A 55,755-nucleotide genomic window follows, 5' to 3' on the forward strand; every position below is an offset into this window, starting at 1 on the left:
GTCTGCGTGACGGCGGCCCACTCGTCGAGTTCGGCGATGCGCGCGGTGAGCGCAGACCGCATGGCATCGGCGCCCGCGACACCCAACGCCAGACGGAGCGGCGGGTTCTCACGTGCCACGGCGGCGCGGATCCCGGCCGCAACGCGGTCCACGCCGGAGAACGCCGACCCCGGCAGCGCCCCGATTGCCTGCTGCACCGCGCGGACCGTCTGGTCGTAGTCGGAATGCGTCGCGCTGGCCGCGTCGAGATTGCCCAGGAATGGGGTCGCGGTGAGCCCGGGCTGGATGAGAGTCACCTTGATGCCCAGCGGAGCCACCTCGGCGACCAGCGCATCGGTGAGTCCCTCGACGGCGTATTTCGTCGCCGCGAGCAGGCCGACTCCGGGGTCCGCGGTCTGACCGTAGTAGGACGAGCCCTGCAGGATGTGGCCGGACCGCTGGCTCCGCAGCACGGGCAAGGTCGCGCGCAGCACGTTCAGCACGCCGAAGACGTTGGTGTCGAAGATCGCCCGCGCCTGGGCGTCGTCCGCCTCCTCGACCGCGCCGAAGAGTCCGTACCCGGCGTTGTTCGCCACGACGTCGATACGTCCGAACCGCGCCACCGTCTGCTCGACCGCCTTTCGCACGGCGGCCTCGTCGCGCACGTCCGCGTCGATCGTGAGCAACAGGTCGGGCTCGCCCAGCTGGTCGAGGCCCGCGGTGTGCCGCGCCACCGCTGCCACCGCTTCACCGGCTTCCAGTGCCTGGCGCACGAGCTCGCGCCCGATGCCGGACGAAGCGCCGGTGACGAACCAGACGGTTGGGGTGTTCGCTGAAGTCTCTGAAGTGGTCATGTTGCGACCGTAACACGGTAGCTCACAACGTTGCGAGGGAAATAGCTCAGATGTTGCGGCCCTTTGCCATACGGACGCATCCGCTGTGTATCGTGTCGGGGGTGGACGCAGTGCATGAGTCGCCGACGCCGAGCCGCCCCGATCTGGTGTTGCGGTTCGTGAACACGAGGGCCGACGGCGCGGGGAACACCGAGGTGTTCGGCACGGCCATGGGATTGGCCGACTGGGCCGTCGAGCAGGACCTGCTCACCACCGACACCGTCGTGACCGACTCGGATGCGGCAGCCGCGCGAGAGCTCCGCGATGCGCTGGTCACGGTCTTCCTGGCACACGCGGGTGACCCCGCGGTCGACGACGCCCGGATCGCCGACGCGGAGAGGTATCTCCGGCAGGCCGGCACCCGCTACCCCCTGACGACGGTCATCACCACGGAGTCGGCGCAGCTCGCCGCCGGATCCACCGGTGTCCCCGGTGCTCTTGGCGCCATCCTCGCCGCGGTGACCGAGGTGGCGCGCGGCGGTGACTGGACGCGGATCAAGGCGTGCTGCAACCCGCCGTGCCATTTCGGCTTCGTCGACCGCACCCGCAACCGGGCGGCCCGCTTCTGCAGCCCCGGGTGCGGTTCACAGGTGTCCATGCGCGCCTATCGTCAGCGCCAGAAGCTGTCCGGTTCCTGAACGGACCGACGTCCGCGCGCAATTCCGGGCTGAGCACCGCCGGCGGGCTGGACCGTGCACATCGCTAGAACCGAGCCCGACCCCGGCCCATCGCGAGGATCGCAACGGTCACAGAGCCCGCTCGGTTCGGTCCTAGACCCAATTTTGAAACGAGTTCTAGTATGGCTTGCGTCGAGGTCTATGCCTCGGGTCAGGCGCCGCTCGAGTCGGCGCCCGGCGATGACGTTTTGAACTGCCATTGCGAACACCACGCACGCGGCGGAGCCGTGCACAGGAAGGAACACCTCACAGTGACCACAGAGGCATTCATTTATGAAGCCATCCGAACCCCACGTGGCCGAGGAAAGAAGACCGGTTCGCTTCACTCGGTCAAGCCGATCTCGCTGGTCACCGGCCTGATCGACGAGCTGCGCGTGCGCTTCCCCGACCTTGACGAGAACCGGATCTCGGACCTGGTCCTCGGTGTCGTCACCCCGGTCGGCGACCAGGGCATGGACATCGCGCGCATCGCGGTCAACGATGCCGGCCTGCCCGACACCGTCGGCGGCGTGCAGCTCAACCGTTTCTGTGCCTCCGGCCTCGAGGCCGTCAACATCGCCGCGCAGAAGGTCCGCTCCGGCTGGGACGAGCTGGTCATCGCAGGCGGTGTCGAGTCGATGTCCCGCGTCCCGATGGGCTCCGACGGCGGCCCGTGGGCGCTGGACCCGGCCACCAACTACGACAACTACTTCGTGCCGCAGGGCGTGGGTGCCGACCTGATCGCCACCATCGAGGGCTTCACCCGCGACATCGTCGACGCCTACGCGGTGCGCTCGCAGGACCTGGCCGCCAAGGCGTGGGCGGGCGGCTACTTCGCCAAGTCCGTCGTACCGGTCAAGGACCTCAACGGCATCACCATCCTCGACAACGACGAGCACATGCGCCCCGGCACCACCGCGGAGTCGCTCGGCACCCTCGCCCCCGCGTTCGCGACGGTCGGCGAGATGGGCGGCTTCGACGCCGTCTCGCTGCAGAAGTACCACTTCGTCGAGAAGATCAACCACGTCCACCACGGCGGCAACAGCTCCGGCATCGTCGACGGCGCCGCGCTGGTGCTCGTCGGCTCCGAGCAGGCCGGTAAGGACATGGGCCTGACCCCGCGCGCCCGCGTCGTGGCCACCGCCACCTCCGGCGCCGACTCGACCATCATGCTGACCGGCCCGACGCCTGCCGCCAAGAAGGCGCTGGCCGCCGCGGGTCTGACGATCGAGGACATGGACCTCGTCGAGATCAACGAGGCGTTCGCGTCCGTGGTGCTCAAGTTCCAGAAGGACATGAACGTCCCCGACGAGAAGCTCAACGTCAACGGCGGCGCCATCGCGATGGGTCACCCGCTCGGCGCCACCGGCGCCATGATCACCGGAACCATGGTCGACGAGCTCGAGCGGCGCAACGCCCGCTACGCGCTCATCACGCTGTGCATCGGCGGCGGCATGGGCGTGGCCACCATCATCGAGCGCGTCTGACGCGGCCCGGACTACCAGGAGAACTGAAGCAGTGAGCGAGCAGAACATCATCAACTGGGAGCAGGACGCCGACGGAATCGTCGTGCTCACCATCGACGACCCCAACCAGGGCGCGAACACCATGAACGCGGCCTACATCGCCTCGATGAAGGCCACCGTCGACCGGCTGTACGCGGAGAAGGACGCCATCACCGGCGTCGTGCTGACCTCCGGCAAGAAGACCTTCTTCGCCGGCGGCGACCTGAAGAACATGATCAAGGTCGGCCCCGAGAACGCCGAGGAGATCTTCAACCACAGCATCACGCTGAAGGCTGACCTGCGTCGCCTCGAGACCCTCGGCAAGCCGGTCGTCACCTGCATCAACGGTGCCGCGCTCGGTGGCGGACTCGAGATCGCGCTGGCCACCCACCACCGCATCGCCGCGGACGTCAAGGGCGTCAAGATCGGCCTGCCCGAGGTCACCCTCGGCCTGCTCCCCGGCGGCGGCGGCGTCGTCCGCACCGTCCGCATGTTCGGCCTGATGACCGCGCTGACCCAGATGCTGCTGCAGGGCCAGCAGCGTGGACCGGTGCAGGCCAAGGAGGTCGGCCTGGTCGACGAGGTCGTCTCCTCCGTCGAGGAGCTCGTCCCCGCCGCCAAGGCGTGGATCAAGGCCAACCCCGAGTCCGGCGTGCAGCCGTGGGATGTCAAGGGCTACAAGATCCCCGGCGGCACCCCCGCCACCCCGGCGTTCGCGGCGAACCTGCCCGCGTTCCCGGCGAACCTGCGCAAGACCCTCAAGGGTGCGCCCATGCCGGCCCCGCGCGCGATCATGGCCGCGGCCGTCGAGGGCTCGCAGGTCGACATCGACAACGCGCTGACCATCGAGTCGCGCTACTTCACCTCGCTGGTCACCGGCCAGGTCGCGAAGAACATGATCCAGGCGTTCTTCTTCGACCTGCAGTCGATCAACGGCGGCGGCTCGCGTCCCGAGGGCGTCGCGAAGACCGAGATCAAGAAGATCGGTGTGCTCGGCGCCGGCATGATGGGCGCGGGCATCGCCTACGTCTCGGCGAAGGCCGGCTTCGAGGTCGTGCTCAAGGACGTCACCATCGAGGCGGCGACCAAGGGCAAGGCGTACTCCGAGAAGATCGAGGCCAAGGCCCTCTCGCGCGGCAGGACCACGCAGGAGAAGTCGGACGCCGTGCTGGCGCGCATCACCCCGTCCGCAGACGCGGCGGACTTCGCGGGCGTCGACTTCGTCGTCGAGGCCGTGTTCGAGTCGCAGGACCTCAAGCACAAGGTGTTCCAGGAGATCGAGGACATCGTCGAGCCGAACGCGCTGCTCGGGTCCAACACCTCGACGCTGCCGATCACCGGTCTCGCGACCGGCGTCAAGCGCCAGGAAGACTTCATCGGCATCCACTTCTTCTCGCCCGTCGACAAGATGCCGCTGGTGGAGATCATCCGCGGTGAGAAGACCTCCGACGAGGCGCTGGCCCGGGTGTTCGACTTCGTCCAGGCCATCCGCAAGACCCCGATCGTGGTCAACGACTCGCGTGGCTTCTTCACCTCGCGCGTCATCGGCACCTTCATCAACGAGGCCATCGGCATGGTTGCCGAGGGCATCGAGCCGGCCACCATCGAGCAGGCGGGCATGCAGGCCGGTTACCCGGCGGCGCCGCTGCAGCTCTCGGACGAGCTGAACCTGACGCTGATGCAGAAGATCCGCGCGGAGTCCAAGGCCGCGGCGCTGGCCGAGGGCAAGGAACTGCCCGCCGATCCGGCAGGCGACGTCATCAACTTCCTCGTCGAGGGCAACGACCGCAAGGGCCGCCTCGGCGGTGCGGGCTTCTACGACTACGTCGACGGCAAGCGCACCGGCCTCTGGTCGGGCCTGCGCGAGCAGTTCAACTCGGGCTCGAACCAGGCCCCGATCCAGGACCTCATCGAGCGGATGCTGTTCATCGAGGCCATCGAGACGCAGAAGTGCTTCGACGAGGGCGTCCTGATGACCAGCGCCGACGCCAACATCGGCTCGATCATGGGCATCGGCTTCCCGGCCTGGACCGGTGGCGTGCACCAGTACGTCCTCGGCTACGAGGGCGGCAAGGCCGGCTTCGTCAAGCGCGCGGAGGAGCTCGCCGCCAAGTACGGCGAGCGCTTCACCCCGCCCGCCTCGCTGAAGGCCTAGGCTCCAATCGCCCGAAGGCCCCTTTCGTTCGGAGTGTCGAACGAAAGGGGCCTTCGGCATTTTCGGCCCGAGGTCGAGGTCACTTCGGGGCGGGCCCGTCGAGGAACGGGGAGATGATCGGCAACAACAGGTCGCCGTGGCTCAGGATGTTGTAGTGCAGCGAACCGGGGACGACTGCCAGCCGGGAGCTCGGGGCGCCGCCCATTGCGCCATCGGCCTTTCCGCCGCCGAGCAGGCCGAACAGCTCGACCGCGTGGGTGAGGCGAACACTGTCGCCGTCGGCGATCACCACGAGTGTGGGCGCCGTGATCGAGGCGATGGAAGCCGTCCAGTCGTAGTCCTCGCCGAGCAGTTGCCTCGTCTTGGTCACCAGCGCGGGCCACTCGTTCGGTTTCGGTGCGGTCCGGGCGTAGATCTCGTGCATGGGGGTCCCGACCATGGCGTCTGGGTCCATCGCCGCCATTCCGGCCCGAACCTCGGGGTACCACCCATCACTTCTGTAGGGGGCCGAGGTGACCACCAGCTTGTTCACCAGCTCCGGGTTTCGGCTTCCCAGCTGCAGGGCGACGCCGCCGCCAAGCGAATACCCGAGGACGTCGACCTTCTCGAGTCCGAGGTGCGAGACGAGGCCGGCGATGTCGTCGGCCATCAGCTCGTAGCGCAGCGGGCGATCGATGTCGGCCGTGTGCCCGTGGGCCTGGAGCTCGACGGCGATCACCTGCCTGGTCTTCGCGAGCTCCGGCAGTAGTGTGCCGAACGCGGAGTCGATGGTGTCCAGGCCCCCGTGGATCAGGACGAGGGGTCGGCCGGTGCCGTGGATCTCGTAGTACAACTCGAGGCCGTTGATCGCGGCGTAGCGGCCTTCGCCGTCGTCGCTTGCCCTGTCTGCGCCGGGTGCTTGAGGGCCGGTGCTTGTGGTTTGCGCGGTGTCGATGCCCTCCGCGTTGCCAGTGGTGCATCCCGTCATGAGCGCGGCGGAAACAGCAACGGCGGCCAAAACGTGCAGCGACCTGGTGATCGTTTTCATGGCGTCCACTCCTGATTGGTTCGATGCAGGGCCGTTCCCGGTCGTCGGTGATGACGCCGATCGAGGTGCTGTGTGGGATCGCCGAATTCCCGCACGATCGCCTAGCAGCGATCGGGCGGGCTGCCGTGCCTGTCTTGGTCTAGCGGGTTTGGATAGTGAATTCGATGAGACGGCAGGTGTTTTGCGCTACGCAGGCGTGTTCATCTGCCCGATGCGGATGGCGTTCCCGAACGGGTCACGGATTCCGAAATCGACGCCATACGGTCGCTCGGTCGGCTCGTCGGTGAGCTCGACACCCCGGGCCTTCAGTGTCTCGTAGGTCTTGTGGGCATCATCGGTGCTGATGCACAGCCACCCGCCCATCGCGCCCTTTGTCACCATGTCGCGGACCTGCGCCGCCATGGCCTCGTTCATCGCGGGAGGGCCCGGCTTCTCCAGCAGGATCTGGCGGCCCCGATCGCCCGGCACGTTGACTGTCAGCCAGCGCATGAAGCCGAGGTCCTGATCCGTGTGCAATTCGAGGCCCAGCTTGTTGACGTAGAAGTCGAGTGCCTCGTCTTGGTCGAGGACGAATATCTGCGATTGCGTGATTGCCTTGTACATGCCAATCACTGTAAGCAGTACGCGGATTCGCGTGCTTATCCAAAACTGCTCGGTCGCGTCCACGACCGCACGAAGCACGTGGGGACGGGCATCTCGTGGTTACGCTTGCGGTAGTCGGTGGCGGGTTCCTTGACAATGTCTCGGAACGTTCTACTGAACGTTCCGAGACTCGAGAAGCCGACCTCGAAACAGATGTCGGTGACGCTCCGATCGGTCTCACGCAACAGGAACATCGCCCGCTCGACCCGTCGCCGTTGAAGATAGCGATGCGGGGTTTCCCCGAAGGTGGCACGGAAGGTCCGGATGAAGTGCGCCTCGGAAACGTGGGCGATTCGGGCGAGTGTCGGGATGTCGAGCGGATCCGCGTACATGCGGTCCATCGCGTCGCGGGCGCGAAGCATCCGCCGGTTGGTTTCCTCCTGTGCGCGGCTCACAGTGTCATCTCATCACCTGGGCTACCTGTGTGTGGCGAAGGTGCGGGTCGACAGCGTCGACCGGCCCGGTGACCTGGTGTTTCCCGCGACGAGGGAAACCGTATGTTCGGCGGTGGATGCGGACACTACGTTCAGCCGGTGTGGCCTGGAGCACACCGAGACGGCAACCGGTCACACACAGCGCGCGGCATCCGAGGGTGTCGCGGGATTCGGATCGGATACGAACGGGGCACGAACATGCTGACTTTGAGCTTTCCGGAGGGCGCCGCCCTGGTGTTCGGTGGTAGCGGCGGTATCGGGCGCGGCGTCGCCCGGGAGTTCGCCCGCGCCGGCAGTGCCGTCGCGGTCTGCTACAACTCCAAGCGCGAGGTGGCCGAGGAAACGGTGACCGAGCTGCGGGCGCTCGGGGTGAAGGCGAGCGCGCACCAGGTCGACGTCCGCGCCGACGAGGACGTCTCTCGCGTGCTCGGGGAGGTGATCGGCGAACACTCGCGGATCCACACGGTGGTGTGGGGAGCCGGCCCGGTCGTCGACCAGATCACCGTCGCCGAGACGACACCCGCGCAGTACCGACGATCGATCGAGATCGAGGCCCTGGGACTGTTCACCGCCGCGCACGCCGTGCTGCCGCATTTCCGTGCACATGGCGGGGGTTCGTTCGTCCACCTCGGGTCCGCGGGTGACCACTGGTTCCCGGCGCTCGACGGCTTGTCGGTGATCCCGAAGGCAGCGAACGAATCGCTGATCCGCGGCATCGCGAAGGAGGAAGGCGCGCACAACATCCGGGCCAACTCGGTGCTGGTCGGTGTCATCGAGGCCGGCATGTTCCTGGAGCTCAAGGCGCAGGGAGTCTTCGACGAGGAGTGGGAACGCGAGGTCCACAAGCTGGTGCCGCTCAAGCGCTGGGGCAAGCCCGCCGACATCGGGGCGGCATGCGTGTTCCTGGCATCCAACGAGGCCAATTACATCACCGGGCAACAGATCTCGGTGTCCGGCGGATTCGGCGTCTAGCCGACTCGGATGAGAGAGAACGTCGTGGCGGTGAACGACCGTGAGCAGACGCAATCGATGGCGATGTTCGACAGGATCGAGCTGGTTCTGCAGGCACTCGACGACTGCGGGCACCTCACGCTCAGTGAGACGTCTCGACTGACGGGGATCCCGACGTCGTCAGCTCACCGACTGCTCGAGAAGATGGTGCAGAGGCGGTGGCTCACCCGGGTCGGGACGCGGTACGAGATCGGCGTCCGATTGTTCGAGCTGGGATCGAGGGCGGTGCGCAACCACTGGTTCCACCGGACCGCCCTGCCGACGATGCAGGAGCTGCACCGATCCACGGGGGCCGTGGTCCACCTGGCCTTCCTCGACGGGGCCGACGGCGTCTACTGGGAAAAGATCTCCGGCTCGTTCGGCGCCAAGATCCCGTCGCGGATCGGTGGCCGGTACCCGGCGCACCGGTCGGCGGTGGGCAAGGCGCTGCTGAGCTCCCTCCCGCGGGAGGCCCTCGACCAGCCGGTGTTCGGTCGGCTGAACCGGCGGGACGTGCAGAGGTCCGGCGGCAGGCGCGAGCTGGAGGACGAGCTCGATCGGGTCGCCGTCGAGGGGGTCGCTTACGACCGGGGTGAGGCGTTGCCCGGCCTCGGGTGTGTCGCCGCGCCGATCGCGCACGGGCACCCGACACCAGCGGCCCTCTCGATCTGCGGACCGCTCAGCCGGATCACCACGGACCGCAGGATGAGTGCGGCGGTGCAGACCGCCGCCGCCGAGATCGCCCGCGGCGTACGGCAGGCCGCCCCCTCCGGCGATCCCGTCGGCTAGGCAGGGCTCCGTCTCGGGGCGGTCCCCTCAGAGGCGCTGCTGGAGGAAGGCAAGAGTCGGGGCGAGCGCGGCGTCCGAATACGCCACCGCGTGCCTCGATCCGGGAATCACGAGGGTTTCCGCCGGGGTGCCGACGGAACGCAGGCAATCGGCGAACGCGGTCATCTGCTCGACGGGCATGAACTCGTCGGCCGAATTGAACAGGAGCACCGGTGGATTCCCCGCCGAGACGTGCCGGATCGGCGACGCGTCGGCAGCCAGCTCGGCGCACGGGCTGACGGTGGACACACAGCCGAGATGGACCGCGGCCGCGGCGATCGAGAATGCGGTGTCCTTCGGGGTGCTCTGGACGGTCAGGTCGTAGGGACCGGACCACCCGACCACCGCCTTCAGCGGGGCGTGCCCCGCGGTCACGGCCTGCATGAGCAGGTGTGCGCCCGCCGATGTCCCGAGTCCGCCGATCCGATCGGCGGCGACCCCGAAATCGTCTGCGTGAGTGTGGATGTACTCGATCGCGGCCATCACGTCCCGGTACTGGCGTGGGTTTCGAGGCGCTGCCAGTTCGTAGTCGATGTTGAACACGACGAAGCCCTCGGCAGTGGCCTTGCGGGCTTCCTCGTCGAGCAGCGCACGTGAACCCTTTGCCCAGGCGCCGCCGTGCACCATGACGATCGCCGGCGCCGGGGATGCCCTGCCGGCTGGGGTGTAGACCGTCATCGCCCCGGGGCCATGGCCTGTCGGGTACTCGAGGTCCGCCGTGGTCACCGATCCAGGAGCCGATTCGGCCGTGGCCGCGGGTTCGGGTATACCGGCATTCACAACGGCGGCGGTGAACAGGCTGATCGCGGTCGTCAGGACCGCACAGGCCGCGGAGGCACGTCCGTACTTGAAACCCATAGTCATGCAGTTCCTTTCAGTCTTCACAGTCAATTATCGGATCCGTTCACGGCGGTGCATTCGTTCCCTGTGAACTCGGTGATGTCCACGGTGTCGGCGATCAGCCGGTATCCGTCGGGGGTCGGGTGGAGGTTGTCCGCGCTGGCGTACCTGCGGTCGAGGATGCTGGGGTTGTTCGGGTCACGCACGGCAGCGTCGAAGTCGATCACGCTGTCGGACAGTCGCTGGGACCGGATCCACGAGTTGACCCGGACCCGAACGGGATCGGCAGGCGGGAAGCTGGTCAGTCCGTCGGCGAGCCCGTTCGACGCGGGCATCATGGTGCCGAGATGAACCCGCAGGCCCGCGTCGTGCAGTCGATCGATGACCCGCGTGTATCCCGCGACGAGTTGTTCGTACGGTGCGCCGATGGGCATGCCGAGGTCGTTCATCCCGATCCAGACGATCACATCGGTGACACCCGACTGGGCAAGCACGTCGGCCTCGATCCGGGACTCGGCCGCCCGCCCGAGCGCGGGAACCGGCCCGTCGGAGAGCAATCGGTTTCCGCCGATTCCGGCATTCGTGACAACCACATCGCTGCCGGCCTCGTCGAGCCGACGCTGAAGGAAGTCCGGGTAGCGCACGTTCTGATCGACGACCCCGGCAACCTGCTGCGTGCCGAAGAAGTCGGCACCCACATGCCCGTCGGTGGCCGAATCCCCAAAGGCCACGACCGTCGCGACGCCGGCCGGGGCCAGCATGTCCACCTGGGACACGAACGGCACGCGTGTGGTGGTCTGGCTGAAGGCGTCGCCCGCGAGGTCCGCGGTGTGGTCCCCGAGCCCGGGCGGCGTGTAGTAGCTCGTCGCGTTCCCGCTGGCGTGCCCGGTGACCTGACCTGACCGGCCGTCGGTGTGGATGCTGATCGACAGCGGTTCGAATCCCTCCACAGTGATCGGTACGGGGTCGGTCGCGACGTCCGCCCCCGGAGCGACCGTCGTCGAGGTGCTGCCACCGTCGAAGGTGACAGGACGGACGGAATCCGGATCGAGTGCGGCGCCCTGGGTCTGGCGTCCGACGGTCACCCGCGTGAAGGTGACGGGTTCGGTTCCGAACCGGTTGCTGAGCCGGATCCGCACGCTGTCTCCGCCGCGGTGTGGCGTCACCACGACGCGGTAGGTCTGCTCGCCGCCCGGCGTCTCGGGACCGGTGCCCTCGACCGCATCGGTCGGGCTCGCGGACCAGGTGCTGACCCAGTGTCGATCACCGCATCCGGCGCCGGGCGCGCCCGCCCATGCGGTGGCGGTGACACTCGTCGCCGCCAAGGCGGACACGCAGATCGCCGCGAGCAGTCCGTACCTGAAATCCCGTGACATGCGGATCCTTCCGACTTGCTCGCACTGCGCTGCGCAAGCTGACTGAGTGGTTGGTAGGTTAGCGTATCGACGCCTCGACTGGGAAGGCATCATCGAGGCGGGCTCACGGGAGGCTCGAGCCCGTTGTTCCGCGCGACGCGCCCGAGCCACGCGAGGCTCGGCTTCGGCGAACGGGCGAAGGTCGTGCGGTCGACGCCGATCAGGCCGAACGTCGGCGCCCAGCGCCCCCATTCGAAATTGTCGAGCGCGCTCCAGTGCAGGTAGCCGCGGACGTCGATGCCGTCGGCGACCGCCGCCTCCAGATGGGTGAGCGCCTCGGTGGTGTACGCGATTCGCCGCGCGTCGTCGGAGGTGGCAATCCCGTTCTCCGTCACCAGTAGTGGCACCTGCTCGGTGATGTCCCAGGCCCGGCGTAGCGCGGCGCCGAGAGCATCGGGGCGATACGCCCAGCCCGTCAGCGTGTTGCCGGGGTCCGCCGGATGGGGGATCGGTCCGTCGGCTCCCACTCGTTGACTGGTGTAGGCCTGGACCCCGAAGAAGTCGTCCCCCCGGGCGCCTTCCAGGTACCTGTCCTCCCAGGTGTGATTCGCCCGCGCGAGTGCGCCCTCGTTCCCCGGTGTTCCTTCGAACGCCTGCTGCGCTACCGTCCAGCCGATCCTGGCGGTGGTGGCGGTGCGGAGGATCTCCACCGCCTCACGGTGCGCACGCACCAGGACGTCGCCGACCTCGCAGTCGGGTTCCAGCCTGCCGTTCGCGTTATCGTCAGCCGCGCCGATCGCCAGGTCGAAGTACCGAATACCGAGCGCGACCATGTTGGGCTCGTTGATGGTGCAGACCCAGTTGACACCGTTCAGGATCTGCGAGACTCGATCGACATAGCGCGAAAAGCGTTCGACGGCTACCGGATCGCGCCACCCTCCCGCGCGGATGAACCAGCGCGGTGAGGTGAAATGGTGCAGCGTCACGACCGGCTCGAGTCCGTGTTCCCGTGTGGTCTCGATCATCCGACGGTAGTGATCCAGCTGGGCGCGGGAGAACTGCCCATCCTCCGGTTCGATCCGCGACCACTCGATGCTGAAGCGATAAGCGTTGAGACCGGCCTCGGCGAGCAGCGCTATGTCCTCGGGGTATCGGTGGTAGCTGTCGACGGCGTCGCCGCTGCGTTCGGGGAAGAACGGGGTCGACCGGTTCTCGTACTCCCACCAGTCGGCATCGGTGTTGTTTCCCTCGGTTTGATGGGCGGAACTCGATGCTCCCCAGAGGAAATCGTCTCTCAGTGTTGTCAATGTCCAGTCCTCACAGTGGATTGGTTCGGTGGTCGATGACCAGGACGGGGCCCGTCGACAGCGGGCTAGCGGACCGCCCTGACCCGATAGATCGCGAGCGCCCCCGCCAGAGAAGCAAGCGCGCCGAGGATGTACCAGGCCGCGTAGCCGCCGAGGGAGGTGGCGCTGCCGAGGCCGATGACGACCGGGGCGATCGCGGGCCCGACGGATTGGGGGAGGGTGCCTGCGAGAGCGAGCAGGCCGAGATCCTTGGCGTTGTCATCAGGATTCGGCAGTACCTGCACGGCCAGGGCCTGGTCCACGGACATGAACGCACCGAGGCCGAGGCCGATGATGCCCTGCGCCACCACGACGACTGCCAGTGAGGGGGCGAGGGCCAAGGCCAGCAGTCCTGCCGCCATGATCAGCCCCGCCACAGCGACGAAGGGCCGCCGCTTCCCGATCCGGTCGGACACGATGCCCCCGATGGGCGCCGACAGCGAGAGGCACACGACCGCCACCACGTTGACCACCAGAATCGCCTGCGCGACATCGGTCTCGCCGAGGTGGAACCTCTCGCCGAGAAAGAAGGGGAAGAACGTTCCGATTCCTGCATAGCCGAACATCACCAGGAAACGGGAAGCCATCACCCAGGAGAAATTGGGGTGTGCGCGTGGGTCGAAGGCGACGGAACTGACGAACTCTCGGACGCCGTAGGGCGGAGGTGTGCCCTGGAGCGGGGGATCCTCGAGAAGCGCCAGCAGGGGAATCGCCAACACGATGGCGGCCAGGCCGGGGACAAGGAATCTCGCCAGATCGCCTGACAACACTGTGACAAGGACGCTTCCGACGAGAATGGCGAGCGGGGTGGTGATTCCGATGATTCCCGAGACCAGTCCGAGCCTGCGCGTGGGCACCCGGTCGGGAATGGTCGCCTGTGCGGCGATGAGCGCCGCACCGAATCCGCCCTGGGCGACACACCAGGCGACAAGGACCAGTGGCACGGTGTCGGCGACCCCCACGCATCCGAGGGCGGCAGCCCCGACGAGGGTGCCCCCCAGGAGCCACGGCCTGCGTCGGCCGAGCGAGGAGCGCGTGCGATCGGACAGGCGGCCCACGACCGGCTGGGCGATCATCCCCACGATCGCACCACTGCCCGCGACCAGTCCGAGCGCCTGCGTCGCGCTCTCCGTCGTTCCGGTGATGTGCTGCAGTTTGAATGCCAGGGCGAACATCACCGGGGTCATCAGCGCGAGGTAGGAGCCGAAGTAGGACAGCGCGAGAGCGGCAACATAGGAGCGCGGTTCGCGGACCCGTGTGTTGTGTCGTGACATATCGGTTCCGGGGCCGTCCGCCTCGACGGAAGCGGCGGGGGAGAGGGGGTCTGTCATCTCACAGACGCCTCACGACACATTCTGGGCGGCAATGGCGTTGTCGGCCAGGCGCCAGAGATCCTGGACCTGCTGCCGGAACTGGTCGTGGCTGTGTTCGGGCAGCGCGAAGACGATGGGTTCGTTGCGGAGGATGCCCTCGACCGCGAGCCGCGCGACGTCCTCGGGTTCGATCGCCATCGGGATGATCTCGGTGCCGAAGGGCTCCGTCGCCGGGCGGCCGAACTCGGTCGGGCGGTTGCGCTGCGAGTCGAGGATGCGGGTCGCGGCCTGGCCCGGGCAGAGCGCGGTGACGCCGATGTCCTCGGCGGCGAGCTCGGATCGCAGCCCGAGCGTCAACCCGAGAATGGCGTGCTTGGCCGCGCTGTAGAGGGCGGTGAACCCGGGGTCCGGGAGGAAGGCGTGCGTCGACGACGTGTTCATCACGTGCCGCCACCCGGTCTGGCGCCGCATCCTGGGCAGGAATGCATACAGGCAATTCAGCATGCCCTCGACGTTGACGGCGGACAGCCACCGCCAGTCGCCGATCGATGAGTCGACGAGATCTCCGAGCAGCAGCACTCCGGCGTTGTTGCAGAGAAGTTCGACGGAGCCGAACGCGTCGTAGCTGGCCCGCACCAGATTCTCGACGGACTCGGGGTCGGCCACATCGACCCGCACGCCGAGCGCGCGCACGCCTCTGGCGCGCAATCCCTCGGCGACCCGCTGTGCGCCATCGCCATCGATGTCGGCTACGACGACGGACATGCCGCGCGAGCCGAGTTCCGCAGCCAGCGCGGCGCCGATCCCACTCGCCGCGCCGGTGACAACCGCCGTTCGGCCTGCCGGCCTGTCATCAAATCTGGACATCAGGGTCCTTCCTCGGTCACGTAGATCAGTAGAAGCTAGCCAACCGACCAGGCGGTCGGTCGGTTGGGGTAGCCTACCGATCGGTCAGTCTGCATAACGTGGATTCGCGGAACTTGCGTCGATGCACGTTGATTCGGAACGTAGGCTGACCGGCTGGACCGGCTGTGCGCAGTCAATCGACGGTGAGGAGATCGGACACGATGGCGACAACACGCGACGCCGAACAGGTGGGAGCTGCCCGGCGCGCCGACATCGTCAGCTCGGCGATCACCCTGTTTGCGGCCAACGGATACCGCGGGACCTCGCTCGCCGCGGTCGCGAGAGAATCAGGGATCACGAAGTCGGGCCTGCTGCACCACTTTCCGAGCAAGGAGGTTCTGCTCACCGCGGTGCTCGCCGATCTCGACCGTCAGACCTTCGACTCGGTCGAGATCGGGCGAGACTACGAGGGCGCGGCCCTGGTGCGCGCACTGGACATCGTCGACGAGATCGTCGCCCGAAATCAGCGGAACCGCGAGCTCACCCGGCTGGCTCACGTCGGCCTCTTCCACTCCGACGACACTCCCGAGCTCGCGCGGGAGTGGGCTCAGGGGCGCATTCGGTCGTTCCGCACGAACCTGGCCGACCTCATCGAAAACGGCGTCGAGGCGGGCGAGGTGCGTGCCGATGTCGACCCCACTGCGCTGGCTTCCGTCATCATCGGGGCGATCTCCGGTTTGGAGGAGCAGTGGCTCCAGGACGAGTCGTTCGACATGGTCGGCGCGATGAAAGCGCTCACGACGGTGCTCCGCCGCGACCTGACGCTCACACGGGACCAGCCCCTGCATCACGCTCCGCGGCGCGGTCGGGGCTAACCGCTCCTGCGCCGCGTCGCCGATCAGTTGGCCGGGCTCAGGCAGCTGTCGAGTCCGTCCACCAGCGAGCACGCGGTCGGTGGTCTGCTCGGCTGGTAGTCGGCCGGGACTCCGCCCTGCGCGATGAGCGACCGGTAGGCCGGGACCGCCTCGGTCGGCTTCCGCTCGAGCGTCGGATCGTTCTTCCCGTCCACCGTGTAGAGGCCGAAACGGGGTGTGTAGCTGCCCCATTCGTAGTTGTCCGTGGTTGCCCAGTAGTTGTATCCGATGACATTGATGCCGTCGTCTTTTGCCCGCTGCAACCAGTAGGCGGCATCGCGGAGGTGGTCGGCGCGGGCGTAGCCGTCCGGACGGGGCCTGCCGTCCTCGGTGGGCATGCCGTTCTCGACGATGTACAGGGGCTTGCCAGGGAAGCGCTTCGCGTAGTGACGCAGCGCGTAGTAGAGGCCGTCGGGCGCCGCGCTGGCCTTCCATGGCTCCGAGAAGACGTTGGCGTAGCTCAGGTCCGTGGGGGACATCGAGTAGTAGTAGTCCAGACCGATGAAGTCGAGCTTGTGGGCGACACGGTCGAGGAAGGTCGTGTCGATCGCGGCCTCGACGACCTGGAAGTACGCCACGTTCGAGGACACCTGCGCGCCCGGCTGCACCTGGTGGATGTAGTCGTAGATCGCGTTGTGGACGGCCGCCCACCGATCGAGGGCGGCGGGGGTGTTCGCGGGATCGAGGCCACCGTGGCTGATCTCCTGGAACAGGTACGCCGACGGTTCGTTGATGGTGATCCAGGACGGGTCGTACCTCGCGTACCGGTCGACCACCTTGCGGGCATTGGCCAGCCAGTCGGTGACCATGTCCGCGTTGTTCCATCCGCCGCGGTCGAACTCCCAACCGGGATACACCCAGTGGTCGAGGGTGATCATCGGTTGCATGCCTGCGGCGCGGATGCTGGCCACCACGTCGTCGTAGAACGCCCATGCGCTCTCGTCGTAGCGGCCCTGCTGGGGCTCGAGACGCGCCCACTCGACGCCCATGCGGTACACCTTGGCTCCGAGGTCCTTCGCGTACTGGATGTCCTCCTTGTAGCGGTGGCGGAAGTCCGCCGATGTGCCGACCGGATCCTTGGTCTTGCCTGCTGCTTCATAGCGGATCCAATTGCTGTCCGGGGAATAGCCCTCCGACTGGAACCCAGATGAGGACACCCCCCATAGGAAGTCGACGGGCAGGCTGTTGACCGTCTCGATGGACGCGGTGCTACCGAGGTCAACCGCGCTGCCGCCGCTGCCCTGCGCGGCGGCGGGGCCGCCGGCCAGCAGCGCGAGCCCGGTCAGCACCGCCAGTAGGCCGCTCGATCGTCGACGCATCAGTTCTCCTCGCATCCGTGCGCCTCGGCGCGGTGGTGATGCGAGCCACACTAACTGACCGAGTGTTCGGTAGGTCAGCTTTGGGTCAGATCGGCGTCGGGGCGATATCGCCATTCCTCACCCTCAGGTGTGTGCGTACACCTGAGGGTGAGTGGAGGAGAGTCCCTGGCCGATCAGCCCTTCCACCACGGGCGCAGCGGCACCTCGGCCTGGCCCTTCGGGCCGAGCTTGACGGCCAGCACCTGGTGAAGCTGCACCACATTGCGTTCGAACCCGAGCCGCGAACCGGCCATGTAGAGCCCCCACACCCGAGCCGTGCCCTCGCCGACCTCCGCGACGCAGGCGTCCCAGTTGTCCACCAGGTTCTGGCACCAGGCCTTGAGGGTCAGCGCGTAGTGCTCGCGCAGGTTCTCCTCGTGCCGGACCTCGAGGCCGATGTTCTGGATCTCGGTGATGATCCGGCCCGACCCGGTCAGCTCGCCGTCCGGGAACACGTAACGGTCGATGAACCCGCCCGCGCGCGCCTGGTGCCGATTGTCCGGGCGGGTGATGCAGTGGTTGAGCAGCCGGCCGCCGTCGCGCAGCTTGGACTGGATGAAACCGAAGTAGGCGGGGTAGTTGTGCACCCCGATGTGCTCGGTCAGCCCGATCGAGGACACCGCGTCGAAGCCGGTTTCGGTGATGTCCCGGTAGTCGGAGTGCCGGACCTCGGCGAGATCCGAGAGGCCCTCGTCGGCAATGGCCTTCTGCGCCCACGCGGCCTGCTCGGCGGACAGTGTCACCCCGATCACCTTGACGCCGCGCCGGGCCGCGAAGCGGACCATCGAGCCCCAGCCGCAGCCGATGTCGAGCAGTCGGTCGCCCGCCTTGAGTCCGAGCTTGTCGAACACCAGCCGGTACTTGTTCTCCTGCGCGTCCTCGAGGCTCTGGTTCGGCGACTTGTACGCCGCACAGGTGTAGGTCATCGAGGGGCCGAGCACGTACTCGTAGAAGGTGTTCGACACGTCGTAGTGGTGGTGGATGACCTCGGCGTCGCGGGTCTTGGAGTGGCGCATGCCCTCCGCCAGCCTGCGCCAGCGGGGGAGGGCCTCCTGCGGCGGAGGCGCGATGGGCCGCAGCAGGTCCCAGCCGAGCGAGCGGGTGATGCTCGCGATCGTCAGCGCCGACGGCCGCCGGAAGTGCAGGTCGTCGCCCATCACCCGGAGGACCTCGTACGGGTCGCCCGGGTGGACGCCGGTCGCCTCGAGATCGCCCGCGACATAGGCGCGTGCCATGCCGAGGTCGCCGGGCGCGGTCGCCAGGTACGTGGTGCCCCGCGGGGACTTGAGCGTCAGCCCGTACTCGGCATCCTCCGGGCCCGCGGCGCTGCCGTCGTAGGCGGTGAAGCGGACCGGGATGTCACCGTCCGCGACGGTCTCGAGGATCTCGGCGATCGAGAGCTTGTGGTGGCCGTTGCGGGTCTGGGTACTGGCGTCTTTGAACGTGGTCACTTGCGTTGCACCGCCTTCGAATACAGGTCCAATAGTCGCGAATCGGGGTCGTACTTCTGCTTCAGGATGGAGTAGTTGTCGCCGCCGTAGAGGCGGGCGAAGTCGTCGGCGTCGTAGTAGGAGTCCGAGTACAGGGACTTGTGCCCTTCGAACCGTCCGACGGTGTCCTCGATCAGCCGGTTCGCCGCGCCCTCGGGTGCGCCCGGCGTGATCGGGACCGACGACCAGAAGCCGACGTTGACATAGGTGCGCTTCGGCTCGAGCGGATACAGCGGCCACGGCCGCACGGCGGACGCGCCCGCGGGCCCGGGCTCGCGCAACCGCAGCGGGCACAGCCACAGCGGCTCGATGGGGATCTCGCGCAGGAACCAGGACACGAAGTCCGCCGTGTGCTCGATCGGTACCTCGACGTCCTGCACGACCCGCTCGCGCGGCGGGTTGCCCTTGCGGCGTTCGAGTCGGTCGCCGATGTCGTACTTCTGGTCGAGGGCGATCAGCTTCCAGTAGAAACTGCTGCGCCGGTAGCGCTTCGGCCACACGCGCCTGATCCGCGGATTCTGCGCGCCGAACGCCCGCGAGCACCAGAACCAGTCGGTGTCCCAGCGCCACAGGTAGTCCGCGATCGTGAGCCGATCCGTGGAGCGCTGCTGCAGCGAGCGGTAGTAGATCTGCTGGCCCGTGTAGTCGCTGGCCGGACCGCCCTCGTCGGTCTGCGTGCCGAGGGTCAGATAGGACTCGGTCGCGGAGAACACCACGCCGTCGAGGTAGTCCACCGCGATACCGTCGTGGCTTCGATCGGTGCCGATGCGGTCCATCGCGTTCTGTAGGTCGGTGAGGTCGTCGAAGCGCAGGTGCCGCAGCGCGACAAACGGTTTCACCGGTTCCAGTTCGATGCGGAGCCGGGTGGAGTAGCCGAGGGTTCCGTAGGAATTGGGGAACCCCCAGAACAGGTCCGAGTGCTCGCCGTCGGGCGTGGCGGTGATGATCTCTCCGCTGCCGGTCAGCACGTCGATCTCGAGCACCGACTCGTGCGGTAGCCCGTTCCGGAACGAGGTCGACTCGATGCCGAGGCCGGTGACCGCGCCGCCGAGGGTGATGGTCTTGAGTTGGGGGACCACCAGCGGCGCCAGGCCGTACGGCAGGGTCGCGGCGACCAGGTCCTCGTAGGTGCACATGCCCGCGACGTCGGCGGTGCGGGCGGTGGGGTCGACCGAGATCACCCCACCGAGCCCGGACACGTCCAGGCCGGGCGCATTCGTCTTTGCCCGCGCCCGGAACAGGTTTGAGGTCTTCTTCGCCAGGCGCACCGTCGCGGAGGGCGGGATCGCGTGGTAACTGGCGAGCAGACGCTGGACACCGGCACGATGGGCCGCCGCGCCGGTGTGACCCGGCGTGGATGTTCGTCGACCCAGTCGTTGCAACGCACTCTGAGAGGCAGCCACCCCCCGACGCTATCGCCTGGGTGCGACACCGGCCACCCAAGTGCAAGGCGGTCCTGCGAAACGTCACGCAAATGTTGCGAACCGGTCGCGATCCGGGGTTCGTGGCACCGCTGTGATCCGACACACACGGGGCCGAGCGGGCTGGCCCGTCGGTTCTCGGAGCGGGCACGATGACGGGGTCGGCCACACACAGCGTCGAGGTCGGACGGGTCCTGCGGGGTCCGGCGAGCAGAGCCAAGGAGATCCACAGTGGGACAGGTCAGCGCAAGCAGTTCGGTCGAGGTCGCGGCGGCACCGGAGCGGGCGCTCGCGGCGCTCACCGACTACGAGACGGTGCGACCCCGCATCCTCACCGAGCAGTACCTGGACTACCGGGTCCTCGAGGGCGGCCAGGGTGCGGGCACGGTCGCGCAGTGGACGCTGAAGGCGACCGAGAAGCGTTCGCGTGACATCAAGGCCACCGTGACCGTCGACGGCAACACCGTCACCGAGAAGGATGCCAACTCCACTCTCGTCACCACCTGGACCGTCGCCCCGTCCGGCGCGGGATCCACGGTCACCACGACCACCGAGTGGAAGGGCGCGGGCGGCATCGGCGGCTTCTTCGAGCGCACCTTCGCGCCGGGCGGGCTGCGGAAGATCCAGGCGGCCGTGCTGGCGAACCTTGCCCGCGAACTGGCCTGACGAGGCCCCGTCGCCGCCGCTGACCGATGCGTTCGGTCAGCGGCCGTCGAGATAGCGGACGATGCCGAACACCACCGCCTGCGCGTACCGGGCCCGGCCCTCCTCGCCGGTCATGGCGCGCGCCTCGTCCGCGTTGCGCATGTTGCCCAGCTCGACCAGGATCGACGGCCGCTCGGACAGGTTGAGTCCGCTGAGGTCGTCGCGGGGCATCAGTCCGCCGGTGCCGACATAGGTGGACGGGATGAGGCCGGACGTCTCGAGTGCGTCGCGCATGGACTTGGCGAACGCGACCGAGGCGCCGGCCTGAACTGCATTCAGCGGCGGCGCCGAGAAGCAGACGTGGAATCCGTGCTGGTCCGGTGCGGCGCCGTCGGCGTGGATCGCGACGACCACGTCGGCACCGGATGCGTTGGCTTCGGCGGCCCGCCGGTCCACGCACGCGGCGACGGAGGTGTCGTCGGCGCGGCTCAGCAGCACCCGGGCGCCGAGATTCTCGAGCTCGGTGCGCATCTGGGCGACGACCTCCCAGTTGAGGGAGTGCTCGGGGAAGCCGCCGTCGGTGCTGGTGCCGGTGGTCTGACATTCCTTGGTGCCGCCGCGCCCGGTCGGGACCTGCGCGGACATGCCCGCGCCGCCAACGCCGTTGTGGCCGGGATCGAGGAACACCGTCTTGCCCTGGAGCGAGGCCGAACGCACCAGCTCGGCGGCGGTGGTGGTGGGGGCCGCGGTCACGCCCGCGGCGGTCTCGGTTGGGATCGTGCAGCCGGACAGCGCCAGCGCCGAGGCAGCGGCGGCCGTGAGCAGGACGCTCCGGTACCCGGCCGACTTCGCACGCACCGACCCACGCTATCCGGATGCGGCTACGCTGACGGGGCAACACGCAGAAAGGACATCGACGTGCAGCCCGGTGGACAACCCGATATGCAGCAGCTCCTCGCGCAGGCCCAGCAGATGCAGCAGCAACTGATGGCCGCGCAGGCAGAGATCGCCGAGGCGGAGGTCACCGGCCAGGCCGGCGGTGGACTCGTGACCGCCACGGTCAAGGGGACCGGCGAGGTCGTCGCGTTGACGATCGACCCGAAGGTCGTCGATCCCGAGGACGTCGAGACCCTGCAAGACCTGGTGATCGGTGCGATCGCGGACGCATCGGGCAAGGCGCAGGAGATCGCGGCGGGCAAGCTCGGCCCCCTCGCGGGCGGCCTGCCCGGGCTCCCCTTCTAGAGGCCGCGGTGTACGAGGGTCCGGTACAGGATCTGATCGACGAGCTCGGCAAGCTGCCGGGCATCGGGCCCAAGAGCGCGCAGCGCATCGCCTTCCACCTGCTCAGCGTGGAGCCGCCGGACATCGACCGGCTGCAGAACGCGCTGCAGCGGGTCCGGGACGGGGTGCAGTTCTGCGTCGTGTGTGGGACGGTGTCCGACAAGGAGAAGTGCCGGATCTGTGCGGACGCCCGCCGCGACCGCACCGTCATCTGTGTCGTCGAGGAGCCCAAGGATGTGCAGGCGGTGGAGCGGACGCGGGAGTTCCGTGGCCGGTACCACGTGCTCGGCGGCGCGCTCGACCCGCTCAGCGGTGTCGGCCCGGACCAGCTCCGTATTCGGGAGCTGTTGGCGCGCATCGGCAATCAGGAGGACGGCGTCGACGTCTCGGAGGTGATCATCGCGACCGATCCGAACACCGAGGGCGAGGCCACCGCGACGTATCTGGTCCGGATGCTGCGCGACTTCCCCGGCCTGACGGTCTCCCGGCTGGCCTCGGGTCTGCCGATGGGTGGAGACCTGGAGTTCGCCGACGAGCTCACCCTCGGGCGGGCTCTCTCGGGGCGCCGTACCCTCTGACACGATCGGTGGGTCGACCCAGTTCGGCTGCGTGGTGACGGCGGATTCCGGTGTTAGCGTGGGTGTATGCCGGTCCTTGGACCAGGGTCACGCCCGACCGCAGGCTGCCTAGCGAGGCACGCCCGCATCGGGTTCCTCGTGTGCTCCTGTGCGATCGCGCTCGCGGTGTCGCCCGGGCAGGGGACGGCCGGTGCGCAGTCTGCCGTCCCGTCGCCTCCCGGCGCCGGGCTCCCGGCACTCATCGATTCGATAGTGCCGCCGCCGGCGCTCGGCCCCCCGCCGCGCGAGGTGCCGCCGATAGCGGCAGCGCCGGGTGAGCCTGCCGGCATCCAGGATCTGCGGATCGCGGTCATGCCCTCGGACGTGGGCGACCCGTTCTTCGACGAGTGGCCGGATTCGATGGGGGACAGCGCGAACGGCGACGTGCTCGCGACGAGAGACGTGACCGCTGCGGCGGCGCCCTTCGTCGGTGCGCCGGTGCGCGAGGTCCGGCAGCTCAAGGTCCGGACGACCGACTCCGCGGGCGTGCCATCGTTCGCGACCGCGACGCTGGTCATCCCCGCCACACCGTGGACCGGACCCGGTGGCCGTCCGGTGGTGGTCAACAACCTGCCCATCGATGCGCTCGGGCGCGCCTGCACGCCCGGCTACACGTTGGCGCACGGCCTGAGCCTGTCGACCAACGTCGCCGACTTCGTCCCGCCGACGACCGCGTTGGCGACCCGCCGCGGCTACGCGGTCCTCATCCCCGACCACGAGGGACCGCGGATGGCCTACGCCGAGCCGTATGTCGCCGGCCACGCGGTCCTGGACACCATCCGCGGACTGCGCCGCGCGCTACCCGACGAGTTCGGCGCGAGCAGGATCGCGATGACGGGCTACTCGGGCGGGGCGATCGCCACCCACGGCGCGGTCAAACTGATCGACTCCTACGCCCCGGACCTGGCAGGCGAGATCGTCGGTGCCGCGCTCGGCGGGGTTCCCGCCGACTTCGAGATGCTCACCCGGAGCATGAACGGCAACCTCGCGACCGGGTTGCTCCACGGCGCGACCCTGGGGATCGCGAGGGAACGCACCGAGATCCTCGGCCTCGCCAACAACCTGGCGCAGCAGCTGGCCACCTCCCCGCTCAAGGACCAGTGCGTCGTCACGCTCGGCGCGGCGGGTGTGACGTTCCTGCCGATGGAGGTGATGGCCGACATCGACAACCCGTTCGCCTCGCCGCAGGCCCGCGAGCTCTATCGCGACATGAAGATGGCAGGCATCGCGTCCGGCGCCCCGCTGTACATCTACAACGGCGGGCAGGAGTTCTGGATCCCGGCCGTTGGGGCGCGGGCCCTCTACACGGAGCAGTGCGGGCTCGGCGTCCCCGCGGTGTACCGGGAGGTGTTCGGCGAGCACCTCATCGCCGCGGTCACCGGCTACTCGGGGGCGGTCCATTGGCTCGACGAGCGGTTGCGTGGGATACCCGCGCCGGACGAGTGCCCGCCCGCATGACCACGCGGATGTCGGTGCAGGAGCGTAGGTTCGGCACCGCACACCGTCAGCAGCCATACCTCGGCCATAGGAGACAGCAGTGCCTGAACCCAAATCCATCGTCGGCGCACCCTGTTGGGTGGACCTGACCAGTTCGGATCCGCAGCGCGTCATCCCCTTCTACTCCGGTCTCTTCGGGTGGGCGGCCGACACCAACGAGGACCCGCAGTACGGCGGCTACTCGATCTTCAGCAAGGACGGCAAGCCCATCGCGGGCCTCGGGCCGCAGCAGGAGGGCAATCCGTACGGCAACGTCTGGACCGTCTACCTCGCGTCCGAGGACGCGGCGGCGACCGCGGACAAGGCAGCGGCCGCGGGAGGTCAGGTGATGATGCCCGCGATGGTGGTCGGGGACCAGGGCACGATGGCGATCATCGGTGACCCGGCAGGCGCCGTGGTCGGTGTCTGGCAGGCCGATCAGCACCGTGGATTCGGTCTGGTGGACGAGGCGGGCGCCCCGGTCTGGTTCGAGACGATGTCCCGCGACTACGCGGCCGCGTTGCCGTTCTACGAGAGCGTGTTCGGCTGGAGGTACGACGCGATCGGCGACGGCGACGAGTTCCGCTACTCCCAGGCCAAGATCGGCGACGAGATGGTGGCTGGCGCGATGGACGCATCCGGATTCCTGCCCGAGGGTGTGCCGTCGTTCTGGCAGTTCTACATCGGGGTGCAGGACACGGATCTGGCGCTCGAGAAGGTGGTCGAACTCGGTGGCACGGTCGTCCGCCCGGCGGAGGACACGCCGTTCGGCCGGTTGGCGGCGGTGGCCGATCCGCTGGGCGCGAACTTCCAGATCTCCTCGATCCAAGAGCAGTAGCGGCGTCGGGACGGCGTGCCGGGTCAGACCCGTTCGGTGAGCGTGGCCAGGCCGTCACCGGAAAGGTCCACCAGTCCGGCGGGCCGTCCCGTCATCGCGAGGACGAGGGAGAGCATCGGTCCGGTCACCTCCGGCCCGGACCCCGTCGACCAGTCGGCGTCCTCGGCACGGAGCGTGAGTCCGGAAATGCGGGTCTTCGTGCCGATGAGGAGGTTCGAGCCCTTGAAGAAGTCCGCAACGCGGATCAGTGCGTCCGGCGGGTACTCGTGCGTGATGCCGAGGGGGCGCCGGATGTCCTCGGCATGCACGATCGTCTCGCCCAGCCAGGTGTCGACCGGGCCGGGTGGGCCGGTGGACGCACCCATGACGGCGCGAAACTCGGCAAGGGTGTCGGCGGGCGTGCCCGCGGTCTCCCGTGCGATCTCCTTCGCGAACATCGGTTCGAACCGGAACCCGGTCCCCGCCATCTTGCGGAGGAATCGCGGGCGCGTCATCTTCGCGGTCGCGGTCATGTGACCGAGCGTCTCCCACACCGACCACTGCCCGCACAGCGACGGGGTGGACCATTGCTCCTCGGTGAGCGAGGCGAGGTCGTCGGCGAGGGCCGACCGCTCGGCGTGAATCGTGGGCCACGGGCTGGGTGCTGCCATGGTGCCTCCCGGAACGGCTACCGACGCTGTCGTATCGGTACTTCTGACGATCGTCCTCGCCGCCCGATTTCGCAATCGCCGGCAGGTCGCGTCGCCGCAGAAACAACCCCTGATTCGCAGGTCAGAACTATTGCAGAGGGTGCGGAGCCGGGCGTACCCTCAAGAGTGCGGATCAAGAAGAGAGGCCGGTAACGGTCGGGAACTTGAGAAGCAGAGATCCGGCCGAGGATGCGATTAATCGCTACATCCCCGGCCGAACCCCTGTCTGGGGGAGGTTCGAGACCTTGGCCCCGATCAGCTGAGCAGCTTGGCCTTGAGGTCGGCGATGTCCTGGCTCGTCAGACCGAGCCCCTGGCTCACGTAGTTGTCGAAGCTGCCGAACTTCTCGTTCGCCGTGGCGAAGGCGGAATCGAGCCAGGCCTGCTCCACGGTGTTGGACTGGATGCTCCCGGTGACGCTCGACCCGCCACCCTCACCGGCGAGGTACTCGTTGCTGAGCATGAAGTCCTCGTTCACGGTCTCGCGAGGGACGCCGAGGATCGTGAGCAGCACAGCCGACAGGAAGCCGGTCCGATCCTTGCCGCTCGTGCAGTGGTAGAGCACCGGGTCGGGGGAGTTCTTGATGTCCAGCAGGACGGCCTTGAACGCGGCGTAGGCGGCGGGATCGCTGGCCATGAACTTGTAGGCCCGCCCCAGATCCACGATGGCGAGCGGGTCGCCGCTGCCGCCGAACACGTCGCGGTGGTACACGGTGGCGCCCGCGGGGATCTTGTCCTTCTCGAGCGCCTGCTCGTAGCCGGTCCGCAGGTCTTCGACCGTCTTTACGTTGAGCTGCACGAGCTTGGCCAGGTCGTCCGCGGTGAGGGCGTTGAGCGCGTCGCTGCGCAGCACGAGCCCGGACCGGACGGTCTTCCCGTCGGTGGTGGTGTAGCCGCCCAGGTCGCGGGCGTTCGGGGCGCCCGTCAGGTGCAGCGAGTGATCGACGGCGGCGGGCGCGACGACCGTTGTCGGTGCGGCCGCGGCGATCGACGGGACGGGAGCGAGCAGGAGGCCGGCGGTCAGGGCGAGAGCCGCCGCCGACTTGGTCCGGATGAGGGTGCGGTGGGACACGGAGGGTTCTCCTCTTTCGATCGAGGTGACATTGGCATGGTGCTCGAGCTCGAATGGCTCCGAGGCTAGCGCCGCGCCGGATCGAGAGAGGGGTATTTCGTTAAAATACGGATTGTAATTGCAGCCGCCGCCCCACCGAGGCGGTCTAGCGGCCGACCGCGAGGCGTTCCCGGCGCAGCCGGTCGACCTCCTCGAGCTCCAGCGGCTCGAGGGCGTCGACGCCCAGCGCACGGGCAAGCAGCAGGTCCGCCAGCTCCGGGTTGCGGGCAAGAGCGGGGCCGTGCATGTAGGTGCTGATCACCGAGCCCTGCACCACGCCCTCCAGGCCGTCGCCGACGCCGTTGCCGACACCGTGCGTGACCCGGCCGAGCGGCATCGCGTCCGCGCCGAGGCTGGTGCCGCCGCGATGGTTCTCGAACCCGGTGAGCGGCTGGGTCAGCCCGTCGAGCGCGGGTCGGGTGATGACCTCGCCGATCGAGCGCTCGGCCTGCGGCGAGGTGGTGACGTCGAGCAGCGACACGCCCTCGACGCGTTCGCCCGCCGAGGTCTCGTACCAGTGCCCGAGCACCTGGATGGCCGCGCAGATCGCCAGCACGGGGGCGCCGCGCCCGGCCGCCTTCTGCAGGCCCGGGTAGCGGGCCAGGTGCCGGGTCGCCAGGCGCTGCGCCGAGTCCTCCGCGCCGCCGAGGGTGTAGACGTCCAACGACTCGGGCACCGGATCGGACAGTGTGATCTCGACGATCTCCGCGTCGATGCCACGCATCCGCAGCCGCTGGCGCAGGATCAGCGCGTTGCCGCTGTCGCCGTAGGTCCCCATCACATCGGGCAGCACCAGTCCGATCCGGACCGTCGACTCAGGCATCCCTGTTCTCCTTCGCGATGGCCGTGTTCAGGTCACGGAACGCCGTGTAGTTGGCCAGCACCTCGACCCGCCCGGGCGGACAGGATGCGATGGCGCGCAGCGGGTTCGGCTCCAGTGTGTGTTCGACGCCGGCGTAGGTCAGGCGGACCGCGAGGTCCGTCGCCCGCTCGCCGGACGCCACCACCTTGACGCCCTCGAAATGCTCGAACCGAACGTCCCACAGCCAGGACAGGTCCTCACCGTCGGGCACCTGGCCGTTGACCGCGATGACCAGCCCGTCGACATCGTGGTCGATCATCGACAGCGCCTCCTGCCAGCCGGCCGGATTCTTGGCCAGGAGCATCCGCAGCGTGTGCGCACCGACCTGGACGGAGCTGTAGCGACCGGCGATCTCGCGGACCGAGGCGGCCGCGGCGACGGCGTCCTCCGCGCGCGCGCCAAGCGTGACCGCCGCCGCGACGGCCTGGGCGGCGTTGCCGCGGTTCGCCTTTCCCGGCAGCGTCAGCGACATCGGGATCTTCGAACCGTCCGGGCCGTAGAGGTGGTCGTCGTCGAGCCACCAGTCGGGGGTCGGCCGCTCGAAGTCGGTGCCGGTGCTGCGCCAGTGGTTGTAGGCGATGCCCGTCGCGTCGCCCGTGCGCTCCTCCCAGACGATCGGCTCGCCGCTGCGAGGGCAGCTCACCGAGTCGCCCGCCCAGCCGCCGCCCGCCGCGACCCACACGACGTTCGGTGCGTCGTAGGCCGCGGAGGCGACCAGAACGTCATCGCAGTTCGCGATCACCACGGCGTCGGGATGCCTGGCCAGGCCGGCCCGCAGTTTGCGCTCGATCATGTTGATCTCGCCGACCCGGTCGAGCTGGTCGCGGCTGAGGTTGAGCAGCACGATCGCCTGGGGCTGCAGGGCGTCGCTGACGTGCGGGACGTGCAGCTCGTCGACCTCGATGGCGGCCAGCGACGCGTCCACGTGGGAGCTGAGCGCGGCGACGATGCCCGCGTCCATGTTCGCGCCGTCGGCCTGGGTCGCGACGTCGCCGATGGTGGCCAGCGCCGCCGCCGTCATCCGCGTTGTCGTCGACTTGCCGTTGGTCCCGGTGATCACGACGGTGCGCTTGCCGCTGCCGAGCTGGCTCATCAGGGTGGGGTCGATCTTGAGGGCGATCAGGCCGCCGATCATCGAGCCCTTGCCCCGGCCCGCCTTCTGCGAGGCCCAGGCGGCCGCGGCCGCGGCGCGCAGCGCGAGGCGGCCGCGCACGGAGAATCGGGTGGCCGGGCCGGTCGCCCCGGAATTGCCCGGGCGGGTGGCCCCATCATGACGAGTAGACACGGGCAGAGTTTTCCACACCCGCGGCCATGGTCAGATTCGTGCCGGTTGCGGGGTGGGCATCGTCACTGGACCGGGCGTCGCCTGCATCGTCGACGCGGGCTCACGCGTGGCGGACGGTGCGCCCGCCCGCGCCATGCCGCCGAGGCACCCGCCGACCACCACCACCGCGCCGACCAGCGACAGGGCGCTGGGTCGCTCGCCCAGCACCAGCCAGGCGGCACCGATCCCGACGACCGGGACCAGCAGCGAGAACGGCGCGACGACGCCCGCCGGGTAGCGGCTCATCAACGCGGACCACAGCCCCGAGCCGGCGATGGTGCCGAGCAGGACGATGTACGCGAGTCCGGCGAGCGCGGGCCAGCCGTCGGCGCTGAAGGAGTCGCCGAGGGCGGACCAGCCGGTCGTGGGGCCCTCGACCGCGGCGGAGAGCGCCAGCATGGGAAGCGGCGCCACCACGGTCATCCACAGCGTCAGCCGCAGCGGGTTGTCCGCGCGGGCGAGCCGGTTGCCGAGGTTGCCGAAGGCCCAGCCGAGAGCGGCGAGCAGGGTGAGCAGCACCGGCAGTAGCGCCGCGTGCTGGGCGCGATCCCAGCCGATCATCGACATCCCGCACACCGCGACCGCGATCCCGAGGAGTTGGCGGCGGCTCACGTGCTCGCGCAAGAGCAGGGCGCCGAGCAGCACGGTGAAGGGCGCCGAGGCCTGCAGCACGAGGGAGGCCAGTCCGGTCGGCATGCCGGTCTTCATCGCCCAGAACAGGAACCCGAACTGCGCCACGCCGAATCCGAACCCGTACAGCAGCAGCCAGCGCACCGGCACATTCGGCCGCGGCACGAACAGCACCACCGGGATCGCGATGACCAGGAACCGCAGGGCCGCGAAGAAGAACGGCGGGAAGTGGTCGAGCCCGGCGCGGATCGCGAGGAAGTTCAGTCCCCACAGCAGCGCGACGGTCAGTCCGAGGGCTCGGTCACGGTTGGTCATGGCGTTAATCGTGAGCGAGCGAAAGCATCAGAACAATCGAATAAAAATGGACGGTTGATGTAGATCTTCTACATCAACCGTCCATCGATGGTGCGGCTGTTCGTTACCGCGCGAGTGCCTGTTCGTGCACGCCCTGGACGGCGCGGCCGGAGGGGTCGGCCATCGCGGCGAATTCCGGGTCCCACTCGAGTGCGGCGGGGGTGGAGCAGGCGATGGACTTGCCGCCCGGCACTGTGGCCGCGCAGGCCTCGCCGGGGAAGTGCTGGGCGAAGATCCGCCGGTAGAGGTAGGCCTCCTTGGTTTCCGGCGTGTTGTGCGGGAACAGCTGCGCGGCGGACGCGAGTTCGGCGTCGGTGACCGCGGCCTCGGCGTGGTCCTTGAGGCCGTCGATCCAGCCGTAGCCGACGCCGTCGCTGAACTGCTCCTTCTGCCGCCACAGGATCTGCTCGGGCAGCGCACCCTCGAATGCCTCGCGGATCACGGCCTTCTCGATCCGGCCGCCGCCTGCCATCTTGTGGGTGGCGTCCATGCTCATCGCGGTGTCGAGGAACTCCAGGTCCAGGAACGGCACCCGCGCCTCCACACCCCAGGCCATCATCGACTTGTTCGCGCGCAGGCAGTCGTAGCTGTGCAGGGCGTCGAGCTTGGCGACGGTCTCCTCGTGGAAGGCCTGCGCGGACGGCGCCTTGTGGAAGTACAGGTAACCGCCGAACATCTCGTCGGCGCCCTCCCCGGACAGGACCATCTTCACGCCCATCGCCTTGATCCGACGCGCCAGCAGGAACATCGGGGTCGAGGCCCGGATGGTGGTGACGTCGTAGGTCTCGATGTGCCGGATCACCTCCGGCAACGCGTCGAGGCCCTCGGCAAAGGTGTAGACGAAGCCGTGGTGCTCGGTGCCGAGGGAATCAGCGGCGAGCTGGGCGGCCGCCAGGTCCGGCGAGCCCTCCAACCCGATCGCGAACGAATGCAGGTGCGGCCACCACGCCTCGCTGCGGTCGTCGTCCTCGACGCGGTCGCGGGCGAACCGGGCCGCGCACGCGGCCACCAGTGACGAGTCGAGACCACCGGAGAGCAGCACGCCGTAGGGGACGTCGGTCATCATCTGCCGGTGCACCGCCTGCTCGAACGCGGCCCGCAGCTCCTGCGGCGCCACCTGGGTGCCGACGGTGGCGGAGTGTTCACGCCACGGCTTGTCGTAGTAGCGGCGCAGCTCGCCGGTCGCGCTGTCGTAGAGGTGGCCCGGCGGGAACGCGGCCACGTCCTCGCACACCCCGACCAGTGCCTTCATCTCCGACGCGACCAGGATGCGGCCGGCACTGTCGTGGCCCCAGTACAGCGGGATCACCCCGATCGGGTCGCGGGCGATCAGGAACCGCTGCTGCTCGGCGTCGAACAACGCGAACGCGAAGATGCCGTTGAGCCGGTTCACGAAATCGGTGTCCCCCTCGCGGTAGAGGGCGCTGATCACCTCGCAGTCGGAGCCGGTGGTGAAGTCGTAGTCGCTGGCCTCGCGCAGCTCACGGTGGTTGTAGATCTCCCCGTTGACCGCCAACGCGAGGTGACCGTCCCGCGAGCGCAGCGGCTGCGACCCGCTGGCCGGGTCCACGATCGCCAGGCGCTCGTGCACCAGGATCGCGCCGTCACCGACGAACACACCGCTCCAGTCGGGCCCGCGGTGCCGTTGCCTGCGCGACAGTTCCACGGCCTGAACGCGCAGCGCGGCCAGATCGTCGCCGGACTGCAGACCGAAAATGCCGAGGATCGAACACACGGGGCCGAACTCCTTTGAATCGTGGCAGGAGAGGCCGACCGATGCCTGCCCCCGCTGGGTTGGTCGATGACGCAACACAGCGAGGGCCCACCGAGGCAGGCCCTCGCCATGTGAATCTGTTGAAGGTTACTCGTTGTTACCGTGCCGTTCGCCCGCCATTGCGGATTCGTGCCAACAGGCGGGATGACCGGCCCTCCGATCGGAGTTATCCGGCCGCAACGTGCTCCTCGAGTAGATCGAGCGACTCGCCGTGGTCGTCGCCCACCTTGGCCAGCAGGCCGGTGGCCAGGAGCAGCCAGGACAGCACCTGCGCGCCCGGCTTTCCCGCGAACGCCGGGCGGAAGCGAATGGTCTCGGTGACGATGTGGCCGCCGTCCGCCGGCTCCATGGTGAGCACCACATCCTGCCGAATGCCCCGTTGCTTACCGGAGAACTCGAACACCCTGTTCGGCTCGTGCCGGGTGATGGTCCAGCGGACGACGTCGAAGTCGCATTCCTCGCCGTGCTTGGCGTCCCAGCCGTGCCCCGCGGCCATCGCGAAGTCCGGCCCGAGCACCGTCTCCGTCTTGTGCTCCTCGTACAGCCCCGATTCCGTCGGATGGGTGAAGGCATGCCAGATGACGTCAGGGTCACCCTCGAGCAGTCGCCAGTTCGTGAACGATGCATAGCCCATTGCTGCTCCCTGATGGTGTGGCCCGGTCCGCGTCCCCAACGCGTGCGCGGCGGGCGAAGTTGTTGCCGGACAGAGTAGCTTTCCTGCATGGACGCCGAACGCCTCCGTGTGCTGCGTGAGCTGGCCGACCGGGGCACGGTGTCCGCGGCCGCGGCCGCTCTCTCGATGACCCCGTCGGCGGTGTCCCAGCAACTCAAGATCCTCGCCCGCGAGGCGGGGGTCGCGATCCTGGAACCGGACGGCCGTCGCCTGCGGCTCACCGATGCCGGGCACGCGCTGGTCCTGCGCGCGGAGGATGTGCTGGCCGCCCTGGACCGGGCAAGTGCGGAGATGGCCTCCTATCGGGGGTCACCGCGCGGGCGGGTCCGGGTCGCGCTGTTCCCCTCTGGGGCAGCGCTGCTGCTGCCGGGCGTGCTCGCCCGGATCTCCGAGCTCGGGGTGGAGATCGAGGCTCAGGACGTGGACGAGCCGGCATCGGCGGTGCCGCAGTTGTTGGCCGATTTCGACGTGGTTCTCACCCACCGCGACGAGCGTGCTCCCTCGCTGATCTCGCCGCGGGTGCGGACGGAGGCGCTGATGCGCGAGCCCATCGACCTGCTCCTCGGCCCGGGGCATCCGCTGGCCGACAGGTCCGAAGTCGGGCTCGACGAGCTGGCGGACGAGAGTTGGATCAGCGTGCGCGGCGGGTTCCCCGTCGACGATGTGTTGCAGTCGGTGGCCGCCGCCACCGGGGTCCAGCCGCGGGTGGTCCAGCGCATCAACGACTTCCGGGTGATAGAGGAGCTGGTCGCGGCCGGCCACGGGGTGGCGCTGATGCCGCGATATGCGCTCGCGCACCCGGGGCTGGTGGGCAAGCGTCTCGCCGGTGTCCGGGCGGCCCGAATCTACGAGTTGGCGACCAGGCCCGCGGCGACGGACCGGCCCGCGGTCGGGGCGGTGCTCGCCGCCTTCCGGGAGGAAGCGGCACACGTGAACGGGTGAGGCACAGACGACGAAACTCCGGCCACCGCAGGGGTGCCCGGAGTTTCGTCGGTGAAGCGGGAGAAGGCTAGGAGAGCGCCTTGCTCTTGAGTGCCGTGAACTCGGCCTCCGTGATGGCGCCGCTGTCCAGCAGTGCCTTCGCGTCCGCGATCTGGTCCGCCGGGGACTTTCCGCCCGCGACGGTCTTGATGTACGCGTCCTGCTGTTCCTTGTACTGCTGCGCCTGAGCGATGGACCGCTTGGTCATGCTGTCACCGCGGGCGATGAGGTAGATCAGAGCCGTGAGGAACGGCACGAAGATCAGGAAGAAGACCCACACCGCCTTCCACCAACCGGACAGCTTGTGGTCACGGAAGAGGTCTCCGATGATCGAGAAGAGCAGCATCAGGTACGCCACGAAGGCGAAGGTGATGATGATCAGCCACAGGAAATCCCAAAACGAGTTCACGTCGTTCATCAAAAGCTCCATTCACCTAAGGATCTGACTGTTCGTCTGAGGATCCCAGAGCCGGGGTGCCGCGGGCTTCATCCTTTGCAGGTGAGTTGCGATTCATCCGTGCGGGGTGAGGCGACGTGTGGGGGGAGGGGGCAGTCTGGGCGGCATGAGCGACTCACTGAACATCGGCCCGGTGGAGCTGGTCGTGCTGACCTTTCCCGGGGCGCAAGTTGATCCCGGAACCATCGCTGCGCTCCAGGATGTGGTCGAACGGGGCTACGTCACGCTGCTCGACCTCGTCTACATCGCGAAGGACACCGACGGGACCATCACCCAGGTGGACGTTGACGAGGATCTCGACGAGGTCGGCCTCGCCATCCTGTCGATCGAGGCGAAGGCGCTGATCAGCGACGAGGACCTCGACGTGGTTCGCGACTCGCTGGAGCCGGGCACCTCGGCCGCGGTGATCGTCTATGAGGAGACGTGGGCGCGCCAGATCGCTGCGTCCGTCCGCGGCGCGGGTGGCGAGGTCGCCCTGCACGTTCAGATTCCCCGCGATGCCGTCGTTGCGGCCGTCGTGGCCGCACTGTAGGAATTCCGCACCAGCACAGGAGAGTCACATGGTTTTCAGAGCCGGCCGCAGGGGCCGTCCAGGATTGCTCGGCACCGTTGCGCGCACCGCCGTCATCGCGGGCACGGCCCAGGCGACGTCCAACGCGATGAACCGTCGGTCCCAGCAGAAGGCCGCTGAGCAGCAGGCCTATGCAGACCAGCAGGCGGCGCAGCAGCAGGCCGCCTACGCGCAGCAGGCCCAGGCTCAGGCCGCGTACGCACCGCAGGTTCAGGCGCCGCAGGCCGCGCCCGCGGGTGACGACCTCATCACCAAGCTGCAGCAGCTCGCTCAGCTGCACGAGTCGGGGGCACTCTCCGACGAGGAGTTTGCCGCCGCGAAGGCCCAGCTGCTCGGTTAGGCGGCTTCGCCGCCCGTGAGTACTTGTGGTCCCCAGGCGGGCCACAAGTACTCACGGCTCAAGGTCTCTGCCGGCATCGACGAGAGGATCACCGGTTCCATGACGACTTCCGAGGACGCGACCGCGACGATCGCGGCGGCCAACGAGCGGGCCGCTCACACCCTCCCGTTTGCCGACGACACCGATCTGGCCGACGCCGAGCGCGGGTTCATCGCGGCATTGAACCCGGGGGTGGTGACCGGTGCCGACGGAACGGTGGTGTGGGACAACGATTCCTACGCGTTCCTCGGGGGGACCTGCCCGCCGACCGTGAACCCGAGCCTGTGGCGCCAGTCGGGGCTGGTCGCGAAGCAGGGCCTGTTCGAGGTGCGTGAGCGGGTGTACCAGGTCCGCGGTCTCGACCTGTCGAACATGACGCTGATCGAGGGCGAGACCGGCGTGGTGGTGATCGACCCGCTGATCTCGCGGGAGACCGCGGCCGCCGGACTCGCGCTCTACCACGAGCACCGCGGCGATCGGCCCGTCACCGGCGTCATCTACACGCACTCGCACATCGACCACTTCGGTGGCGTCAAGGGCGTCACGACGGAGGAGGACGTGGCCGCGGGGCGATGCCCGATCCTCGCGCCGGTCGGCTTCGTGGAACACGCCGTCGAGGAGAACGTCTACGCGGGCACTGCGATGGCCCGGCGGGCCGCTTACATGTACGGCGCTGCGCTGCCAAGGGGACCCCGTGGCGGGGTCGGCGCCGGGCTGGGCCAGACGACGTCCACCGGCACGCCGACCCTGATCATGCCGACGCTGTACGTCTCCGCGACCGGGCAGGTGGAGACCGTCGACGGGGTCCGTATCGAGTTCCAGATGACGCCGGGCACCGAGGCGCCGTCCGAGATGAACTTTTACTTCCCGGATCTGCGGGCGCTGTGCATGGCGGAGAACGCGACCCACACCCTGCACAATCTGCTGACCCTGCGCGGCGCGCTGGTGCGGGATCCGCACGTGTGGTCCAAGTACCTCACCGAGTCGATCAACCGGTACGCCTCGAAGTCCGATGTGCTGTTCGCCTCACATCACTGGCCGACGTGGGGGTCCGAGCGTCTCACCGAGTTCCTGTCGCTGCAGCGGGACCTCTACGGCTACTTGCACGATCAGACTCTTCGTCGGATCAATCAGGGCCACACCGGAATCGAGATCGCGGAGGAGATCGAGCTGCCGCCCGCGCTGGCAGACGCCTGGCACACTCGCGGCTATTACGGCTCGGTCAGCCACAACGTCAAGGCGATCTACCAGCGCTACATGGGCTGGTTCGACGGGAACCCGGCGCACCTCTGGGAACATCCGCCCGTGGAGTCGGCCACGAGGCACGTGGAGTTCATGGGCGGCTCGGCCGAGGTGCTGCGCAAGGCCAGGGAGTCGTTCGCGGCCGGTGACTTCCGTTGGGTCGCGCAGGTGGTCAACTACGTGATCTTCGCCGAACCCGACAACGCGGAGGCGAAGGCGCTGCAGGCCGACACCTTCGAACAGCTCGGTTACGGCGCCGAGAACGGAACCTGGCGGAACTTCTATCTCACCGGGGCCTACGAGCTGCGGAACGGGTCGGTGGGAACACCGACCAAGGCCGACGCCCCGGACATCGCGGCAGCGCTGTCGGTCGAGCAGGTCTTCGACGCGGTGTCCCTGCGGATCGACGGACCGCGGGCCTGGTCGGCGCGCATCGTGATCGACTGGCGGGTCACCGACGAGGACCTGGTGCACCGGACGCAACTCAGCAACGGGCTGCTGGTCCACTTCGACCTCGACGGCGAACCCGCCGGCGCCGATGCCACTCTCACACTCGCCCGTCCGGTGCTCCTTGGGGTGCTGGTCGGCGGCGCGGACATCACGAAGGCGATCGCCGACGGCACCGTCGTCGCGGAGGGAGACGTCGCGAAGCTGGTCGAGCTCGCCGGCTATCTCGATGCGCCCGACCCGGATTTCGCGATCGTCACTCCCGACTGAGATCGGCCTGGTGCGGCGCAGCATGTGAAGCGGGCACAGGCATCGACAGGCTGGAGGTTTCGAGCGGATGCCGCCGCGGTATCCAGTCACCATGACTGCAGCCCTACCGTTGCCACGAGGTCCGATCTCATACGCACTCGTGACCGCCCTGTCGCAGGGTCGCCGCGGTTCCCTCAACACATTTCCGCACCTGGGCCAATCCGACGCGTTCGGAGGCGACCTCCAACTCGCCCTCCAGATCTGTTACGAGTTGCACTACCGCGGGTTCGAGGCCGTTGATCCCGAGTGGGAGTGGGATCCGGACCTCATCCGTGCGCGCGGGGCGATGGAACGCCGCTTCCTCGATCGACTACGCGCTGAGGTCTCTGGGGGCGCCGACGCCGAAGGCGCGCTGGCCTCCGCGGCACATGAGCCGGACGGCGGTGCGGGCGCGTCGAAGTACCTTCTCGAGCACGGCACCTGGGACCAGATGTGCGAGTTCCTGGCTCACCGATCTATCTATCACCTCAAGGAGGCCGATCCGCACGCCTGGGCGATTCCGAGGCTTGAGGGGAGCGTGAAATGCGCATTCGTCGCTGTCGAATACGACGAATACGGCGGGGGCCGACCGGAACGGATGCACGCCAGGCTGTTCGAGGATCTACTCCGGGCCGCCGGACTCGACCACCAGTATCTCGGCTACCTCGACGACGTCCCACCGGAGACGCTGGCGACCGTGAATCTGATGTCGCTCTTCGGATTGCACCGGAACCTGCGCGGCGCGCTGGTCGGCCACTTCGCGGCAGCGGAGATCACCACTCCGCCTGCCGCGCGCCGGATGGTCAGTGCCCTGAAGCGCATGAATGCGCCCAGCGAGTGCGTGCATTTCTATGCCGAACACATCGAAGCAGACGCCGTTCACGAGCAGGTACTTCGCCACGATGTGGTCGGCGCCCTCCTCGGTCAGGAACCGAATCTCGCCGGCGACGTCGTCTTCGGGATCCAGGCCACCGAACTCGTGGAGAATCGACTGTCCGACCATCTGACACGCCACTGGCGCGCCGGTGCCAGTTCCCTACCGGCCGTCCATGATTTCCCAGTGAACCGCACCGCACCTGCAGTCTCACGGGGTACTTCGGCGGATCCCTAGCCGGAATCGCGACGCCGGACAGCGCGGCTCCGGTGGCTGGCATCGCACAACGGGTACAGCGCACTGAGTCGGCAGCGGCACACCGCCACGACGAACCGATCCGAGATCACAACCCGACCGTCGCCCAGGGTGATTCGCACCGGCCCACGCACGAGCGCAGGGCCTCCGCGCACCAGGCGGAGGCACTCGGATTCGGGGCCGTCCCATTCCGGCGGCTGCTCCCCGTTGTCGAGGCCCTGCTCACCCCCGGACACCGGTGGGCCTGTCCGCACGGATGACCACCAACTCCTCCTCGTGCTGGCCGCGCCCGCAGTATCCCGCGGACTCCAGGTATCTCGAACGCCTGCGCATCACCGGTCCGAACGAAATGCGCTCGCGCCGCACCACCGCGGCCCGAAGCCCCGTCGATGTCAATTCACGCAGCGTCAGCTCCACCCCCGATACCGCCGACTGTACGAGGAGCAGTGCGCCGCCGGGGCTCAGCAGCTCGAACGACGCCGAGCACAGTGGCCCGAGGACCGCGCGCCCATCCGGGCCGCCGTCCCAGCGATGCGAGTGTCCTGCAGGACCCACGAGCCGGATCGGGGGGCTCGGTACGTAGGGGGGATTGGACACCACGACGTCGAAGGGTCCTTCTGAGACGGCAACCGTGAGACCCCCGCGCCTGACTCTGATCGGCAGTCCGCGCCCGCGCGCGTTGGCCCATGCCACCCCGGTGGCCAGCGACGAACAATCGACCGCGGTGACCTTTGCGGCCCCTGCTCTGGCTGCAACCATCGCCAATGCTCCGCTACCACAACAGAAATCGAGAACCTCTGCCTCCGGGGTGACTGACGCCGCGAGCGCCGACGCAAGCATCCACGTGTCCTCCTGCGGCCGGTACACTCCGGGGGGCCGCCAGACACGAGGGTGACCGGCAGCGCCGCCGAAGCCGACAGAGCCTGCGGTGTTGCCGCCCGCTGTCCTCGCCCTCGAACTCGCCTGATGCGTCATGACGTTCGAGTACCCCGGTCCCGGATCTCGAAACCGACCAACCGGCTTCTGTCCATGGACCTGCGCAAATCACGGTGCAGCTCAGTAGTAATGGGCCCGTCCACCTACGGCGTGCCCCATCGAGCCGAGTAGGTACAGCACCGCACCGACCACCACAAGGACGATTCCGATCGTCCACAGGATCGGGATGCTGAGAAGAAAGCCGACAAGCAGCAGGATGAGTCCAAGAATGATCATGACAGGTACGCCTCACTTCGGTCACAGTGCTCGCGAGTCAACAGAAACACTGCCGCGAATTGCACCGTGATCCGAATACCCGCAACCCACCGGATGCAAACCTGACAAGTCGTGTGCGGGGGTGGACATGGCACGCGAAGCTGGTACTGGTGTGCGCGCGTCGTACCCCAATCGGGGTACGACGCGCGCACAAGTGCGTCGGCGCCTAGTAGGCGCGGTTGACCGCGGAGACCACGCCGCGCAGCGAGGCGGTGGTGATGGAGGTCGCGATGCCGACGCCCCACACCGTCTTGGTGACGCCGTCGGGCCGGGTGACCGCGCACTCCACGTAGGCCGCGGCCTGCGCGTCGTCGCCCGCGGACATGGCGTGCTCGCTGTAGTCCAGCACCCGGACGTCGAAGCCGATGGTCCCGATCGCATCGACGAACGCGGCCAGCGGGCCGTTGCCAGAGCCGGTGATCTCGTGTTCCTTGCCGTTCGCCTTCACCACTGCGGTGATGGCGTCGGTGCCGCCGTCCTCCTCGGACGCGGTCACCTTCTGGCGGATCCGCTCCAGCGGGCTGATCGGGGCCAGGTACTCCTCGTTGAAGACGTCCCACATCTCCTTGGGGGAGACCTCGCCGCCCTCGCCGTCGGTGATCCTCTGGACGGCGGAGGAGAACTCCATCTGCAGGCGGCGCGGCAGCACCAGGCCGTGGTCGGCCTTCATGATGTAGGCGACGCCGCCCTTGCCGGACTGCGAGTTCACCCGGATCACGGCCTCGTAGCTGCGGCCCACATCCTTGGGGTCGATCGGCAGGTAGGGGACCGCCCAGATGATGTCGTCGACGTCGGCGTCCTGCGCGTCCGCCGAGATCTTCATCTGGTCGAGGCCCTTGTTGATGGCGTCCTGGTGGCTGCCGGAGAAGGCGGTGTACACCAGGTCGCCGCCGTACGGGTGCCGCTCCGCGACGGGCAGCTGGTTGCAGTACTCCACGGTGCGGCGGATCTCGTCGATGCTGGAGAAGTCGATCTGCGGGTCCACGCCGCGGGTGAACATGTTCAGGCCGAGGGTGACCAGGCAGACGTTGCCGGTGCGCTCGCCGTTGCCGAACAGGCAGCCCTCGATGCGATCCGCCCCGGCCTGGAAGCCGAGCTCCGCAGCCGCGACGCCGGTGCCGCGGTCGTTGTGCGGGTGCAGCGACAGGATCACGGAGTCGCGGCGGGCCAGGTTACGGCTCATCCACTCGATGGAGTCGGCGTACACGTTCGGCGTCGCCATCTCGACGGTGGCGGGCAGGTTCAGGATGATCGGGTTCTCGGGGGTCGGCGCAATCACCTCGGTGACGGCGTCGCACACCTCCTTCGCGTACTCCAGCTCGGTGCCGGTGTACGACTCGGGGGAGTACTCGTACCGCCAGTTGGTGTCGGGGTATTTCGCCGCTTCCTGCAGGCACTTGCGGGCGCCCGCGGTGGCGATCTTCTTGATCGCCTCGCGCTCGGCCCGGAACACCACCCGTCGCTGCAGGATCGAGGTGGAGTTGTAGAAGTGCACGATGACGCTGCGGGCGCCGTCGCAGGCGGCGAACGTGCGCTCGATGAGCTCGTCGCGGCACTGGGTGAGGACCTGGATGGTCACGTCGTCGGGGATCGCCCCGTCCTCGATGATCTCGCGGACGAAGTCGAAATCGGTCTGGCTGGCCGACGGGAAGCCGACCTCGATCTCCTTGTAGCCCATCCGCACCAACAGGTCGAACATGCGGCGCTTACGGGCAGGGCTCATCGGGTCGATGAGGGCCTGGTTGCCGTCACGCAGATCGACCGCACACCACAGCGGGGCGCGGTCGATGATCTTGTCCGGCCAGGTGCGGTCCGGGAGGGAGATGGGCTCGACCTCCTCGGCGAACGGCCGGTACCGGTAGGTCGGCATGGAGGAGTTCTTCTGCTGATTCCAGACGGGCTGGTCGGCAGGTGCGGGCTTCGACGGCGGCGTGATGGTGCGCGATCCGGAAGTAAAAGCGTCGGCGGATGACATTGACGATTCTCCGAGATGAAGGGGACTGTTGGTCCGATGGTGTCGACCGGCGCGTCTGAACCCCGCGACGGGAGGCCAGTCTGGATCAGACCCCGTCGCGGCGGTGAAGAAGGAGCGCCCGCTGCATGAGGAAGAGTCTACCTGCCTCGGCAATCCCGCAGGATCTCACCCGTCGGGAGTGATGCCCGTCGATCGCGGGGCCGTGAGGCTGGCGGGATGGTGTCGACAGTGTCCGCGGTCCGCGGTTGGGTGCGTTCGAGGATCCCCGAGCGCAGGTTCCTCAAGGCGGACCTCGTCGCGGCGATCCCCGGTGCGATCAGCAGCGTCCCGGACGGGATGGCGTCCGGGGTGCTGGCCGGGGTCAGCCCGGTGCACGGCCTCTACGCGAGTTTCGCCGGACCGCTGTTCGGTGGGATGCAGACCAGCACCAAGCTGATGGTGATCACCACGACCAGCGCCTCGGCGCTCGCCGCCGGTTCGGCCCTCGCACAGGTGCCGGAGGCGGAGCGACCAGGTGCCCTGATCCTGCTCACCCTGATCGCGGGCGCCGTGATGGTCGCGGCCGCCGTGCTCCGGCTGGGGCGCTACACCCGCTTCGTCTCGCATTCGGTGATGACCGGCTTCCTCACCGGGATCGCCGTCAACATCGTGCTCGGGCAGCTCGTCGACCTGACCGGGGCGACCGTGTCGGGGTCCGTCGCCCTTGCCAAGGCCTTCGACCTGGTCACGAACCCGACGCACATCGATCTGCCGTCATTGCTGACCGGGCTGCTGGCCCTCGTGCTGCTCATCGTCCTCGCGCACACCAGGCTGGCGTTGTTTGCGCCCTGATCGCGCTGGTGGTGCCCTGCATGATCGTGATCGTGATCGTCCTCGGCCTCGACAGCGTGGCCCGGGTGGCGGACGTGGGCGCGATCCCGACCGGGATCCCGCTACCGCAGATCCCCGACCTCGGACTCCTGTCGCCGTCGCTGATCGGGGCCGGATTCGCCGTGGCCGCGATCGTGCTGGTGCAGGGTGCCGGCGTCGCGGAGGCCTCGCCCAACCGGGACGGCTCCCGGGCCCTGCCGAACCAGGATTTCTCTGCGCAGGGCATCGGCAACATCGGTTCCGCACTGTTCGGCGGGATGCCGGTCGGCGGATCGGTCGGCCAGACGGCGTTGAACGCCACCGCAGGCGCGCGCAGCCGCTGGGGCGCGGTCTTCTCCGGGATCTGGATGCTCGTGATCCTGGTGCTGTTCTCGGGGCTCGTCGGCAAGGTCCCGATCCGACACTGGCGGCGGTGCTGATCTTCGCCGCCGTTGGCTCCATCCGCCCCGAACAGATCGCATCGATCCTGCGCAGCGGACCCAGCTCGGTCATCGCGCTGGTGACCACCTTCATCGCGACCCTGCTGCTCCCGGTCACCGCTGCGGTCGGGATCGGCGTCGCGCTCTCGATCCTGCTGCAGCTCAACCAGGAGGCCGTCGATCTCAAGGTCGTTCGGTTGCGGCCGACCGATGGCGGGCTGCTCGAGGAGGCTGATGCCCCGAAGACGCTGGCGAGCGGGGAGGTCGTCGTGCTCGACGTGTACGGCAGCCTCTTCTACGCGGGCGCGAGGACGCTGCAGGTGCATCTGCCGGACCCGGGCAACGCCCGCTCACCCGAGGTCATCCTGCGGCTGCGGGGCCGAACCACGTTGGGTGCCACCTTCTTCAAGGTGGTCGCCGACTATGCGGGCAGGCTCGATCGACTCGGGGGCCGCTTGTATCTGAGCGGCCTCATGCCGGAGGTGCTCGACTACTGGGACGCCGACCGCCTCGACAGTCAGGGCGTCTCTCTCGAGATGTTCGCGGCCACGCCGATCCTCGGCGAATCGACCGGTCAGGCAATCGAGGAGGCCGAGCGCCGGCTGGTCCGCAAGCGTTGAGTGGGGCCCGTCGAACCCGGCGGTAGCTATTTCGCGAAAGACGAGAACGAGGGGGGCTCGTTCGTTTACTGTGTCCGCGTCGGGCTGTGATTTTGACCCGTGCAGGGGTCGTTCTGGAAGTAGGAAATTCATGTCGGCTTTGAACAATGCTGTCCGTGGGCTCGGTGTCGCGGTCCTCAGTACCGGAATCGCGATGGTGGGTCTGGCGGCGGTGGCGCCGACTGCGAGCGCCGACACGGTCCTCGGGACGTGCACCGTCGTCTCGAGCCCGAACCCCGAGCACGCCACCGATTGCATCGGCGCGAACCTGGCCGGTGCGAACCTGACGGGCGTGAACCTGTCCGGTGCGAACCTGTCCGGCGCGAACCTGCTCGGCGCGAACCTGTCCGGCGCGAAGCTGACCGGCGCGAACCTCAGCAGCGCGAACCTCGGGAACACGCTCCTCGCGAACGCGGACCTGGGCGGGGCCAACCTGACCAACGCCTACCTGGTCAGCGCGAACCTCGTCGACGCGAACCTGGCAGGCGCGAACCTGGCGGGGGCAAACCTGTCCGGTGCCAACGTGTTCGGGGCCAAGCTCAAGGACGCGCTCTCGGTGAACCTCGCCGGTGCCAACGAGAACGGCGCGCCGATCGGCGGCGGCAGCAGTTCGATGCCGAACGGGCAGCCGCTGTTCGGTTCGAGCGTGACCGGTTCCGCCAACACCTCCGGGATGGGTGGCGAAGAGGAGAACCACCAGGACCCCCTGCAGCCGCTGATCGGTTCCGCGGTGACCGGCTCGACGAACATCAGCGGTATGTAGCACACGAAGATCAGCCCTCCGCGCCCTCGAGCGTCGGCATCTGCCGGCGGTCGAGGGCGTTCGTGTTGTGCCCGGGCTCAGTCCGGGAGGCGTCGCATCTCGATGACCGTCAGGCCCATCGTGTCGAAACGTGCAAGCATCCCGCGCAGCTGGACGTCGCCGTCGATCGGGCCGTACAGCGTCGTATAGGCGTGCGGGGTCGGCGCCACGCTCAGCTCCGGAAAGGCGGCAAGAACGCGCTCGGAAAGATCGCCGCGCACGAGGAACTCGTAGCGGACCCGGGCGGGTTTGGGGTGTGCCACCGGAGGGCCTCCTCCTGAGTCGACTGGGCTGATCCGTGATCAGTGGACCTTCGACCTCCAGTGTCCGCCGAGATGAGACGCGCGCCTCACCCGCGAGTGGTGAAATGCGCGGCCGCGGTCACAGCAGCCCGCGCGCCCTGGCCTCGGTGATGGCGTCGCGCCTGGTCCGCACGTCGAGTTTCCGGTAGATGCCGCGCAGGTGGGTCTTGACGGTGTTGACGGAGACGAACAGGTCCGCGGCGATCTGTTCGGCGGTGTGCCAGGAGGGCAGCTCGACGAGTAGTTCCATTTCGCGGGGGGTGAGCAGGTCCGTCGCGCCCTGCGCGGACTGCGGAATCACCGACCGCGCACGTTCGGCGAACTTGTCGTACACCCCGAAACGGCCGCGGTGCCGGTCCAGCAGATCCCTCAGCGGCTCGCCACCGTCGCGGAACGGCCGCAGGATGGCCTCGGGTTCAGCGATGGTGATCGCCTCGACCAGCGCAGACCTCGCGGTGATCGAGTCATCCCTGGCATCCGCGATCGTGGCCGCCATGAGCCAGGCGCGGATGAGGGTGACATCCGACAGGCATTCGAGTTCACCGCTGAGGACCGGGGCGAGCTCGCGGCGCGCCGCGTCCAGCCGTCGGTGGTGCAGCGACATCGTGGCCTGCAGCACGGCCACCTCGCCGCCGTGCCCGAGTTCGGCCGTGGTCAGCTCCGCGACCTGCGCGGCCCAGACGGGCTCCCCGACCTGGAGGAACGCGCGTTGGGCCGATGTCGCGAGGAGGGCGGTGGTGCCGGGCGGCAGCGGTCGGTTCCGCCCTGGCGCGCAATGGTCGCGGATCACCCTCGCCGCCGCGTGCCGGTCATCGGTGGACTCGAACTCGAGGATGGCCCCCAGGAGCACGGAGGCTCGCCCCATCGCCGGGCTCTCGCAGGCCGCGAGGTGCGGGACACACAGGCTCGCCAGTTGCGCCGCGGCCTCGTCCTCGACCCTCAGGTAGTGGCCCAGCGCGCCGAACAGCTGGGCGAGCTGGCAGTGGCGGTGGTCGGTGAGGTCATGGACGCGGCCGTGGTCGGTGGCTTCCGATGCCCTGGCGATCATGTCGTCGAGGCGGCACCGGTACGCCGCCACCGCTGCCAGGCCGGTGAGGGCCTCCAGGACCACGGCGGGCAGTTCGGCGGCGCGCGCGGTCGCCAGAGCGTCCTCCAGGTGCAGGCCCGCGGGCACGAGCCGGCCGAGATACAGCTCGGCGATGCCCTCCTGCAGCAGCGCGAAGGAGTCGAGCTCGGGGTCGCCGGCCTCGCCGACCGGGTCGGATTGCAGCGTCTTCAACGCGTTTTCGATACCACCGGTCTGAACGGCGACCTGCAGGCGGAGGCCGTCCCCGAGCATCTCGAGCTCGGCGGGCATCTCCGCGTCACCCTGATCCGATGCGCGGTCGAGCGCGCTGAGGGTGGACGAGGCGGCGGCGGTGTTGCCCCTGGCCAATTCCGCGGCGACCCTGAGCAACCGGGTGGACGGATCCGCCCGCACGGTCGGGGACACGCGGTCGAGGACACTGATCACGGTGGCCCAGTTGCCCGCGAGCACCAGCCGCAGTCCGCACTCCTGCAGCAGCGTCAGCAGTGCGTCGTCGTCGCCGGCCTGTAGTGCGTGTTCCAGTGCATGCTCGTGGTCTCCGCTACGAGCGAACCACCCGGCGGCGACTCGTTCGAGGTCACCGACCGCATCGCGCCCCAGTCGGCCGACCTCGGCGCGCAGATACTCGCGCAACAGGGGGTGATACCGATACCAGCCGGGTGAGCCGCACACCCGCTCGACCAGAAAGTTGGAGTGCTCGAGGGTGTCGAGGACGTCGCGGCTTCCCTGGTTCCCGGTGAGCGCCTCGGCGAGTTCGACGGTGAACGCATCGGGGACGGATGTCTCGACGACGAATTCTCGCTCGTGCTCGGTGAGACCGTCCAGCACCTCGTTGACGAGATAGTCGGCGACCACCCTGCTGTCCCCGCTGAAGTCGGTGATCATCGCGGTGGGGTCGGGGTGCCGTGCAAGGGAGATCGCGGCGAGTCGAAGACCGGCCGCCCACCCCTCGGTGCGGCCGAGGATCTTGGTCAGGTCGAGGCCGTCGAGGCGTACCCCGTGTTCCGCGAACAGGATCGCCGCCTCCTCCTCGGTGAAGGCGAGATCGCGATGGGAGAGGTCGCAGACCCGGCCCTCGAGGCGCATCCGGTGCACGGCGAGCGGTGGTTCGAAACGCCCGGCGAGGATGGTGCGCAGGCTCGGCGGTGCCCAACGAAGGAAATTCCCGAGCGCCTCGAGGACCGTCGGTTCGTGCAGCAGGTGCGCGTCGTCGAGGATCAGCCAGACCGGCTCGCCTACGGCCTCGAGCGCCTGGGCCATCGCGAACGGGTAGTTCTCATCGTTGATGGGCGGCAGGTCGCGAACGGCGTCCGAGACCGCGGGATTGCCGGTGCTCTCCAGGGTCGCGCGGACCGCGGAACGGACCGTGTCGAGGTCGTTGTCCCGTTCCTCGACGGTGAGCCAGGCGATCGTCGGCGGGTTGGGCTGCACGGAGACCGCGGCGGCCCAGTCCGAGAGCAGCATGGTCTTGCCCGTGCCCACCGGCGCGATGAGCATGGCGACGGTGGTCGGCGAGTCCGGCGGCGAGAACATCGCCTCGGACAGCGAATCCAGTAGTCGCCCACGGCGAATCACGGGGTGCGCATAGTTCGGGATCTGATTACGCGCCTGCTGTGTATCCCAATTCACTACGGACATCTGGCCACTCCCCGACGGTCGATCACGCCGAGGCCCGTTGCGTCGGCGTTTCCCCCGCTCACAGCACCGCGCGGGGGCCAGTAAAGGGATCGTAACGGCAGCGCAGGCTATTTGGGTGTCGTACGCGTGACCAATTGGTGGCCGGGGAGTGAGGCCCGTCATCACTGCCGGATCAGCGGGGCCACCTTGGTCCCCAGTAGCTCGATGGTTCGCATGACCTTGGCGTGGGGGAGCGGACCGACGCTGGGGTGCAACATGAACCGGTCGATGCCGAGGGTCTCGCGCATGTCGATGATCTTCTCGGCGACTTGTTCCGGGTTGCCCAGTATCAACGAGCCGCCTGGCCCCCGCAGGCCGTCGAAACTCTGTGGATTCATTGGCGCCCAGCCGCGTTCCCGGCCGAGCCCGGTCATTGCGGCCGCGTAGCTCGGGTAGAACTCGGCAGCGGCCTGCTCGTCGGAGTCGGCAACATATCCGTGCGCGTGCACTGCGATCGGCTGGGGTTCGTGGCCGCCCTCCTCGACGGCGCGCCGGTGCAGATCGGCAAGCGGCGCGAACCGTGCAGGTCTACCGCCGATGATCGCGAGCGCCATCGGTAGACCCAACAGTCCCGCCCTGGCAACGGATTCCGGGTTGCCTCCGACGCCGACCCAGATCGGGAGCGGGCGCTCGGGCCGGGGGTAGACCGACTGCCGGTCCAGGGGTGCTCGGTGGTTTCCCGACCAGGTCACGGTCTCGGAATCCCGGAGGGCCAGCAGTAGGCCGAGCTTCTCGACGAACAGCTCGTCGTAGTCGGCGAGGTCGTAGCCGAACAGCGGGAACGACTCGGTGAACGAGCCGCGGCCGGCCATCACCTCGGCGCGGCCGCCCGAGATCAGGTCGAGGGTGGCGAACTCCTCGAATACCCGAACGGGATCGTCCGAACTCAGGACGGTCACCGCGCTGGTCAGGCGGATATCTGAGGTGCGGGCCGCGGCGGCGGCCAATACGACGGCTGGGGCGGATGCCACGAAGTCCGCGCGGTGGTGCTCGCCGACCCCGTACACGTCGAGGCCGACCTGCTCCGCGAGTTCGACCTCCTCCAGGAGATTGCGCAGTCGTTCGCGCGGGGACACGCTCCCGTCGGTGTCGACCTCCGCAAATGTGGTCAAACCGACCTCCATCGAGCCACCCTCCGTCATATAGTCAAAATGTCAACTACATGGGTAACTCGACGCCCGGCGCGAAAATTCCGTCAGGCTTGCGAGTCGCGTACGGCCTGCAGTGCCTCGTGCGTCACCGGATCCACCGCGGCGGCGAAGTCGTCGTGCTTCTCGAGGTAGCCGGCGACGAAGGGGCAGATGGGGACGATCCGCTTGTCGGCGCCGACGGTCTCGGCGAGCGCGTCGTGGATCAACCGGCTGGCCAGGCCGCGGCCGCCGTACTGTTCCCCGATCTCGGTGTGGAAGAAGATCCGTTGGCCGTCCCGATCCAGATACTCGGTGAATCCGGCCAGTTCCGTGCCGAGGTGGATCTCGTAGCGGTGAAGCGCGGGGGCGTCTCGGACCACGGGGGCCGGCGCATCTGCGACATGTTCGTCTGCCATGGCCCCACTATGCCGCAGCGATACCCTGGAGGCGGTCCGACATGGGTTCGGGCGGAGTCCGTCGAGGGGCCGCGGCGCCCAGGATCGAGGAACGATGAGCAATCTCGACCCCGCTCCCGATGAGGTGGTCTGCACCGGCGACGACGGAGGCGAAAGCGGCCCGCGGTTGCTGGACTTCCGTGACGTCCCCCTCGGCGGCCCGCGCGCGATGCCGGTGCGGCGTTCGCTCCCGCAACGCGCGCAGTCTTTCATCGGTGCCTGGTGTTTCCTCGATCACTATGGGCCCGAAGATGTCTCGGCGAGCGGCGGCATGAAGGTCGCCGGTCACCCGCACACCGGGCTGCAGACGGTGTCCTGGTTGTTCACCGGCGAGATCGAGCACCGCGACACCACGGGTGTCCATGCGCTGGTCCGGCCGGGCGAGATCAACCTGATGACCGCGGGCTCGGGAATTGCCCACTCCGAGTTCTCGACGCCGCAGACGTCCGTGTTGCACGGTGTCCAGCTGTGGGTGGCGCTCCCGGGCGAATATCGTTTCACCGCACCCGCTTTCGAGCACTATGCGCCGCCGGTGGTCGATCACGACGGGGTGCGGGTGCTGGTGTTCCTCGGCACGCTCTTCGGGCAGCGGTCCCCGGTGAAGACGTTCAGCGCGCTGCTCGGCGCCGAGCTGACCCTGCCGCCCGGCCGTACCCTGCAACTCGACCTCGACCCAGCCTTCGAGCACGGCGTGCTGGTGGACACCGGTGGCGCGACGGTCGGCGGGGTGGGCGCGAAGCCGGGGCAAGTGGTGTATCTGTCGCAGGGTGCCACCCGGGTGGAGGTGCGGGCCTCCGACGACGAGCAGACGCGCATCCTGCTGCTCGGCGGTGAACCGCTCGGCGAGGAGATCGTCATGTGGTGGAACTTCATCGGCCGCAGCCATGAGGAGGTCGTGCAGTTCCGCGAGGACTGGCAGCGCGAACGCTCGGATCAGGCCGCGGCCACGCCCGGACGGTACGGCCCGTTCCCCACGCAGTGGCGCGAGACCATCCCCGCGCCGATCCTGCCGAACACGCGCCTCAAGCCGCGGCGCTGAGAAAGGCGACCCATGACCGATGATGTGGTTCTCGTCCGACGGGACGGCCCGGTCACGACCATCAGCATCAACCGGCCCGCCGTCCGCAACGCGGTGGACCGACCCACCGCGGAGGCCCTCGCGGCCGCCTTCCGTGACTTCGACGCCGACTCGGACGCCGCGGTTGCCGTGCTGCACGGGGAGGGTGGAACCTTCTGTGCGGGAGCGGATCTGAAGGCGATCAGCTCGGGGTCGGGCAATCGTGTCGCGCTCGACGGTGACGGCCCGATGGGCATCTCGCGGATGCGGCTCTCGAAACCGGTGATCGCCGCGATCGCCGGTCACGCGGTGGCGGGCGGGCTGGAGCTTGCCCTGTGGGCGGACCTGCGGGTGGCGGAGGAGGGTGCCGTTCTCGGCGTCTTCTGCCGGCGCTGGGGCGTTCCGCTCATCGACGGCGGCACCGTGCGCCTGCCGCGCCTGATCGGCGCCGGCCACGCCATGGACCTGATCCTGACCGGGCGGCCGGTCGACGCGGACGAGGCGCACCGCATCGGGCTGGTGAATCGGAAGGTCCCTGCGGGCGGGGCGGTGGCGGCCGCGCAGCGGCTCGCGGCCGACCTGGCGGCGTTCCCCCAGACGTGCATGCGTCAGGACCGGCTCTCCGTCCTCGAGCAGGAGGGGCTGCCGGAGGATCAGGCGATGCTCGTGGAGTTGCGGCACGGCGCGGTCTCTCTCGCGGACGGCACCTTCGAGGGCGCCACGCGCTTCGCGGAGGGCGCCGGGCGGCACGGCACCTTCGAGTGACCCGCAGGCGGGCCAGGAGGCGGCCCGACCTTCGGGAATAGGATACGAAACGGTAGCGTATCTATATTCCAATGGAGGTCACCGTGTCATCGTCAGCCAAGGCCGGTCGTCCGCGGGACGCGGACCGCGATCGGGCGCTGCTCGTCGCGACCCAGGATCTGCTGGCGGAGGTCGGATTCGACCGGCTGTCGATCGACGCCGTGGCGGCGCGGTGCGGGGCAGGCAAGACGACCGTCTACCGGCGGTGGGCGGGAAAGCCGGAGCTCGTCGCCGATGCCGTGGCGTTGCTCCACGAGATTGCCCACGCGCCCGACACCGGAGACCTCCGGACCGATCTGGTGCTCATGGCCAGGGCCTGGCACGACCCGGACTCGCGGCGCGACGCGGTGATCGGCGGCCTGCTCACCGGAATGGTGCACGACTGCGGGCTGCGTGAGGCGGTCAACCAGGCCATCTCGGTGCCGTACAAGCAGGTTTTCGCCACGGTCGTCTCGAGGGCGGTCGAACGGGGGGAGGTGCCCGGCGACCGGGACATCGATCTGATCGGCACAATCTTTCCCGCGATCACCTTCCACCGGCTGTCGGTCATGGCAGAGCCGATCGACCTGGCCTTCATCGAGCGAGTCGTCGACGGCGTGGTGGTGCCGGCACTGACCGCGGGCGGCTCGTCGCCGGCAGGCGATGCGACGTCCCGCTGAGGGGGACAGATGCGGATGTCCGCGTCGAGAAGGGGCTTTCATGGACGACGTGATCACGTACGGTGACGGTCGCGGCGACCCTGCGCCCGTCCGCGACGATCCCGGCGCGGCGTATCCCTGGATCAGGGGACGGACCGGAAGTGGTCGCCTTCGGGGCGACGGCGTCATCGCGCAGTTCGTCCGGTTCGTCCTCGTCGGCGGGTCGAGCAACATCGTCTACGCGCTGGTGTTCCTCCTGCTCCATTCCAGGGGCACGTTCGCGGCCAACGTCGCGGGCGTGGTGGTCAGCACGGCCCTGGCCAATGAGCTCCACCGCAGGCTGACCTTCCACGCATCCGCGCGGGTCCGCTGGTTCCCGGCGCAATGGGAGGGTGGCGGGCTCGCGCTCGTCGGGTTGGCACTGAGCACGCTCTCGCTCGCCCTGCTCGATTTCTGGCTGCCGTCGGCGGGCGGCTTGGTGCAGGCCGTCGCGGTGGTCGCGGTCAGCGCGTTCGTCGGTGTCCTGCGCTTCCTGGCCCTGCGTGGTTGGGTGTTCTCGTAGCGGACCCGACGGAGAACGGGAGAAGGAGATGGCTGAACCGAGGCTCCTGCTCATCGGCAAACTCCAGTCCACCCTGGACGTCCTGGCCGAGGAGCTGTGCCGCCTCGGCCGCGACGTGCTCGCGACCAACGACCGCACCCTGGTCGGGCAGATCCTGGCCGAGGGTAAGGCGGATCTGGTCGTCATCGGCGGCGGGCTCGACGAACCCGCGCGAGCGGAGATGCGGGACTACGTGCTCGGGCTCAGCCCGGACATCCCGTTGCACCTGGCGCCACGGGGTGAGGGGACCAGCCCCGCGACGGCTCTCTCGTTCGCGAACGAGCAGGTCGTGTTGTACAAGGTGCTGGCCGCGGCGATGCGGGATCAGTCAGAGGGGTAGCCCGGACTGGAGCTGGGATCAGTGCGGAACGTCCCTTGTGGCGTCGTATGCCTGCGGCAGCGAATCCCCGGCATTGAGCGCCAGTAGCAGTTGGTGCAGGTCATCGCGCCGCGAGGGGTCGAGATCGGCGAGGGTCTCCTCGTTGAGCGAGGCCAGCAATCTGTCGGACTCGGCGGCGGCGTGCCTGCCCTCGTCGGTGATTGCGATCAGGAAGCGCCTGCGGTCCTGCGGATCCCGCGTGCGGCCTGCCATGCCCAGCCCCTCGAGGTGATCGATGGACGAGACCATCGTCGTCGGATCGATGCGCAGCTGGTTTCCGAGTTCGAGCTGGGAGCGGGCTCCTGCCTCCGCGAGCACCTGCAGGATCAGATAGTGCCGGGTGCGCAGCCCAAGGCCGGCCAGCCGATCCTCGCTGAGGCGGGACATCGCCTGTCCCAGCTTCATCAGCAGGCAGCCGGTGTGGCGTGCCGCGGCGTCGGAGACCAAGGGCTCGGTCACGAGTCGGCACCTCCGATTCCAGGGCGGTTGGGAGTGACGATCATATGGGGCCGCGCCCTCGCCCCAGCGCCCGGCTTCCAGTATGGTCCGCGACAGAAACCATTCGCAGTACTGATTATTTCTACCCCGAGGGAGTTGGCATGGCCACCGAGTTCGTCCAGTCCATCGATCTGACCGGTAAGACCGTCTTCGTTGCGGGCGGGACCAGCGGAATCAACCTCGGCATCGCCGAGGACTTCGCCCGGGCAGGCGCCCGGGTTGCGGTCATGAGCCGCAGGCAGGAGAAGGTCGACGCCGCCGTCGAGCGGCTGACCGCGCTCGGGGCCGAGGCCATGGGTGGCAGCGCCGACGTTCGCGACTACGCCGCGACGGAGGCCGTGCTCAAGGACGCGCACGACCGGTTCGGCGACTTCGACGTGATGGTCTCGGGCGCCGCGGGCAACTTTCCCGCCGCGGCGCTGGGGCTCTCGGCCAACGGATTCAAGTCGGTCGTCGACATCGACCTGCTCGGCACCTTCAACGTCCTGCGTGCCGCGTACCCGTTCCTGCGCAAGCCCGGTGCCTCGGTCATCAACATCTCCGCGCCGCAGGCGGTGCTGCCGACGGTGACGCAGGCGCATGTGTGCGCGGCCAAGGCAGGCGTCGACATGCTCACCAAGGTGCTGGCCCTGGAGTGGGGTCCGGCCGGTGTCCGGGTCAACGGCGTGATCCCTGGCCCGATCGACGGGACCGAGGGCATGGCCCGCCTCGCCCCCACCGAGGAGGATCGGGCCCTCGTCACGAACAGCGTTCCCCTGCGCCGATACGGGACCCCACGCGACGTCGCCAACGTGTGCCGGTTCCTGGCGTCTCCGCTCGCCGATTATGTGTCGGGCGTGGTGCTGGCCACCGACGGGGGTTGGGCGCTCGGCGGTGCGTCCGCCACGATGGGCGTCATCGGTCAGCCGCTGCTCGACGCCGCCGACGCCGGAGCCTGATCGGTCCCCTGTCGGGTCAGCCCGTCGACGACCGCCCCATATTTGTCGGCCATTCCGGTCGAGCGGTTGCGCTTCACCCTCCCGAGGTGAGGCGCGGCCGGGGTCGGAGCACCGATCATGAGGCAACCGTACGAAGGGGGGCCGGCCGAAGGTGAACACGACAGACAAGGCAGGGCGGCGCTGGTTGCTGTTCGGTTCCCTCCAGGGCTACCAGGGCAAGTGGATCCGGCCCGACGTCATCGCCGGACTCACGGTCTGGGCGGTGCTGGTGCCGGAGGCCCTGGCCTACGCGACCATCGCAGGGGTGCCTCCCGTGGTCGGCCTGTACGCCGCGATCCCTTCCCTGATTCTCTATGCGGCGGTGGGCAGTTCGCGACACCTGGTCGTCGGGCCGATGTCCGCGACCGCGGCGCTCTCCGCTGCCATCATCGCGCCGCTGGCGGGCGCCGACGGCGGCAAGTACGTCGCGCTGTCCGCGGTGCTGGCCATCGCGACCGGCATCGTCGGCCTGCTGGCGGGAATGATCCGGCTCGGCTTCATCGCGTCCTTCATCTCCGAGCCGGTGCTCAAGGGCTTCATCGTCGGACTCGCGCTGACCATCATCATCGGCCAGGTGCCCAAGCTGTTCGGGGTGCCGAAGTCCGAGGGCAACTTCTTCGAGCAGGCTTGGGGCGTCATCAGTCACCTCGGTGACACTGATTGGCGCACATTGACGGTCGGCCTGCTGAGCCTCGCGGTGGTGCTGGGGCTCAAGCGCTGGCTGCCACTGGTCCCGGGTTCGCTGCTCGCCGTGCTGTTGGGGATCGCGGCGGTCACGGTGTTCGGTTTGGACGGCGAGGGCGTCGAGATCGTCGGGCACATCGACTCCGGGCTGCCGTCGGTCGGCCTGCCGGGCGGCGTCGGGTTCGACGACTACGTGGACCTGCTGGGGCCTGCGGTTGGCGTGCTGCTGATCGGCTTCGCGGAGGGCCTTGGCGCGGCCAAGACGTACGCGGCGAAGGCCGGCTACGAGGTGGACGCCAACCGCGAGCTGCTGGGGCTGGGCGCCGCGAACCTCGGATCGGGCCTGGCGTCGGGGATGGTCGTCAACGGCAGCCTCTCGAAGACGGCGGTGAACGGGGGAGCGGGGGCGAAGACTCAGGTCAGCGGCCTGGTCGTCGCGGTGCTTACGGTGGTCACGCTGCTCTTCCTCACCGGGCTGTTCGAGAAGCTGCCCGAGGCCACGCTGGCCGCCGTCGTCATCGCCGCGGTCATCGAGCTGGTCGACGTGTCTGCGCTGAGGCGGCTCTACGGGGTGTGGACGCAGCGGCTGGGCAGCATCTACGGGGCCGCCGCCCGCGCCGATTTTGCAGGCGCGGTTGCCGCGATGATGGGCGTCCTGCTGTTCGACACCCTCCCCGGCCTGGTGATCGGCATCGGGGTGTCGATGTTGCTGCTGCTCTATCGCTCGTCGCGTCCGCACGTCGCGGCGCTGGCGAAGGAGGGCTCGTTGTGGGTCGACGCCGAGCGTCATCCGGAGGTCGCCACCCGCCCGGACGTGGTGGTGGTCCGCGTCGAGGCCGGCCTGTACTTCGCGAACGCCGACCACGTGAAAGACAGCATCGAGGCGCTGTGCACCGACGAGACCCGCACGGTCGTGCTGGACGCCGAGACCTCGCCGTTCGTCGACGTCAGCGCCGCTGAGATGTTGATGCAGTTGCGGGACACACTCGGGCGCAAGGGGATCGAGCTGCGGGTTGCCCGAGACATCGGGCAGTTCCGGGACACGCTCAGGCAAGCGGCTCCGGACGGCAGGGGCCTCGGGGTGTACCCGACCGTCTCCGAGGCCCTCGCCGACCAGGGCTCGGGAATCTGACATGACATCGGCCGGGATCGAATGAGGATAGAAGCACCCACACCCATGGGATGACCTGCGCGCCCGTGAGCGGTTGATGCGTCTCTGGACTTGTTAACCGCGCACGGGCGGCGGAGCCGCCTCACACGAGACGGGTGAGGCGACCCGGCGGCTCCCCGTGGTGCCATGGGGGGAATCTCGGAGAAGGGTGCATTCTGTGGGTGTCGAACTGAAGGATCTGGCCGCCAAGGCCTACGTGTACGGGTTTCCCCTCGTGTTCAACCTGGACCAGGTGCGCCGTTACGTGACGACGGGCGTCGGGGCCAATGCCGCGGCACCGTTCAACCGGTTCAGCCACGCCGACACCCTCGCCGGACCGAAGGACACCTTCGTCTCGATCAACAACGACACCGTGTATTCGATGGGGCAGCTCGACCTCACCAACGGCCCACTGCTGCTGGAGGTTCCGGATACCGACGGCGCCTACTACGTGCTCCAGTTCGTGGACGCGTGGACCGACAACTTCGCGTACGTGGGCAAGCGGGCCACCGGCACCGCCGCGGGGCGGTATCTGCTCACCCCGCCGGGCTGGTCGGGCGAGACGCCGGCCGGTGTCCGCA

Annotated in this window: 58 protein-coding genes and 1 pseudogene (2 of these 59 running past the window's edge); 28 read left to right on the forward strand and 31 right to left on the reverse strand. The window is 68.4% G+C overall.

Annotation, left to right across the window (positions count from 1 at the left end):
* Window positions 1–833 carry the 5' portion of an SDR family NAD(P)-dependent oxidoreductase gene (locus ABIC28_RS09325; RefSeq protein ID WP_269589562.1) on the reverse strand. The gene continues 13 nt to the left of window position 1, outside the view, so only the first 833 of its 846 coding nucleotides appear in the window; the start codon lies at window positions 831–833; its stop codon lies beyond the left edge, outside the window.
* A gap of 101 nt (window positions 834–934) precedes the next feature.
* Here ABIC28_RS09325 and ABIC28_RS09330 point away from each other — a divergent pair, with 101 nt between their 5' ends.
* The 3 genes from ABIC28_RS09330 (at window position 935) to ABIC28_RS09340 (ending at window position 5,188) form a co-directional block, all read left to right on the forward strand.
* Window positions 935–1,510 carry a CGNR zinc finger domain-containing protein gene (locus ABIC28_RS09330; protein ID WP_354578559.1) on the forward strand — a complete coding sequence of 192 codons (576 nt, stop codon included), beginning with the start codon at window positions 935–937 and terminating at the stop codon, window positions 1,508–1,510.
* Window positions 1,511–1,800: 290 nt separating this feature from the next.
* On the forward strand, window positions 1,801–3,015 hold the full coding sequence (locus tag ABIC28_RS09335; RefSeq protein WP_077043968.1) for an acetyl-CoA C-acetyltransferase: 1,215 nt from the start codon (window positions 1,801–1,803) through the stop codon (window positions 3,013–3,015).
* Between the two features lie 31 nt (window positions 3,016–3,046).
* Window positions 3,047–5,188: a 3-hydroxyacyl-CoA dehydrogenase NAD-binding domain-containing protein gene (locus ABIC28_RS09340; protein WP_354578562.1), complete on the forward strand. Its 2,142-nt coding sequence runs from the start codon at window positions 3,047–3,049 to the stop codon at window positions 5,186–5,188.
* Between the two features lie 79 nt (window positions 5,189–5,267).
* On the opposite strand, the gene ABIC28_RS09345 is transcribed toward ABIC28_RS09340, so the two are convergent.
* From ABIC28_RS09345 to ABIC28_RS09355, 3 genes are all read right to left on the reverse strand, one after another.
* Window positions 5,268–6,215, reverse strand: coding sequence for an alpha/beta fold hydrolase (locus ABIC28_RS09345; protein ID WP_269589559.1), 948 nt, complete (start codon window positions 6,213–6,215; stop codon window positions 5,268–5,270).
* A 186-nt stretch (window positions 6,216–6,401) separates the two neighbouring features.
* A complete protein-coding gene (locus ABIC28_RS09350) occupies window positions 6,402–6,818 on the reverse strand; it encodes a VOC family protein (protein WP_097213068.1) in 417 nt (138 codons plus the stop codon).
* Window positions 6,819–6,853: 35 nt separating this feature from the next.
* A complete protein-coding gene (locus tag ABIC28_RS09355) occupies window positions 6,854–7,252 on the reverse strand; it encodes a helix-turn-helix domain-containing protein (protein WP_179800635.1) in 399 nt (132 codons plus the stop codon).
* A gap of 246 nt (window positions 7,253–7,498) precedes the next feature.
* Between ABIC28_RS09355 and ABIC28_RS09360 the strand changes: the two genes are divergently transcribed.
* Both ABIC28_RS09360 and ABIC28_RS09365 read left to right on the forward strand, forming a co-directional pair.
* Entirely contained in the window at window positions 7,499–8,263 is a 765-nt protein-coding gene (locus tag ABIC28_RS09360) for an SDR family NAD(P)-dependent oxidoreductase (protein WP_245221071.1), read from the forward strand.
* 9 nt (window positions 8,264–8,272) lie between these two features.
* Window positions 8,273–9,070 (forward strand): IclR family transcriptional regulator, encoded by a 798-nt coding sequence (locus ABIC28_RS09365; protein WP_354578566.1) that lies wholly within the window; start codon window positions 8,273–8,275, stop codon window positions 9,068–9,070.
* Window positions 9,071–9,097: 27 nt separating this feature from the next.
* Here the strand turns inward: ABIC28_RS09365 and ABIC28_RS09370 are convergent, their stop codons facing one another.
* The 5 genes from ABIC28_RS09370 to ABIC28_RS09390 all read right to left on the reverse strand — a co-directional run bounded on the left by ABIC28_RS09370 (window position 9,098) and on the right by ABIC28_RS09390 (window position 14,830).
* Complete coding sequence (locus tag ABIC28_RS09370; RefSeq protein WP_269589557.1) at window positions 9,098–9,973, reverse strand: alpha/beta hydrolase; 876 nt, start codon at window positions 9,971–9,973, stop codon at window positions 9,098–9,100.
* Between the two features lie 23 nt (window positions 9,974–9,996).
* Window positions 9,997–11,325, reverse strand: a complete 1,329-nt coding sequence (locus ABIC28_RS09375) for a GDSL-type esterase/lipase family protein (RefSeq protein ID WP_354578569.1) — start codon at window positions 11,323–11,325, stop codon at window positions 9,997–9,999.
* 89 nt (window positions 11,326–11,414) lie between these two features.
* Complete coding sequence (locus tag ABIC28_RS09380) at window positions 11,415–12,611, reverse strand: glycoside hydrolase family 1 protein (protein WP_269589555.1); 1,197 nt, start codon at window positions 12,609–12,611, stop codon at window positions 11,415–11,417.
* 65 nt (window positions 12,612–12,676) lie between these two features.
* Window positions 12,677–13,981, reverse strand: coding sequence for an MFS transporter (locus ABIC28_RS09385; protein WP_354578571.1), 1,305 nt, complete (start codon window positions 13,979–13,981; stop codon window positions 12,677–12,679).
* Window positions 13,982–13,993: 12 nt separating this feature from the next.
* On the reverse strand, window positions 13,994–14,830 hold the full coding sequence (locus tag ABIC28_RS09390) for an SDR family NAD(P)-dependent oxidoreductase (RefSeq protein WP_097213062.1): 837 nt from the start codon (window positions 14,828–14,830) through the stop codon (window positions 13,994–13,996).
* 200 nt (window positions 14,831–15,030) lie between these two features.
* Between ABIC28_RS09390 and ABIC28_RS09395 the strand changes: the two genes are divergently transcribed.
* Complete coding sequence (locus ABIC28_RS09395) at window positions 15,031–15,684, forward strand: TetR family transcriptional regulator (RefSeq protein ID WP_097213061.1); 654 nt, start codon at window positions 15,031–15,033, stop codon at window positions 15,682–15,684.
* 23 nt (window positions 15,685–15,707) lie between these two features.
* On the opposite strand, the gene ABIC28_RS09400 is transcribed toward ABIC28_RS09395, so the two are convergent.
* The 3 genes from ABIC28_RS09400 to ABIC28_RS09410 all read right to left on the reverse strand — a co-directional run bounded on the left by ABIC28_RS09400 (window position 15,708) and on the right by ABIC28_RS09410 (window position 19,944).
* Window positions 15,708–17,042 carry a family 1 glycosylhydrolase gene (locus ABIC28_RS09400; RefSeq protein WP_354578574.1) on the reverse strand — a complete coding sequence of 445 codons (1,335 nt, stop codon included), beginning with the start codon at window positions 17,040–17,042 and terminating at the stop codon, window positions 15,708–15,710.
* Window positions 17,043–17,215: 173 nt separating this feature from the next.
* Entirely contained in the window at window positions 17,216–18,532 is a 1,317-nt protein-coding gene (locus ABIC28_RS09405; RefSeq protein ID WP_097213059.1) for a class I SAM-dependent methyltransferase, read from the reverse strand.
* Window positions 18,529–19,944, reverse strand: coding sequence for an FAD-binding oxidoreductase (locus tag ABIC28_RS09410; RefSeq protein ID WP_097213143.1), 1,416 nt, complete (start codon window positions 19,942–19,944; stop codon window positions 18,529–18,531). Before ABIC28_RS09410 ends, ABIC28_RS09405 begins: the two co-directional genes overlap by 4 nt.
* Before the next feature lie 279 nt (window positions 19,945–20,223).
* Between ABIC28_RS09410 and ABIC28_RS09415 the strand changes: the two genes are divergently transcribed.
* A complete protein-coding gene (locus tag ABIC28_RS09415) occupies window positions 20,224–20,658 on the forward strand; it encodes an SRPBCC family protein (protein ID WP_077043132.1) in 435 nt (144 codons plus the stop codon).
* Between the two features lie 36 nt (window positions 20,659–20,694).
* On the opposite strand, the gene ABIC28_RS09420 is transcribed toward ABIC28_RS09415, so the two are convergent.
* Entirely contained in the window at window positions 20,695–21,495 is an 801-nt protein-coding gene (locus tag ABIC28_RS09420; protein ID WP_179800633.1) for an Rv3717 family N-acetylmuramoyl-L-alanine amidase, read from the reverse strand.
* 84 nt (window positions 21,496–21,579) lie between these two features.
* Between ABIC28_RS09420 and ABIC28_RS09425 the strand changes: the two genes are divergently transcribed.
* From ABIC28_RS09425 to ABIC28_RS09440, 4 genes are all read left to right on the forward strand, one after another.
* The gene (locus ABIC28_RS09425; protein ID WP_245221069.1) at window positions 21,580–21,879 is read left to right on the forward strand and encodes a YbaB/EbfC family nucleoid-associated protein; all 300 of its coding nucleotides are present in this window, start codon (window positions 21,580–21,582) and stop codon (window positions 21,877–21,879) included.
* Window positions 21,880–21,887: 8 nt separating this feature from the next.
* Window positions 21,888–22,496 (forward strand): recombination mediator RecR, encoded by a 609-nt coding sequence (gene recR, locus ABIC28_RS09430; protein WP_027501651.1) that lies wholly within the window; start codon window positions 21,888–21,890, stop codon window positions 22,494–22,496.
* Window positions 22,497–22,847: 351 nt separating this feature from the next.
* Entirely contained in the window at window positions 22,848–23,993 is a 1,146-nt protein-coding gene (locus tag ABIC28_RS09435; RefSeq protein ID WP_354578578.1) for a lipase family protein, read from the forward strand.
* Between the two features lie 79 nt (window positions 23,994–24,072).
* Entirely contained in the window at window positions 24,073–24,849 is a 777-nt protein-coding gene (locus ABIC28_RS09440) for a VOC family protein (RefSeq protein ID WP_097213057.1), read from the forward strand.
* Between the two features lie 23 nt (window positions 24,850–24,872).
* Here ABIC28_RS09440 and ABIC28_RS09445 read toward each other — a convergent pair whose 3' ends face one another.
* The 7 genes from ABIC28_RS09445 to ABIC28_RS09475 all read right to left on the reverse strand — a co-directional run bounded on the left by ABIC28_RS09445 (window position 24,873) and on the right by ABIC28_RS09475 (window position 32,226).
* Entirely contained in the window at window positions 24,873–25,499 is a 627-nt protein-coding gene (locus tag ABIC28_RS09445) for a maleylpyruvate isomerase family mycothiol-dependent enzyme (protein ID WP_097213056.1), read from the reverse strand.
* 294 nt (window positions 25,500–25,793) lie between these two features.
* Window positions 25,794–26,609 (reverse strand): tyrosine-protein phosphatase, encoded by an 816-nt coding sequence (locus tag ABIC28_RS09450; protein ID WP_097213055.1) that lies wholly within the window; start codon window positions 26,607–26,609, stop codon window positions 25,794–25,796.
* A gap of 145 nt (window positions 26,610–26,754) precedes the next feature.
* Window positions 26,755–27,471 carry a type 1 glutamine amidotransferase gene (locus ABIC28_RS09455; protein ID WP_097213054.1) on the reverse strand — a complete coding sequence of 239 codons (717 nt, stop codon included), beginning with the start codon at window positions 27,469–27,471 and terminating at the stop codon, window positions 26,755–26,757.
* The gene (locus ABIC28_RS09460; protein WP_097213053.1) at window positions 27,464–28,723 is read right to left on the reverse strand and encodes a MurT ligase domain-containing protein; all 1,260 of its coding nucleotides are present in this window, start codon (window positions 28,721–28,723) and stop codon (window positions 27,464–27,466) included. Before ABIC28_RS09460 ends, ABIC28_RS09455 begins: the two co-directional genes overlap by 8 nt.
* Before the next feature lie 102 nt (window positions 28,724–28,825).
* Window positions 28,826–29,779 (reverse strand): EamA family transporter, encoded by a 954-nt coding sequence (locus tag ABIC28_RS09465; RefSeq protein ID WP_097213052.1) that lies wholly within the window; start codon window positions 29,777–29,779, stop codon window positions 28,826–28,828.
* Window positions 29,780–29,882: 103 nt separating this feature from the next.
* Window positions 29,883–31,553: an asparagine synthase B gene (gene asnB / locus ABIC28_RS09470; RefSeq protein WP_209927839.1), complete on the reverse strand. Its 1,671-nt coding sequence runs from the start codon at window positions 31,551–31,553 to the stop codon at window positions 29,883–29,885.
* A gap of 205 nt (window positions 31,554–31,758) precedes the next feature.
* Window positions 31,759–32,226 (reverse strand): SRPBCC family protein, encoded by a 468-nt coding sequence (locus ABIC28_RS09475; protein WP_097213050.1) that lies wholly within the window; start codon window positions 32,224–32,226, stop codon window positions 31,759–31,761.
* An 87-nt stretch (window positions 32,227–32,313) separates the two neighbouring features.
* Here ABIC28_RS09475 and ABIC28_RS09480 point away from each other — a divergent pair, with 87 nt between their 5' ends.
* Complete coding sequence (locus tag ABIC28_RS09480) at window positions 32,314–33,207, forward strand: LysR family transcriptional regulator (RefSeq protein WP_097213049.1); 894 nt, start codon at window positions 32,314–32,316, stop codon at window positions 33,205–33,207.
* Window positions 33,208–33,274: 67 nt separating this feature from the next.
* On the opposite strand, the gene ABIC28_RS09485 is transcribed toward ABIC28_RS09480, so the two are convergent.
* Window positions 33,275–33,655, reverse strand: a complete 381-nt coding sequence (locus tag ABIC28_RS09485) for an SHOCT domain-containing protein (protein WP_179800639.1) — start codon at window positions 33,653–33,655, stop codon at window positions 33,275–33,277.
* A 154-nt stretch (window positions 33,656–33,809) separates the two neighbouring features.
* Between ABIC28_RS09485 and ABIC28_RS09490 the strand changes: the two genes are divergently transcribed.
* The 4 genes from ABIC28_RS09490 to ABIC28_RS09505 all read left to right on the forward strand — a co-directional run bounded on the left by ABIC28_RS09490 (window position 33,810) and on the right by ABIC28_RS09505 (window position 37,741).
* On the forward strand, window positions 33,810–34,235 hold the full coding sequence (locus tag ABIC28_RS09490; RefSeq protein ID WP_097213047.1) for a DUF6325 family protein: 426 nt from the start codon (window positions 33,810–33,812) through the stop codon (window positions 34,233–34,235).
* Window positions 34,236–34,263: 28 nt separating this feature from the next.
* Window positions 34,264–34,614 (forward strand): SHOCT domain-containing protein, encoded by a 351-nt coding sequence (locus tag ABIC28_RS09495; RefSeq protein WP_097213046.1) that lies wholly within the window; start codon window positions 34,264–34,266, stop codon window positions 34,612–34,614.
* 99 nt (window positions 34,615–34,713) lie between these two features.
* Window positions 34,714–36,612, forward strand: coding sequence for an alkyl/aryl-sulfatase (locus ABIC28_RS09500; RefSeq protein ID WP_354578581.1), 1,899 nt, complete (start codon window positions 34,714–34,716; stop codon window positions 36,610–36,612).
* Window positions 36,613–36,751: 139 nt separating this feature from the next.
* On the forward strand, window positions 36,752–37,741 hold the full coding sequence (locus ABIC28_RS09505; RefSeq protein WP_257017601.1) for an iron-containing redox enzyme family protein: 990 nt from the start codon (window positions 36,752–36,754) through the stop codon (window positions 37,739–37,741).
* Here ABIC28_RS09505 and ABIC28_RS09510 read toward each other — a convergent pair.
* The 5 genes and pseudogenes from ABIC28_RS09510 to leuA all read right to left on the reverse strand — a co-directional run bounded on the left by ABIC28_RS09510 (window position 37,738) and on the right by leuA (window position 40,985).
* Window positions 37,738–38,013 (reverse strand): CDGSH iron-sulfur domain-containing protein, encoded by a 276-nt coding sequence (locus ABIC28_RS09510; protein WP_502945002.1) that lies wholly within the window; start codon window positions 38,011–38,013, stop codon window positions 37,738–37,740. The two genes, ABIC28_RS09505 and ABIC28_RS09510, sit on opposite strands and share 4 nt — an antisense overlap.
* Window positions 37,982–38,314 carry a class I SAM-dependent methyltransferase gene (locus ABIC28_RS09515; protein ID WP_306455749.1) on the reverse strand — a complete coding sequence of 111 codons (333 nt, stop codon included), beginning with the start codon at window positions 38,312–38,314 and terminating at the stop codon, window positions 37,982–37,984. Before ABIC28_RS09515 ends, ABIC28_RS09510 begins: the two co-directional genes overlap by 32 nt.
* A gap of 33 nt (window positions 38,315–38,347) precedes the next feature.
* Window positions 38,348–38,734, reverse strand: a pseudogene (locus ABIC28_RS09520) (50S ribosomal protein L11 methyltransferase); the annotation flags it as partial.
* Between the two features lie 81 nt (window positions 38,735–38,815).
* On the reverse strand, window positions 38,816–38,971 hold the full coding sequence (locus ABIC28_RS09525; RefSeq protein ID WP_097213041.1) for a DUF6131 family protein: 156 nt from the start codon (window positions 38,969–38,971) through the stop codon (window positions 38,816–38,818).
* 205 nt (window positions 38,972–39,176) lie between these two features.
* On the reverse strand, window positions 39,177–40,985 hold the full coding sequence (leuA, locus tag ABIC28_RS09530) for a 2-isopropylmalate synthase (protein ID WP_097213040.1): 1,809 nt from the start codon (window positions 40,983–40,985) through the stop codon (window positions 39,177–39,179).
* A gap of 216 nt (window positions 40,986–41,201) precedes the next feature.
* Between leuA and ABIC28_RS09535 the strand changes: the two genes are divergently transcribed.
* The 4 genes from ABIC28_RS09535 to ABIC28_RS09550 all read left to right on the forward strand — a co-directional run bounded on the left by ABIC28_RS09535 (window position 41,202) and on the right by ABIC28_RS09550 (window position 43,696).
* A complete protein-coding gene (locus ABIC28_RS09535; RefSeq protein ID WP_257017598.1) occupies window positions 41,202–41,816 on the forward strand; it encodes a SulP family inorganic anion transporter in 615 nt (204 codons plus the stop codon).
* A gap of 20 nt (window positions 41,817–41,836) precedes the next feature.
* A complete protein-coding gene (locus tag ABIC28_RS09540) occupies window positions 41,837–42,274 on the forward strand; it encodes a SulP family inorganic anion transporter (protein ID WP_354578585.1) in 438 nt (145 codons plus the stop codon).
* A complete protein-coding gene (locus tag ABIC28_RS09545) occupies window positions 42,268–42,894 on the forward strand; it encodes a SulP family inorganic anion transporter (RefSeq protein ID WP_245221066.1) in 627 nt (208 codons plus the stop codon). The genes ABIC28_RS09540 and ABIC28_RS09545 overlap by 7 nt, the downstream gene beginning before the upstream one ends.
* A 130-nt stretch (window positions 42,895–43,024) precedes the next feature.
* Window positions 43,025–43,696, forward strand: coding sequence for a pentapeptide repeat-containing protein (locus ABIC28_RS09550; RefSeq protein ID WP_179800632.1), 672 nt, complete (start codon window positions 43,025–43,027; stop codon window positions 43,694–43,696).
* A gap of 77 nt (window positions 43,697–43,773) precedes the next feature.
* Here ABIC28_RS09550 and ABIC28_RS09555 read toward each other — a convergent pair whose 3' ends face one another.
* The 4 genes from ABIC28_RS09555 to ABIC28_RS09570 all read right to left on the reverse strand — a co-directional run bounded on the left by ABIC28_RS09555 (window position 43,774) and on the right by ABIC28_RS09570 (window position 48,347).
* Entirely contained in the window at window positions 43,774–43,998 is a 225-nt protein-coding gene (locus tag ABIC28_RS09555; RefSeq protein ID WP_097213039.1) for a DUF8691 family protein, read from the reverse strand.
* Between the two features lie 118 nt (window positions 43,999–44,116).
* Window positions 44,117–46,762 carry a winged helix-turn-helix domain-containing protein gene (locus ABIC28_RS09560; protein ID WP_143548492.1) on the reverse strand — a complete coding sequence of 882 codons (2,646 nt, stop codon included), beginning with the start codon at window positions 46,760–46,762 and terminating at the stop codon, window positions 44,117–44,119.
* Window positions 46,763–46,923: 161 nt separating this feature from the next.
* Entirely contained in the window at window positions 46,924–47,925 is a 1,002-nt protein-coding gene (locus ABIC28_RS09565; protein WP_097213140.1) for an LLM class flavin-dependent oxidoreductase, read from the reverse strand.
* A 71-nt stretch (window positions 47,926–47,996) separates the two neighbouring features.
* Window positions 47,997–48,347: a GNAT family N-acetyltransferase gene (locus ABIC28_RS09570; protein ID WP_097213037.1), complete on the reverse strand. Its 351-nt coding sequence runs from the start codon at window positions 48,345–48,347 to the stop codon at window positions 47,997–47,999.
* A 94-nt stretch (window positions 48,348–48,441) separates the two neighbouring features.
* On the opposite strand from ABIC28_RS09570, the gene ABIC28_RS09575 reads away from it, so the two are divergent.
* The 5 genes from ABIC28_RS09575 to ABIC28_RS09595 all read left to right on the forward strand — a co-directional run bounded on the left by ABIC28_RS09575 (window position 48,442) and on the right by ABIC28_RS09595 (window position 51,826).
* The gene (locus ABIC28_RS09575) at window positions 48,442–49,425 is read left to right on the forward strand and encodes a pirin family protein (RefSeq protein ID WP_354578589.1); all 984 of its coding nucleotides are present in this window, start codon (window positions 48,442–48,444) and stop codon (window positions 49,423–49,425) included.
* A gap of 12 nt (window positions 49,426–49,437) precedes the next feature.
* Window positions 49,438–50,208, forward strand: coding sequence for a crotonase/enoyl-CoA hydratase family protein (locus ABIC28_RS09580; RefSeq protein WP_097213035.1), 771 nt, complete (start codon window positions 49,438–49,440; stop codon window positions 50,206–50,208).
* A gap of 83 nt (window positions 50,209–50,291) precedes the next feature.
* Window positions 50,292–50,906 (forward strand): TetR/AcrR family transcriptional regulator, encoded by a 615-nt coding sequence (locus tag ABIC28_RS09585; protein ID WP_179800631.1) that lies wholly within the window; start codon window positions 50,292–50,294, stop codon window positions 50,904–50,906.
* Window positions 50,907–50,946: 40 nt separating this feature from the next.
* Entirely contained in the window at window positions 50,947–51,447 is a 501-nt protein-coding gene (locus tag ABIC28_RS09590; RefSeq protein WP_097213033.1) for a GtrA family protein, read from the forward strand.
* 28 nt (window positions 51,448–51,475) lie between these two features.
* Window positions 51,476–51,826 (forward strand): hypothetical protein, encoded by a 351-nt coding sequence (locus tag ABIC28_RS09595; protein WP_097213032.1) that lies wholly within the window; start codon window positions 51,476–51,478, stop codon window positions 51,824–51,826.
* A gap of 18 nt (window positions 51,827–51,844) precedes the next feature.
* Here the strand turns inward: ABIC28_RS09595 and ABIC28_RS09600 are convergent, their stop codons facing one another.
* Entirely contained in the window at window positions 51,845–52,324 is a 480-nt protein-coding gene (locus ABIC28_RS09600) for a MarR family winged helix-turn-helix transcriptional regulator (RefSeq protein WP_097213031.1), read from the reverse strand.
* Between the two features lie 140 nt (window positions 52,325–52,464).
* Between ABIC28_RS09600 and ABIC28_RS09605 the strand changes: the two genes are divergently transcribed.
* The 3 genes from ABIC28_RS09605 to ABIC28_RS09615 all read left to right on the forward strand — a co-directional run.
* Entirely contained in the window at window positions 52,465–53,301 is an 837-nt protein-coding gene (locus ABIC28_RS09605) for an SDR family oxidoreductase (protein WP_097213030.1), read from the forward strand.
* A gap of 151 nt (window positions 53,302–53,452) precedes the next feature.
* Window positions 53,453–55,156 (forward strand): SulP family inorganic anion transporter, encoded by a 1,704-nt coding sequence (locus ABIC28_RS09610; protein WP_502945003.1) that lies wholly within the window; start codon window positions 53,453–53,455, stop codon window positions 55,154–55,156.
* A 196-nt stretch (window positions 55,157–55,352) separates the two neighbouring features.
* Window positions 55,353–55,755, forward strand: the 5' portion of a protein-coding gene (locus ABIC28_RS09615) for a DUF1254 domain-containing protein (RefSeq protein WP_269589545.1). 935 nt of this gene lie beyond the right edge of the window; only the first 403 of its 1,338 coding nucleotides appear in the window; the start codon lies at window positions 55,353–55,355; its stop codon lies beyond the right edge, outside the window.

Source organism: Rhodococcus sp. PvR044 (assembly GCF_040548995.1).
Classification (GTDB): domain Bacteria; phylum Actinomycetota; class Actinomycetes; order Mycobacteriales; family Mycobacteriaceae; genus Rhodococcus_G; species Rhodococcus_G oryzae.

Bases quoted from the DNA above. Each gene is read 5' to 3' on its own strand.
- ABIC28_RS09345 (WP_269589559.1), bottom strand. From the start codon at position 6,215: ATGAAAACGATCACCAGGTCGCTGCACGTTTTGGCCGCCGTTGCTGTT.
- ABIC28_RS09350 (WP_097213068.1), bottom strand. From the start codon at position 6,818: ATGTACAAGGCAATCACGCAATCGCAGATATTCGTCCTCGACCAAGAC.
- ABIC28_RS09365 (WP_354578566.1), top strand. From the start codon at position 8,273: ATGAGAGAGAACGTCGTGGCGGTGAACGACCGTGAGCAGACGCAATCG.
- ABIC28_RS09370 (WP_269589557.1), bottom strand. From the start codon at position 9,973: ATGACTATGGGTTTCAAGTACGGACGTGCCTCCGCGGCCTGTGCGGTC.
- ABIC28_RS09375 (WP_354578569.1), bottom strand. From the start codon at position 11,325: ATGTCACGGGATTTCAGGTACGGACTGCTCGCGGCGATCTGCGTGTCC.
- ABIC28_RS09385 (WP_354578571.1), bottom strand. From the start codon at position 13,981: ATGACAGACCCCCTCTCCCCCGCCGCTTCCGTCGAGGCGGACGGCCCC.
- ABIC28_RS09390 (WP_097213062.1), bottom strand. From the start codon at position 14,830: ATGTCCAGATTTGATGACAGGCCGGCAGGCCGAACGGCGGTTGTCACC.
- ABIC28_RS09395 (WP_097213061.1), top strand. From the start codon at position 15,031: ATGGCGACAACACGCGACGCCGAACAGGTGGGAGCTGCCCGGCGCGCC.
- ABIC28_RS09400 (WP_354578574.1), bottom strand. From the start codon at position 17,042: ATGCGTCGACGATCGAGCGGCCTACTGGCGGTGCTGACCGGGCTCGCG.
- ABIC28_RS09425 (WP_245221069.1), top strand. From the start codon at position 21,580: ATGCAGCAGCTCCTCGCGCAGGCCCAGCAGATGCAGCAGCAACTGATG.
- ABIC28_RS09435 (WP_354578578.1), top strand. From the start codon at position 22,848: ATGCCCTCGGACGTGGGCGACCCGTTCTTCGACGAGTGGCCGGATTCG.
- ABIC28_RS09445 (WP_097213056.1), bottom strand. From the start codon at position 25,499: ATGGCAGCACCCAGCCCGTGGCCCACGATTCACGCCGAGCGGTCGGCC.
- ABIC28_RS09455 (WP_097213054.1), bottom strand. From the start codon at position 27,471: ATGCCTGAGTCGACGGTCCGGATCGGACTGGTGCTGCCCGATGTGATG.
- ABIC28_RS09465 (WP_097213052.1), bottom strand. From the start codon at position 29,779: ATGACCAACCGTGACCGAGCCCTCGGACTGACCGTCGCGCTGCTGTGG.
- ABIC28_RS09475 (WP_097213050.1), bottom strand. From the start codon at position 32,226: ATGGGCTATGCATCGTTCACGAACTGGCGACTGCTCGAGGGTGACCCT.
- ABIC28_RS09480 (WP_097213049.1), top strand. From the start codon at position 32,314: ATGGACGCCGAACGCCTCCGTGTGCTGCGTGAGCTGGCCGACCGGGGC.
- ABIC28_RS09490 (WP_097213047.1), top strand. From the start codon at position 33,810: ATGAGCGACTCACTGAACATCGGCCCGGTGGAGCTGGTCGTGCTGACC.
- ABIC28_RS09495 (WP_097213046.1), top strand. From the start codon at position 34,264: ATGGTTTTCAGAGCCGGCCGCAGGGGCCGTCCAGGATTGCTCGGCACC.
- ABIC28_RS09500 (WP_354578581.1), top strand. From the start codon at position 34,714: ATGACGACTTCCGAGGACGCGACCGCGACGATCGCGGCGGCCAACGAG.
- ABIC28_RS09525 (WP_097213041.1), bottom strand. From the start codon at position 38,971: ATGATCATTCTTGGACTCATCCTGCTGCTTGTCGGCTTTCTTCTCAGC.
- leuA (WP_097213040.1), bottom strand. From the start codon at position 40,985: ATGTCATCCGCCGACGCTTTTACTTCCGGATCGCGCACCATCACGCCG.
- ABIC28_RS09535 (WP_257017598.1), top strand. From the start codon at position 41,202: ATGGTGTCGACAGTGTCCGCGGTCCGCGGTTGGGTGCGTTCGAGGATC.
- ABIC28_RS09540 (WP_354578585.1), top strand. From the start codon at position 41,837: ATGATCGTGATCGTGATCGTCCTCGGCCTCGACAGCGTGGCCCGGGTG.
- ABIC28_RS09550 (WP_179800632.1), top strand. From the start codon at position 43,025: ATGTCGGCTTTGAACAATGCTGTCCGTGGGCTCGGTGTCGCGGTCCTC.
- ABIC28_RS09560 (WP_143548492.1), bottom strand. From the start codon at position 46,762: ATGTCCGTAGTGAATTGGGATACACAGCAGGCGCGTAATCAGATCCCG.
- ABIC28_RS09565 (WP_097213140.1), bottom strand. From the start codon at position 47,925: ATGGAGGTCGGTTTGACCACATTTGCGGAGGTCGACACCGACGGGAGC.
- ABIC28_RS09570 (WP_097213037.1), bottom strand. From the start codon at position 48,347: ATGGCAGACGAACATGTCGCAGATGCGCCGGCCCCCGTGGTCCGAGAC.
- ABIC28_RS09575 (WP_354578589.1), top strand. From the start codon at position 48,442: ATGAGCAATCTCGACCCCGCTCCCGATGAGGTGGTCTGCACCGGCGAC.
- ABIC28_RS09580 (WP_097213035.1), top strand. From the start codon at position 49,438: ATGACCGATGATGTGGTTCTCGTCCGACGGGACGGCCCGGTCACGACC.
- ABIC28_RS09590 (WP_097213033.1), top strand. From the start codon at position 50,947: ATGGACGACGTGATCACGTACGGTGACGGTCGCGGCGACCCTGCGCCC.
- ABIC28_RS09595 (WP_097213032.1), top strand. From the start codon at position 51,476: ATGGCTGAACCGAGGCTCCTGCTCATCGGCAAACTCCAGTCCACCCTG.
- ABIC28_RS09605 (WP_097213030.1), top strand. From the start codon at position 52,465: ATGGCCACCGAGTTCGTCCAGTCCATCGATCTGACCGGTAAGACCGTC.